This window comes from Paenibacillus foliorum (assembly GCF_013141765.1).
GTDB classification, from domain to species: domain Bacteria; phylum Bacillota; class Bacilli; order Paenibacillales; family NBRC-103111; genus Paenibacillus_S; species Paenibacillus_S foliorum.
In genome coordinates this window covers 57,672-115,342 of record NZ_WHOD01000027.1, presented here as the reverse complement: position 1 = coordinate 115,342, position 57,671 = coordinate 57,672, and the positions used below count along the sequence as shown (strand labels likewise).

Genomic DNA, 57,671 nt, shown 5'->3' with positions numbered 1-57,671 from the left:
CGATAAAGTCATCCAGATCATGATTTATGCCGATCGAAACAAGGTGATGAGCCGGTTGCTGGAGCGCGGAGATACGACGGAGGTCATCTATAAGAATTTAGACCGTTATGAACAAGAAATGGGTTACTCAAAAGAATGTGACGCCAATGTTGAAAATTATGATTTAGACGACACCGTAGAAGAAGTTACCGAAATCTTGAAATCATATATACTCAAATAACATATGAAAAGGCCATAGGCTTGTCCCCTATGGCCCTGGCTGAGCAGGTTTTCCCTGCTCAGCCATTTTTTGTTGAAGCTATTATTTAACGCAGAATCGTCTCAATCTGTTCAATTTCAGTCGAATCTAATTCCAATCGGTTAATTGCACCCACATTATCTTCAATCTGACTCACCTTGCTCGCTCCTATCAGAACGGAGGCAACACGTTCCTTACGCAGTACCCAGGCAAGCGCAAGCTGTGCCAAGGTTTGCCCGCGACCTATAGCAATCTCATTCAATTGCTTGATCTTGTTCAATTTCTCCTCGGTAATATCCTTCTCCTTAAGAAATGGACTGTTCGAGCTTGCTGCGCGTGAATCCAGAGGAATCCCATCCAAATAGCGGTTGGTCAGCACACCTTGAGCCAATGGGCTAAAGGCGATGCAGCCCGCTCCGCCTTCCTCCAGCTCCTCCAATAATCCATTCTCAACCCAGCGATTAAACATGGAGTAGGTAGCTTGATGAATCAGCAACGGTGTTCCAAGTGACTTTAGGATCTGGATCGCTTGTTTGGTCTGTTCTGCGCTATAATTCGAAATTCCAACATAGAGCGCTTTTCCTTGTCTCACGATTAGATCCAGTGCCCCCATTGTTTCTTCCATAGGTGTGTTAGGATCAGGGCGATGAGAATAGAAAATATCCACATAGTCGAGTCCCATACGCTTCAAGCTCTGATCAAGACTGGATATCATATTTTTCTTAGAGCCCCACTCTCCATAGGGTCCGGGCCACATATAATAACCTGCCTTCGTGGATACGATCATTTCATCTCGGTAAGCAGCCAAGTCTGATTTGAGAATTTTACCAAAGGTTTCCTCGGCGGAGCCTGCAGAGGGTCCATAGTTATTAGCCAGATCAAAATGAGTAATTCCTAAATCAAACGAACGGCAGATCATCGACTTGGCATTAGCCAGAGTATCGACATCACCGAAATTATGCCATAGCCCTAATGAAACCGCCGGGAGCTTCAGCCCCGATCTCCCGCAGCGGTTATAAACCATCGAATCATATCTTTGTTCATTCGGTACATAAGTTGTCATCATCACAGCTCCTTTTCTTCATTTAAGAGGTTGTTCAAAGAATTCCCTTGGATCACTCACTTTATGGCTGCCTACCTATCCCTTCAAGCCTGTTGTGCTTATGCCTTCGACGATATACTTTTGAAAAACGAAAAATACAACGACTATGGGAACCAAAGACAAGATAGACATCGCGAACATGGCTCCCCAATCCGTTTTCATCGTAGGGTCGGAGAAATTCTTAATAGCCAAGGAAACCGTCGCCAATTTGGGCGAATTTAAATATAACAAGGGACTGAAGAAGTCATCCCACGTCCAATAAAACTTAAAGATCGATACCGTAATAATGGCCGGGACAAGCAAAGGCACCATGATCCGGATAAAAATCTGATATTTGTCGCATCCGTCGATATAAGCCGATTCATCCAATTCTTTGGGAATCCCTCTTAAAAATTGGGTAGTTAGAAAGATGAAGAACGCTCCTCCGAAAAAAGCGGGGACAATCAACGGTAAAAACGTATTAATCCATCCTATTTTATGAAAAAAGATATACTGCGGGATCATCAATACCTCGCCTGGCAGCATCATCGTTAGCATCATGCAGCCAAACCAAAAGGGAGCCCACTTGAAGCGAATTCTGGCAAACCCGTAAGCAACCATGGTAGACGAGATTACGGTCCCGATTACAGAAAGAATGGTGATGATAAAGGAGTTTTTGAAAAAGACAGAAAAAGAAATGCCAGCGAACCCTTTAAATCCGTTAACATAGTTGTCAAAGTTCCATTTCAAAGGAATTAATTGATGCGCATGAGTAAAAATTTCAGTAGTATCCTTCAGGGAGCTGGATAGCATCCATAACACAGGGTAGATCATGACGAAGGCAAATAGAGTAACAAAAACATGAACAACAATACGTCCGGACTGCCTGATTGTTTTTGCTGAGCTGTTCATGCTCTATTCCCCCTTCGATTCATAATGAACCCAATGTTTAGATGTTTTGAACACGACGGCCGTAAAGAAAGCGATCATTAGCAGCAGAACCCATGCCATAGATGAGCCATATCCCATTTCATAATAACGGAATGATTTCTCATATAAATACAGCACATAGAACAACGTCTTATCAAAGGGCCCTCCTCCGGTTACGATCATACCCTCGGTGAACACCTTGAATCCATTGATAATCCCCATAACCAGATTAAAAAAGATAACCGGCGTCAATAGGGGAATCGTTATGTCTTTGAATTTCCGCCATGCGTTGGCACCATCCACCTGAGCCGCCTCGTATAATTCCGCAGGAATTTGCTTCAAGCCAGCAAGGAAAATAAGCATGGAAGAACCAAATTGCCATACGGATAAAACGATCAGCGACAGAAGAGCCGTTGAAGGATGGGTGATCCACGAAACCTTCTCGGTGATTCCAAAGAATGACTCCAAAAAGGAGTTAAAGGCACCCGAAGCACCGAAGAGCTGCCGCCACATGACCGACACTGCAACACTGCCTCCGATCAAAGTCGGCAAATAATAAGTGGCTCTGAAAAATCCAAGAAATTTTAATTTCATGTTCAGCAGCAGCGCTACGGCGAGCGCAAAGCAGAGACGCAAGGGTACAGCAGTGAAAACGAAGATTAGCGTTGCCTTAACCGATATCCAATAGCGGGAGTCTTCCATAAACATCTCTTTGAAATTGTCCAATCCTACCCACTCCGGAGGAGAAAGGATGTCATATTTGGTAAAAGCGAGATATAGCGAAGCGGCTATCGGAATAATGGAAAAAGCAAGAAAACCAAACAACCAAGGGAAAATAAATACATACCCCGCCGTATTGTCGGATTTCCAGAATGTTTTGTTGCCGACTCCTCTCAAGCTCCATCACCTCGTTTGTGTCGTGGGATAAATCTGGGGATAAACCATAACCCTATACAGCTATGGCTTATCTCATGTATTCCATTATTTTTTCTTAGCCAACACTGCATTTGCTTCTTTTCTGAATTTTTCTGCTGCTTGCTGCGGGGTAATCTTCTCGTAGAATACCTCGGCACGAATGTTCGTAAATATTTTACCTACCTCCGATCCGGCAACCGGAGCAGGAGGATCGATGACGCTTGAATGCTTCTCGACCACTTGAAGATACTGGGACACTCTCTTTTGAGTATCGCTGAAGCTATTCTGCATACCCGCAATGAGCTTTGGATGATACGGCATTCCGAAATAAGCATTCAGTGATTTGGCCGCATCCAAATTGTTTGTGAAAAACTCGATAAACTTGGCCGCCTCCTCAGGATGCTTGGAGGAAGCTGCAATCCCGTGGAAGAAGGAAGGCTTCATATACATCCCCTTACCGTCGCCTGATCCCGGGTACATGGCATAGCCAAGAGGCTTCTTGAGCTGGGTTTCCATAATATCCGCATGGTTGCTCCAATAGGAGAATCCGCCGAATGCCGCTTGCCCCTTAGGAAACGGACCGTCTTCTAAGCCTCTGACTTCAAGCTCAACGCCAATTGGGCTTATAATGCCCTTCTTCTGCCATTTAAGCTGAAGGTTCATATAATCTATGAACAATTTATCATCATCATAGCCAAGAGCGTCTTGTGCCTTATTATAAAAGGATTTGCCTTGCTGTCTGAGCCATACTTCGAAATGACTTTGCATCATATGGGTATCGCCATATATGTTCAGCTTGTCTTTGATCGTCTGTAAGTCCTTCTCATATTGATCCCAAGTGTAATCTGGACCCGGGGCTTTAACACCCGCTTTCTCTAGCTTTTCAGGGTCATAGAACATAACAAGAGCATTGTTTCCTATGTTAATGCCATAGGTTTTCCCGTTAATGATACCGCCCTTCATATTAACTTCCGCTACACCGGTCATATCGATGGTCTTATTGGCGATGTAATCATCCAGCGGTTTCAAAATACCTTTATTTACATAGTTCTGAATTTGTGAGTAGTCTACACGGACAATATCCGGCAAGCTATTTGAAGCCGCTTGTACATTAATTTTGTCATTATAAGCATCACCCGCATAATATTCCGCTTCTATTTTTATATTCGGGTTGGCCTTTTGAAACAGCTCAATAACTGCGTTGTTCTTATCGACAGTCAATTGCGAGCCTGCCCAGTAAGTCATTCTTAAGGTGACGGGGTCATTCTTTTTTGGAGCCGCAGTATTAGGCTGAGAAGCAGCTGGCTCTTTGCCCTTGGTTTCACCGGCATTGGTGCTTGATCCTTGTGAGCATCCGGCGAGCGTGGACGATAATGTCAATAAAGCAGTCAAACAGAGAAACGTAACTTTCTGCATAACGACACTCCCCATCTTGAATTTTCTAAAATCACTCCTGAGAGAATGAAACAGGTTGGCCCCTCCTATTTGCATTTTCAAGTTAATTTTACTTGGTAGCCAATCAAATGATAATAAAAAAAACAGACACTTTTTACTTGAAAATCAGTAATGAGTGTCATGCTTTATCATTGTTTTATATTCTACTGGCGTATAGCCTGTATACTTTTTAAAAAGGTTGCTGAAATACTGCGAATCCCTGCCAAACCCTGTTTGTTCCGCAATCTCGTATACCTTATAGTTGTTGAAATTCGTCATGAGCTCCTTGGCCCACTCAATTCTGACTCTCGTTACATACTGGGAGAATTTTTCGTTCATCTCTTTTCGGAACAGCTTCCCCAAATAATCAACATTCATATAAAAATAATGCTTGGCAAGCCACTGCAGCGATAGCTCCTCATTCCCCAAATTGCTTTGAATATGCTGGACCATGCTGTGAACGAGCATACGGTTTTTTTGTGAATATACTTCGTAGTTTTCTTTGGTTATGACATGGGAAACGCCAAAAATATATCGGTGAATCTCCTCCAATGTTTTCATCTCAAGGATAGGAACAATTTTGGGAATGTTCTCGTTGATTTTATCCGGCATCGTTTGTCTAACAATAGTAGTGATCAATTCGATACAGTAGCTGATCGCCATATTAATTTCACATCGAAATTCGCGCAGCTTATCAAAAAAATAAGCCAACTCGTCTTTAAGATCCTCCGTATTCCCTATTTTGATTGCCATTACGATGTTGTGATAATTCAAATTCACCATTTCCGTTTGGGTGGATGACAGCTCCAGATCAACCTCTTCACTTGTGATAATACTGCTCTCACCCAGATAAAACCTGTATTTCAAATATTGCTGCGCATCGTAATATATTTTGGGGATATCCTCGAACGTACAAGGATTACTGATCGACAAGGTCAAATCAATTTTATATTTGCTCTCAAATTCCTCTTTAATTTTCGTTGTCATCTTTACAATTTCCTGTAATTCCATATCTTCAAGCAAGATTATAAACTTATCTCCTACTATCGTGCTTAGCATAATATTGCGGGTCTGGATCAGCTCTTCGGAAATATTTTTAAGCGCATATAATTCGACAAATTCAAAGGCAGCCTCCAGTTGGAACAAAATCAATCTTACCTTCTCATCATGAATGTGCAGAATCTTTTTATAATGCTCCATCTCATGTTTAAAAAATGTTCGGTTCAGCAGGCAGTCTCTTAGAAGCTGCTCCTTTACTTTAGGCAACGCTTCAGCCAGTTGATTCTCCATGATCTGATAAAAGCTTATCCTATTTCTCTGCTCATCCAATTCACTTATAACCTGCTGCAATACATCCGTTATGTCCACTTCGTCACAAGGCTTCAACAAATAATGCTTGACCCCATGCTGCATCGCTTTACTGGCAAATTCGAATTCCCCATGGCCTGATAGAACCACAAACTTGGCATACGGCAGCAGCTTCATCGTTTGTTGGATCAGCTCCAGTCCATCCATTCGAGGCATCTTGATATCCGTTATGATGATATCCGGCCGTATAGCTGACATTTGATCATAGGCGGATAGCCCATCAGGAGCGCAGCCGGTAAATTCTAGTCCCAATTGATCCCAATCAATTAATTTGGCGATGCCTTCTCGTATAATTCTTTCGTCATCTACCACAAACACCTTATAGCTCTGATCGATCAATTTCAACACCTCACCTATTGTCGTTTGCCACCTAGAATGAATGTCCTACGCTACATGGTTTGTATAGGGGATAGAGATTTTAATGATGGTGCCTTTATCCGGCTCACTTTCTATACTAATGCCATAGGGCTCGCCAAATAAAATTTTTAACCTTTCATTTATGCTTTTCAATCCAATACCTGTGCCTTTCGCCGTTATCTCATTAAGCTCCAGCTTATTCAAATATTCAGCGTCCATTCCTGGACCGGTATCTTTGACAATAATCACGAGTCTATCAGGCAGCTCCTCAGCGTACACGGTTATCTCACAAACTTCCGAAGCTGTCTCTACCCCATATTTGATACTGTTCTCAACGATAGGCTGCAAAATAATACATGGAATATACAACGAATGAAGATGCTCTTCTATTTGCATATGATAAACTAGGCGGTCTTCAAATCGGAATTGCTGAATGTAAATATAATTAGATAAATTACTGATCTCTTCCTTTAGCGTAATAAATTCCTTATCATTCACCGTACTTCGAAGCAGATTTCCAAGTGCCTTAACCATACCTGAAATTTGCTGCTGTCCATTCATTCTCGCCAACCAATTGATAGAATCCAATGTATTATATAGAAAATGCGGGTTTAATTTAGCTTTTAACGTGTTGTATTCGGCGTCTTTAAGCATAATCTGCTTCACATAATTTTCTTTGATCAATGTGTCCAATTTATCTATCATCTTATCGAAATTACGGCTTAACTGACCGATTTCATCCCGATTTTCTGGAAATTCCAGCTTATCGACTTCGAAATTCCCCTTCTCTACTACCGTAATTTTTTTCGTTAGCTTTTCGATCGGCTGGGTAATACTTTTCGAGAATCGCAAACCAACCAACAGAATAATCAGCAAAACAATGGCATAGAGACATAGCAATACAATTTTCATAATAAACGTATCTTTGAAAATGGACCCATACGGCACAAGATGAATGAAGGTCCACCCCGTATATTGAAGGGTAAAATGGGCTGCAAGATATTTCTGGTTATTCAAGGTGATCAAGCTAAAATTATTTACATCATTAAAAAGTAAATCCTGCTCCTGATAGCTGATCGGGCTTTGACCCGGATAAATAACCTTACCTTCAGATACAATGAGCAGCGTGGAATCGTAATATCGGGTTTCACTCGGTGATGCATATATAATCTTGTCTGAAAAGGTCCTAATCAATAAAGTCCCGAGCGGCTCCATGCTGGAATCATCGATCTCACGGATTTCACGAAGAGAGAAAAAAGCGTCGTCCTGCAGGATTCCACCTACCCAGACGCTGGCTCCTTTGTATTCGGAAGCTTTTTCTCGTAGACTCTCCATATCTCTGGAGTTGATGGTTTTGACATTTAGCCCGACTCCATGGGAGTTATTATTTGTATCAAGAATGGTAATAGAGGAGACCGCATAATCAAATAAATGATAGGTAAGCAGTTTCTTCTTTAATTCATTGGCTGCATAGTAGGACTCATAGGTGCCGGGGGCTGTCTTGATTTCTTTCAAATACTTTTGGACGTCTGCATCAGACATGATGGATAGAGATAGTTTATCTATATTCAGCAGCTTTTCTTCGATTCGCTGTGAGAACAGGTGAAACTTATCCGTTGTTTCTCGATAGATCAGATTATCGTACAACGATTGCGAAAGCTGAACAAATAGCCAGCCGAGAAAACTGGTCAAAAAAGCTCCAAAGATGATAAAAATGAACAGCTTATGTTTGATTTTTAAGTTTCTCATAGGATCACCTGTGTCAAATTATACCATAGCCTCTCGAGTGGTTGATCGCTAATTTCCTGAAGAAAACACATTTTTAGACAAGGAAATTGGGTCGAAGGTCATCTAAAGCCAGTTACTTGTTAGACCAAGTTAATTGATAAACCAAGTTACTTACTTGACCCATACGTTGGTGCATTGGGAGGGAATCGGGTGTGGGATTACGGCCGCTGTTGAAGTCGTGTTCCTTGATTAGTAGGCTTGCAGCGGTGGGAACACGAGCTTCAAAGGCGGACGCTAACGCTCCTCCACCCCACACCCGTTCCCTCTCTTGTTCTACTTTTTTGGGGGTAGTTGCCTTGCTTATTTACTTATCTAAATCCCTGCTTACTTGCTTACTTATCTACTTACCTACTTACCTATTTACCTACTTACCTACTTACCTACTTACCTGCTTGCCTGCTTACCTGCTTGCCTGCTTACCTGCTTACCTGCTTGCCTACTTACTTGCTTACCTGCTTCCCTACTTACCTACTTACCTACTTACCTACTTACCTACTTACCTACTTACCTGCTTGCCTACTTACCTACTTACCTTCTTACCTTCTTACCTGCTTGCCTGCTTGCCTACTTACCTGCTTCCCGCTTTCCTAATTTCTTGCTTACCTACATACCTAATTGCCCGTTTCCTACTTTCCTGCTTTCTTGCGTACCTACTTACCTACTTACTTACCTGCTTACTTGCTTTCTTTCGTACCTACTTACCTACTTACTTACCTGCTTCCCTGCTTACTTGCTTACCTACTTACCTTCCCTACCTGCTTCCCTATTCCATGCTCCCATGCTTACTGCTTCTTGCTTCCATGTTCTGCTACCATGGTTCTGCTTCCTTGCTTTCTAATCGGTCTTCGATCCAGTAGCTTCACCCGAGGGAGGTTACATTGTAGACCTTCTCAAAGATCGACTTGCTCCTGCCCTTGCTTCCTGCTTTTGCTCTTAAGCGGAACGTCGATACCTTATTTGTCTCGCAACCCCTCGAATTCTTGAAGCGAGGGAACTACGATGCGTTATTTCCGTTTACAATAGGCTGTAATGCTACATTCCAAGCAAATAAGTGATCGTAGTTCCGTTTCACTAGAATGTTCACGTGTGCACATCCAAATAGCGCATCCTTGTTCCTCTAGCTAGCTAGCCTGCCGAACCAACTGGTGAAGTAAAACAGTACGAAGGGTTCCAGCTGCTTCCGAATGAAGCCTCCACATTCACGAAAACCAGCTTCGCCTGCATTCCTAAACAACGAAAAATCGGTGCGGGATCTAAGGCCCGGCCGATTTTTCGAGGACATTGTTTATACGCTGGCTATGTTAAAATCAAATCCCGTATCCAAAATGCCGGGACTTTGCTTTTGCTGAAAAAAAGAATGAATGCTGCTCACATCTTCAATCAAATCAGCTGGGTCTTCCAATCCTATATTCAACCGAATTAAGCTTATTGGACGCTCCGGCGTTGCATCTGGCACCAAGCCTACCACTAGCACCAGACTTTCGTACCCACCAAAGCTGAGGCCAATTCTGAAGTAATCCAGCTGGTCCACCCAAGCTTTGGCCTGCTCAAGAGTACCCTCTACCTCGATGGACATCAAACTGCCGTAACCGCCCATCTGTGAAAGGGCGAGCTCATGCTGAGGATGTGCGGAAAGCCCCGGAAAATTGACCTTTTTTATGCACGGAACTGTACTGAAATATTCCGCCATTGTCTGTGCTGATTGACTTAAGCGTTCCATCCGTAAAGGAAGAGTTCTCATTCCGCGCAGCAGTAAGGAAGCCGTATGAGGAGTCATCACCCCTCCCAACAGCTGATGGTCGATTCGGCTTAATTGATCAATAAGCTCTGATGATCCAATCACGGCGCCACCAAGAACGTCACTGTGTCCACCTACATATTTCGTTAACGAATGAACAACCAGATCGATGCCCAGCCGTAACGGATTTTGATAACAAGGAGAGGCCCATGTATTATCAATGATTGTTTTAATGCTTCGCGCTTTCGCAGCTTGAACGCAGGCAGCCAAATCCTGCAGTTGGAAATAGTAGCTGGTCGGACTCTCCAAATAAATAAGAGCTGTATTATCGCGAATGGCTTCCGTAATTTTATCTATGGACGTTCCATCCACATAGGTTACTTCTACGCCATACCGGGTCAAGAAAAACTCCAAAAACTCTCTCGTACCGAAATACACCTGATCCACGCAAATGATATGATCACCCGTTCGTACGGTAGATAATATAGCCGCAGAAATAGCAGCCATACCGGAAGCGAAGCATTGAGCCTTCTCACCGTATTCCAGTGCGGCCAATCGCTTTTCTAATTCCTGTACAGTCGGATTCCCCATCCTGCTGTATTTAAAGGAATGCCCCGGCTCATCGCTTTTGGCATAAGAAAATAACGTATTCTGATAAATGGGGATCGAAACAGCCCCTTGATGCCTCTCATCATGCTTATCGTGAGCTACAAATGTAAACGGTAAAGGGTTCTTTTGCGAGTTCAAGAGAATACCCCCTTTCTGGTAATTCCGACTTTTGTTATTTGCTATTTCTTCGACAGCTCATATAACGCCTGCGTACAAACCTCAGCATGACGCATCAGTTGATCGATTCCGATATTTTCATCTGCTTGATGGAAATTAGTGCCTGGCGATCCCGGAAAGGAGGGCCCGAACGTGACTCCTCGCCCGCGCAGCTTCTTCGCGTAAGTACCTCCCGCCATGGACTTCAGTACGGCCGGGTCACCTGTCACCGTCTCATAAGCACGGCTCAGCATCCCGATTAACGGATGGTCCGGTGACATATACAAGGCCGGCATGTAAGCTTTAACCGCAGTCTCCAACCCGGCGTCTCCGGCAATCTTCGTAAGTTGGGAGATGATTTCATCCCCCTTCGCCGACACCGGATAACGGATGTTCAACGTAACTCTAGCTTCCTCGCGGTTTACAGCAATGCTAGCCAAGTTCACGGTAACGCGACCATGTATCTCTTCCTCAAAAGCGATACCAAGAGATGCTCCGTCCAGCTCCTTCCCGACTCGCTGCTGCAGAAACCGCAGGAACGGCTCCGCCGCCAGTCCTGAACAGAGTGGGTTAGCCGTAATATCCTCGATCAACTGAGTAATAGCGTTGATCCCGTTATGCGGCCAAGCTCCGTGAGACGACTTCCCTGTCCTCTCCATCGATAATAGCTGCTGACCGTCATCCCCAAGCACCTCGGCATGGCACAGGTCAGGTACTACATTAGCAGCATCTCCGCCCTCGATCCGGATCCAGTTGGCACTGCCGCCTGCTTCGAGCTTTTGTATCCACGACAGAGTGATAACTCCCTTCTCAGCATTCGAAATTGGATATCCCCCATCGGTAACAAACGCATAGTCCGGCAGTTGCTCTTGCTCGAAATAATAGTCCAAATCGTGCATGCCATTCTCTTCGTTCGTTCCGAAGATAACGCGAATTCGCCGCTCCGGGCTATACCCTGCCTCCTTAAGTGCATATAGGCTGTACAGCGCGGCAATAACCGCAAACTTATTGTCCGACGCACCCCGTCCATAGATTTTGCCGTCTACAATCTCTGCCGACAATGGAGGATACGTCCACCCGTCTCCGATGGGCACCGTATCCACATGGGTTACAACAGCAGCTATCTCGTCCCCAGAGCCAAATTCGGCATGCCCTGTATAACCGTTTACATGAGCCGTCTGAAACCCCATCTCTGAAGCCAGATCCAACATATAATGCAGGGCTCGGTTCACTCCTTCGCCATACGGCATCCCTGGCTTTGCTTCTTCCATTACACTTTGTATTTGAATAAGCCGGCGCAAGTGATGAACCATTTCCTTCTCATATTGCCGAACCGAATGTCCAATGTGCATCGCTATTTCCTCTCTCCTCACCTGGGTTTAATGCTCTTTTCCCAATGTTAGGTTACTTCACCGCTTTAGCTGCCTCGACAACCCATTTAATTCGCTGCCTATCAATATCCCCAGAGAGTGAGCAGTCCGCTCCTAAAATAACCCCTGTGGCAGCCGTTTCCTTTATTAAATTAGCCGTGAATTGCTCTACATCCGACTTCACACCGCTATATAACAGACCTTCCTTGGTATTATCGAATCCGCCTAAGACGGCTTTTCCGCCGAAGAATTCCATCCCCTCTTTTAAGCCTAATTCCTCCACATAGATAGCCCAGTTAAAAGCTTTTGCCGGATAATCCTGCCAGCATTCCAACCTATTCTTAATCCCTGCCCAACCGCATAAATGGAGCATATTGTTATCGCTGAATGTATTGGCATGGTCCAGCACATATCTGTCGCTTGGAGTGATCCACTTCCGGTATTCGTCATAGGTGAAACGATCCATCTCGCCACCCTGCAAACAATAATAAGCTCCCGTACATTGGCCTTCTGTGATTATAAGCTCTGCCAGCATAGCCTGATCCTGAGCAATTACATCTAATGCATACATGACAGCCTCCGGATCCTCCTTCAAATGCCTCATAACAAGCTCATCTGAAGTTCCGAACCGAATGCAGGAGAAAGGCGCGAACACATTGTAAAATATACAACACTCCCCGTTGATGCTCTCACTGATCCCTTTTGCCCGTTCAACCTGCTCCTTGATATAAGGATGGTCCTTGCCGAGCGGCTTCAATTTACGCCAATCTGCTGCCTCTTTGATCTCCGCATTAATAGGAAAAGCGAAATAACCATCACACATAATTTTGATAAAATCGATATCGCTATCCTTGTAATACTGAACATGCGCTTTTATGCATGCTTCCCCTTTGGCCTCTTCACCAGAGAAATGAAACCAGAACCCAACAGGAACCTTGTCTACTGCTTGCTTGTTAAGTGCATTAAGAACTCTAGTTTTTTTATCCAATCTAATCACGATCCTTCGCTATATTATTTTTATTACATTAAAGCCCATTTTAATAACGGGGTTAGGAGTCTGTCTGACGATTCGATCTACGTGAATATTTATTCATGTGGTTATGAAGGGAAAGGGAATGGTACGGAAAGTTTACGACCGCCTTTGAAATTAAGTTGTTACCGCAAGGTAAATTAAAGACAACTTGAATTACTAGAGCGGTGGAGTGCCATCCCTTTCTCGTAATAACAGCTTCAATGAATAAATTTTCACAGTTTTGGCCTTCGTCAGGCAGACTCCAACTAACCCTTAAGTGCTCCGATCATTACGCCTTTGACAAAATATTTTTGCAAAAAGGGATAAACAAACAGGATCGGAACCGTTGAAATGACAATCGTACAATATTTCACCAATTCTTTGGAAAAGCTCGCTTCCAGAAGCTCTGAAGGATTTTCACCTGAGCCCAGATTGGAGTTTAGAATCAATATTTCTCTTAGAAACATCTGCAGAGGATACAGTTCCCGGTCTCTCAAAAAAAGCACCGAGGAAAACCAGGCATTCCAATGCCCTACACCGTAATACAAAGCTATAACTGCTATAACAGGCTTGGAGAGCGGCATAATGATTCTCGAAAACACCTGAAAATCATTCGCTCCATCGATAATCGCCGACTCTTCCATGCTCTCCGGTATGCTTTGAAAAAACGTCCTCATAATAATGACATTGTAGGTGCTGATCACATACGGCAAAATAATCGCCCAACTGGTGTCGTATAACCCCATATTTCTAACTACAAAAAACAAAGGAATCAGCCCACCGCTGAAAAACATTGTGATAACAAGCATCTTCATCATAAAATTTCGGATGTAAAAATGCTTTCTTGTCAACACAAACGCAGCAAAGGACGTTAAAAGCAAATTTAAAGCAGTCCCTACAATGACGTAAAAAAACGTATTTTTAAACCCGACAGCAATATTGGGATTCGATAATGTAATGTTGTAGCCGCTCAAATTCATTTGTCCAAGGATCGTCCATAGAGGCCCTTCATGCTTCATCAGCATGCGAGGATCGCTGAGCGACGCGATGATCACATAATAAAGCGGATAAATAGTTACTAGCATTAGCAGTATCATGAATAAAATATTTAGCACATTAAACAGCTTTTCGCCTGCTGTACTCTTTACCACCATCCTCCGTCCCCCTCTACCAAAGACTCGTTTCATTCAATTTTCTACTTAGGTAGTTCGCAGTTATTAGCAAGATAAAGTTAATAATCGAGTTGAACAAACCAACGGAGGAACCAAAGCTGTATTCAAACATAATTAAGCCCCGTCGATAAACATAGGTGGAGATAACGTCAGCCGATTCATAAATCATCGGGTTATAGAGAAGGATGATCTTTTCCCAGCCCAGGGATAATAAATTTCCAATCTTCAGAATCAACAAAATAATAATCGTTGGTGCGATGGACGGAATGGTGATATGGATCGCCCTTTTGAATCGGGAGGCTCCGTCTATCATAGCTGCTTCGTAGAGAGATGGATTGACGCCTGCTATAGCTGCAAAATAGATAATCGATTCCCAGCCGAACTCCTGCCAAATGCTCATCCCAACAAATAAAGGCTTGAACATTTCTACTTTGCTCAGCAGGTTTACAGGATCGATTCCAAATAAAACATGCAGCATATGAGTGATAAGACCAGTGGATTTGGTGAAATCAAGCATAATACCGCAAATAACAACGACCGAAATAAAGTGCGGCATATAGGTGACGGTTTGTGTTAATTTCCGAAATTTTTGACCGACAATCTCATTAAGCAATAAGGCAAAAATAATAGCGAAGGGAAAGGCGAATATAAGTAAATACAGGTTGATAACGATCGTATTTTTCAGCACTCTTAAGAAATACACATCGCTCAAAAAATCTTTGAAATGCTTCAACCCAACCCAGTCACTCTCCGCAATGCCTCTGCCAGGAACATAATCCTGAAATGCGATAATGACGCCATACATCGGAAAATAATGAAAAATGGCATAGTACAGCAGAACCGGAAGCGCCATTACATACAGAATCGGATGTTTAACGATATTATCCATTAATGACCTCGAAACAAGCCTCATCTCTTACAGGCCTCCCTTCAACGTACAGGCATTTATCTCGATTTGAACCGTTTATAAGCTTGCTGCTGAAGTTCAACGGCTCTATCGCTGCCCAGCTTTTTAATGTTTGCTACGAAAGCGTCAAATTGATCAAGCGGCACTTCGCCTAAAATGAATTTGTAAACCATCTCATCCGCATAGTTATTGATTTTGTTCATGATGCCTGTAAATTCTTTCGATTCCTCTACAGACAAGCTCATTACATGCGGCATCTTCTGCTTGTTATCATTTTTCGTTGCCCATGCTTCCCAAATTTGCAGATTTTGCGAAATATTATATTGCTGTCTTTCCATCTCATCATCGTACATCACCTGAAACGCACCTGCGGTATAAACCGATCTTGCTGTAGGGAAATCCATCTTCGGGTTTTTATTCATAAAATCTGTAAATTGGCGCTTTCCATTTTTATCTACTTCAAACGTCGGGAATTCTTGATCTCCTACTCCCCACGCCGTTAACAGCTGTGCCTCCTGTGTATGCAAATAATCAATCAGCTTAACAGCTTCCTTAGGATGCTTGCTTGTCGCCGATACATACCAGGCAAAGGGATTCACCGATAAGGCTTGCCGTGATAAATGAAGCTCGCCTCCCTTTTCCTTTCTTGGATATAAGATCCCCTGCACATCATATTTCGGATCCTGTAGTGTACCAACGGCAAGTGCTTGCTTGGTGGAGGCATTATGCATAAAGGTCATGCCAGCGCGCCCATTATAGAACAGCTTGTTGGCATCCGTCGTATTTCTGCTTATAAAATCCCGGTCAATCAAGCCTTCTTTGACCCAACCGTTCATAAAGGTCAAAAACTCTTTAAATCTCGGATCCGTTCTCGAATAAATAACTTTATTGCCGTTGTCCTCCAGCTGGAAATCATTAATAGATACTCCGAAAGCGCTGGCAATCGGGTTTACTTGTCCAACAGCCGTTTCTTTGAAAGCGGGTAGCGCCAAAGGTACCTCTATGCCCTTTTGCTTAAAAGTCCTTAACACATTGGTATAATCCTCAAGCGTTTCCGGAGCCTTTAAGCCATACTTTTCGAGCAAATCCTTTCTCACTACAAGCCCATTATGTATTCTTGCATCAACAAATGGAGGTAAGAACATCGTCCCGAACTTGGTGATGGCACCGCCATCGCCTCGGATCCATTTCTCTGTATCGCCGCCTTTATCTTTAACCATCTTCAGAAAATTGGGAGCATATTGGCTAATCAAGCTATCGATATTGAGTATAATCTTGTCTTTCATGGCACCTTCCGCGCCACCCGGGTAATTATTAAAATTACTTACGTAGAACAAGTCAGGGTATTGACCGGAAGCAAGTGTTGTATTAAAAAAGGTTCCATCATCGCCCTCAGGCGGGTGAATAAATTCAAATTTCAAGCCTGTGTCTTTACTTAGCTTTTTAACAACGGAATGCTCGCCTAACGATTTCAAGACTTGTTTAGCCGACCCGCCGAAATCAACGTATATCTTTAAGGTCACGTCTCCCTTCGCGATAGGCAGATTGTTTGGTTCCGATCCCTTATTATTAGTTGGTTTTTCTGTTGTCGCAGGTCCTGAATTGCTTGTGCAAGCAGTTGTTACAACCAGTAAACATGCAAGCAGTGCGGCCATGATTCCTTTAGATGCGGATTTGTTGGCTTTCACTTTTTGGCCTCCTTAAAGTTTTTGCGTTAGCAGAAACTGACATCCGATTCTTATTCAATTCCCCCTAATTTCCATTGATTTTAGTTAGGTCTAGTTGAAATTAGAGTAAGTTTACTACCTTTATCCCAAAATAAACATAAAAAAAAGCAGACATTTTTGTGAGAAAAACCGAAATCATCACGAGGTATCGTTAGATTGGTTTCTCTTACAATGTCTGCTTTTTACCATTTTCAGGATGTTATATTGCAGTGCTACTGCTGTTACTTGACTAAGCGCCAACTATTCAATAATTGCTCGCGATGGCGAGCGGCGATATCAAATCGGTAAGTTACGAGCAGATTTTCCAGCTTAACAGGAGTTAGCAGCGGATTAACCGGAATGTTAGGAAGAACAGGGAATGAGAAGGCGGTATTCATGTATTCGGTCTGTGCCTCTTTGGATAAAACAAAATCAACGAACTTTTGGGCCGCCGTCGTATTGTTCCCACTCTTCAATATGGACACAGCACCAATCTCCCAGCCTGCCTGCGGAGGGATATAAGAGTTGATGTCGTAGCCTGAATTTTTAAAACGAAGCTGATCACCGAGGAAGTTCACTACCGCTGCCACATCCCCAACGGCTAGACGTTGTGCAGTGGTAATCCCTGCAAAAGTGGTCGATGAGCTCTGCTTCTTGAGTGCTTGCATCAATCGAATAGCTTCGTCCTCACCACGCTGCTGCGCAAGTGAAGCAAGCAGTGTGTAGCCTGTTCCTGAGGTTTCCGGGTCAGGGATTTCTATTTTACCTTTTAATTCAGGACGCAATAAATCTTCATACTTCTGAGGCAGCGGTAAGGAAGCCAATTGCGGGTCTTGCCGCCATACCGTTTGATTAACGCCAATGGCTAGCGCACCCATATACATACCTGTCCAATAGCCTTCCTTATCCTTGTACTGCGCAGATATTTCATTAGCCATGTAAGAGGTATAATGAACGGATTTCCCCTTATTTTTCAATTGCTCGTGGAGGTCAGCCGGACCGCCTAGCACCACATCAATCCCTGTTTTCTCTATATTCAGCAGATGGTAGCTTGCTTCCCCACTGGACATACGAATCATTTCATACGGCTGATTGGCCTTCTTTTTAAACTTTTCCAGCAAAATGCGGCCTTCGTCTTCCTGAAATATAACATATACTTTAAGCGGCTGGCTGCTTGTTTTCCCTGAGTAAAGGGAGTAGCCCAGGAACGCCACTGCTGCCAAAATCAGAATAACGATACCTTTCTTCCACATACCAACCGCCTCCTACTGCATAAATAGCCGAGAATAGCCATGGATGAATGACTTTGCTTCCCCATCCTTCAAGTTTGCGTACTTGGATCAAGGCCAAAAAAGGAAAACCGCTGTTTTCCTTTTTTGACACTCCTAATTATAGTGTCTGCTTATTTTATTTTACTTAGCAACTTTAATCAAATGAATTTTATCGGCTGCGGCCCGTATCTTCACTATACCTTGAAACGAAGTCTGACCTATGTCATACGCATCGACAATCCATTCCTTACCCTCATCGCCAGCTAGGAAATACCGTTCTTTCTCCCCTAGAAACATAGACGATTTGACAACGCCGTTGGTTATAAAATCACCTGGATCGGGCTGCTGATTGATACGCATCGATTCCGGGCGGATGCTTAACAGCACCTGCTCCCCAACCGTTAGCTGCTCGTTGGTAGTTACGATCACGGTATCACTGTTACTGCCATATTTCAAAGTCACACGATCCCCTTCTATATGCGCAGTGACAGCATCAACAAAATTCGTTGTCCCAATAAAGTCAGCCACATATTGGGTACTCGGCTTATAATATATTTCATGCGGCGTACCGTGCTGATCAATAACACCTTTATTAAAAACAACAATCTGATCCGACATCGACAAAGCTTCCAGCTGATCATGGGTCACGTAAATGACGGTTAAACCAAGATCAAGCTGAATATTCCGAAGCTCGACCCGTACCTCTTCCCGCAGCTTGGCGTCCAAATTACTTAGCGGCTCATCCAACAATATGATTGGAGAGTCCATAACGATAGCTCGCGCCATCGCTACACGCTGCTGCTGTCCACCAGACATCTCATGCGGATAGCGCTCCTCCAAGCCGGTCAGCTTCACTTTGGCCAATGCTGCTTTGACCCGATCCTGTATCTCTGCTTCCGGGCGCTTCTGAATATCCAAGCCGTAAGCGACATTATCGAACACCGTCATATGAGGAAACAGAGCATACTCTTGAAACACCATGGGGGTTCCCCGTTTGTAAGGAGGCAAATCGTTCACAAGCTTCCCGTCAATCCAGATTTCTCCCTCATCTACCGTGTAAAAGCCTGCGATTGAACGAAGCAGGGTCGTCTTTCCGCAGCCGCTCGGCCCTAAGAAAGTAATAAACTTACCTGCTTCAATCTGCAAATCAATATTTTTGAGAACGTGATTGGAACCAAACACCTTATTCACGTTCTTAAGATCAAGCAGCACCTGTGTGCCCATTACGACCACTCCCTGCATCTAGAAATCAAAGATTTTCACTTTGTTGCCAAAAATCAACTTCATTATACCCAGTGTCCCCAGCGTAGCTCCCATCAGTCCAACAGCTACCGCAGCAGCCCAATAATAAGTGCCGGTCTCTGCATAATTAAAAATGGATACAGCTGCGACAACCCATTGAGGCGTAATGAGGAAAACGATGGTGCTTAACGTATTCATATTTTTCATAAAAGCATAGACAAAATTAGCTACGATCGTCTTTTGCAGCATGGGGAAAACGATGGTCGTCAGCGTCTTGCGGCTATCGGCGCCAAGGTTCGTTGCTGCCTCCTCGATGGATTTATCCACCTGCTTGAATGATGCGGTCAACCCACGGTACCCGACAGGCATCTGCTTGAGCAGCATCGCTACAATAATCAATATAGCAGAGCCCTGCAGAATGATCGGACCGGAGCTAAAGGCAACAATCAGAGCAAGCCCTACGAAAGTACCCGGTAAAGCAATAGGCAGCACAGCGGTAAAGTCGAGTAATCTTTTGCCTGGAAAAGGCTTGCGCACAACGACATAAGCCAGCACCAACGCAAAAGCAACGGCCAACAAAGAGCTGATTAAAGATAATACCAAGCTGTTAAGCACCGCAGGACTGGACGGATTAAATACAACTTTCATGATGTGATCCAGCGTAAAGGTATTGTCTCTTCCGAAATTTTTCGTAAAAGCGAACAAGATAGTAATCGCGAACATCGCTATGATGAATAGGGATATTAAACTATTGAATGAAAATAGCAGGATATTCGTTTTTCTTGAGGTCGTAATCCGATTCAACCCAGACACAGGCTTACCTGTAATGGTCGAATAGGAGCCCTTGGACATAATTTTGTTCTGAAGAACAAACACGAGCAGAGCTGGAATGACCAGAATAATACCCATAACAGAAGCAAGTCCAGGCTGGTTATTAATGATTTCACCATAAATTTCAACAGCTAATAGGGAATAGTTGCCGCCAATCAGCTTCGGATTGCCAAAATCAGCAAAGCAGTTAATAGCTACGAGCAAGAAGGCGTTAATGACTCCGGGCAGGGCCAGCTTAAAGGTAATAGTACGAAACAGCTTGAAGCCTCTTGCGCCCAGATTTTGCGCTGCAATCTCCAAATTCGGAGAAATCGAACGCAGTACGCCGGTAATGGTCATGTAAGCAAGTGGGAAATAGGAAATGGTCTGTACAATCCATAGACCGGGAAGCCCATATAAATCAAGCTCAACATCGAACCATGCCTTCATCCATTGGGATACTGATCCGCCCCGGCCGAACAACAGCAGGAACGCCAAACCACTCATCACCGAAGGAGCTAACAGTGGTAAAAAAGCAATAAATCGGAAAAAACGCTTACCTACGATGTTGCTGTAATTAATCGCATACGCATATATAAAACCAAATATCGTTGCCGTAATCGCTGACAGAGAGGAGCTGACAATAGTATTCATGAGTGCTGTTCCATAACGGCTTTTGCTAAAAAATGTACCCCAATCTCCGCCAGTCGGTATAAAAATGACGAACACCAACGGATAAATAACAAATAGAAGTAAAACCGCAAAACAAATCAACACGAGCATGAGTGAAGAAGGATCCTTGACGAGCCTGCCGAGCGACTCCCCGATGCCACTTTTCTCTTTCATAGGGGGAGAACTACCACCTTTCTTCTTGTTCCATTAGGGGTATTGCCGGTCCTTATTGTGCCTGCAATACCCCATTGGCTCAACTTATTTCAAATCCTTCAATGCATCCTGCAGCGCTTTTCTTTGTTCAGCAGCTGTCCATAAGCTATAAGTTTTGTTATATTTGGTTGTTTTGATATCTACTCCGCCCTGTGGAATCGGCACGGAAGGCTTAACGGAAACTGAATATGCCGACTGTGTATAAATCATACCTGGTTCTTTAGTTAGCATGTAATCCATCAGCTTTTTGGCAGCAGCCGTATTAGGACCATTTTTTACAATTGCCAGACCGCCTACTTCATATCCTGCTGCTTCGGGAACGATACTGACAATAGGATTGCCTTGGTTTTTTACTTTAATCTGGTCGCCCAGGAAGGTAATTCCGATCGTGTATTCGCCTTTACCCGCTTTTTGGATCGGCTCTATGCCGGATTTCGGTCTTTCCTTCAGGTTTGGAAGCAGCTGGGTCATGTATTTCAACATTTCATCCTTACCCCAAACTTGTGCAAGTGAGGCAACGGCCGTGTAGGACGTACCTGATGTAGCAGGGTCAGACATCCCGATCTCGCCTTTAAATTTAGGATCAAGCAATTCTTTAAAGGTTTGCGGATATGCGGCTGTTCCGTACTTTTCCTTCCAACGCTTCTCATTAATACCAATTGCAATCGGATTCAGATAAAACCCGGTCCAAGCTCCATCTTTATCCTTCATATTGTCAGGAATATCAGACGCATTAGGGGAGATGTAAGCTTCCAATGCCCCAGCTTTCTTCAATACCTCATGCGAATCTGCCGGACCGCCCATCAAAAAGTCAGCTTGCGGCTTACCCATTTCATTCTGTACACGTGAGACTGCCTCACCACTCGGTAAGCGTAAAACATCGTAATCAATGCCCGTTTCCGCTTTAAACTTTTCAAGAAGCATACGCGCTTCTTCCTCTTGGAATATCGAATAAACGGTAACTTTCCCCTGTACCTTGCCACCGAACACTCCTGATTTGTACATAAAGAATCCTGCCACTAGCACAACTACAATTACCGATAAAATCATGACCGAGCTATTGCTTTTCTTTCTAGCCATTTCATCAACCGTCCCTTCAAAATTTGTTTATGAGGCGTTGTTGAGTTTGAAATAAGCTCTTTGATTGGTCTCATCCAATAAATCAAAAACGACAATGTAAGCGTTGCTATACTGATCCACGTGAATCCAATGCTTCTTAACCGCTCGATCATCCGCCAGCTGTATGACATAATGTGTGTCAGGCTGCTGGGCCAGACCATCGAAATGACTAAAATCAATCACACGGACTGCCGATTGTACCTGCGCGGTAAGCCCTGCCCTTTCTACTCCTGAAAGAACCGTAATTTCGCCGTTTTGCAAAGCAAATACATCGTTGCGATTATCGCCAATGGCTGCTCCAACCGTAGCTGAAGTTAGCGTTTTATCGATAAGCGTGCTTTGAAGCTTGCGAATATCAGCGCTTACATTAAGTGAATTGACCGAATCCTGACCGAAGCGAAACGCATTCGTCTCGATTTGAAACGGAATGTCTTCTTGATCCAAATAGGCCATGACCCCTGAAAGCAAGAGGCGGGGTGGCTTGATTGAGTTCTGCTGCTTTCCTAAAGCCAATAGCCCGGAAAACGAAGATTTCAATTTCAGCAGCTCCTTTGGATCATCGATCGAGATTGTACCTAATCCAGGGTAAGTAACATCGACGCGCATTGGAACACCGGCAAACATATCGCGGCCATCCTGTGGAGGCACAACATGCACTTCATCATAAGGAATTCGGAATGAATAAGCGCAAATGCCAACTAAGATACAGCCAACAATGACTTGCAGTAGAATGAGACGAAACCATGAAAGCCCTTTCTTTCCCTCTGGCATTTACTTTACCCTCCTTTTATCTCAAAAAAATCATAGGTTTGTATCAATTTTGTAACAGCGCTTACAAAGAAGGAGATGTATTGAATCGGAGCTGCACTTCCGTTCCTTTTCCCTCTTGGCTTATGATGAGGATGCTGCCGCCCTGCAGCTCCATAAATTGCTTGCACAATGGCAAACCCAGCCCGTGGGATTGCGCTGAAATTATACGGTCTTGTTTATATTCAGAGGGAAGAAACAAGGTTTGTCTGGCCTGTTCTGCAATGCCCTTGCCGTTATCGACAATCCGTACTTGGCCTTGTCCCTCATAGGATTCCAACGAAATATGCAGGTGCGTACATTCCCCATGTCTAATAGCGTTATCAATCACATTAAACAACACCTGTTGTGTAAGCTTCGGATCTAAATAAACCTCGCAAGGTTCAGCTTGAAGGGTTGTGATGATAGACGACTTTTGAATAGTAGGCTCCAGTATTCGCAGGCTGTCTGTAAGTATCGAGGCTAGGTCAACCTGTTCCAGCTTAACGCGCCAAGCTTCATTCCCTTTAAGAGAGGTTTGCAAAAGGTCCTCAACCATATTTAATAGACGGTCGCTTTCTTTGCGAATATAGATATTACAGGTCCTGATATCATCCAACTGATCCATCTTGGCAATCAAATCGGAAAAACCGATGATCGAGGTCAACGGAGTCTTCAGCTCATGCGTCATGTTGTCATAAAAGGTCTTTTGCTTGCCTTGCTCATAGTGAAGCAGTTCAATATGCTGCTGAAGCGCATCAGACATATGATTAAAATCGGCTGCCAGCTCCCTCACTTCATCATGACTGTTAACGACGATTTTTTTGCTGAAATTACCGATGGATACAAGCCTAAGCGCCTGCTGCAAATCCTGCAATGGCTTCATCAGGATAGAAAAGAAAGAGTAGCTTGCCAATAGTGAGATCAATAAACAGACCAAAGCCACTCCGATAAACCAATACCGCATCTGCGTTTGCGTCTGCACGTGCTGGTTCAGATCCAATAAATATCGAAATCCGCCTACAATCTTGCCCTCATACCAGAAAGGTGCCGAGTAAATTAAATATTGAGTATCCGCCGCTTCCGTAATGACGGTCGCCGTCTGACCTGTGAGAACCGTCTCGATATCGCTGCGCTTGAGCAAATTTTCCTTATCACCGCTATTTCCGACAATTGTTCCATCCAAAGCAAATAGCTGTACCTGGAAATTACTATTCGCGGCCAGATGGGAAGCTATAAGCGGGGCATAAGCACCTGAAAATAACTGCTCTATATTTATCTTTTTATCATTTACAATTTTTAAAGCCTCAATCCGGTGCAGCGCAAAATATTGGCTTAAGGTTTGGGTATCGCGTTCAATCATGCTTTTGCTAAGCGTATAATTAACGATAAAATACATAGCTGTAAGCAGCATGATAATGGTCACCGTATGCTGGAGAAACAGCTTATTGCGCAGACCCATAGCTTATACCTCCAGCTTATAGCCTGTGCCGTGTACGGTTGCTACCAAATGGTCATTAGGCTTCATTTTTTCTCGCAACCGGTTAACCATCATGTCAACGGAACGCGTCTGGCCATAATACTCAAAGCCCCATACTTGATCTAATATTTGCTCGCGTGTGAACACTTTTTTCGGATTGGTGCACAGCAGCCACATGAAATCGAACTCTTTGCTAGTCGTTTTGACATGCGTGCCCGCTACAAGCAGGGAGCGCTCCCTTTTATCAATTTCTATCAACCCGATTTGAATCGTCTCCGACAAGGGGGCTGACTCTGCTTTCATCCGTCTCATGACCGCCCGAACACGAAGGATAAGCTCCCGCGTCTCAAAAGGCTTGGTCAAATAATCGTCGGCACCGAGCTGAAAGCCGAGAATTTTATCATTCATCTCATTCTTCGCAGTCAGAACGATTACGGGGATTGTTTTATATTGCTGCTGCAGTGCTTGCAATAACTCAAATCCTGAACGGTCTGGCAGCATCAAATCAAGTAAAATCAGATCTATGGGCTGCTGCTGATTGCCAAGCGCCTCCATGCCTGCCGCTCCTGTACCCGCGACCGTGGAGTGAAAGCCTTCAACCTCTAAGCTTAGCTTAAGCAGCATTTGGATGCTGGGATCGTCTTCAATAATTAATATATTCATTCGGGGACATCCTTTCCTAAACAGGAGGCTTTTCTTTATGTATCTGACTGTACAAAATTTTATCGAAGAATACCAGAGGTAATCTTTATTTGCAACCAAACAGATAATCCCCTTATCGATGGGATAGCAGTTCTTTACCACAAAGTGGCATATGACTAAAAACAAGCCTTGGTTTCACAAGCATAGCATTACTACTGCTCTTACCATAATCAAAAATTCACGGCATGCTCGGAGTTCACTAACATCAGATGATGCACCTTCAACTTCTACGACCTCCCAGTATTTTCGGCAGCAAAAGACTCGCCTCTTCTGCCAGCTCCAGCAGATGGACTGCGATATTGCAGCGCGCCTTCATTTCATCCGTAAGCAGCTCTTCATCCTTCTTTTTATTAATCTGCTCGATCAATTTGGGAATAACCATACCGCACCGCATTCCGGCTGAAGCTGTAAAACCAAAACGAACCCAATCCGAATCTCCGTCCCATCCAGCTTCCCGGATACCTGCTATATAGGAGTCCAAAAGTCTATTCAGAAAATCATTCCTTGTAGCGACGGCTGCGGCTGTATCGACACTACTATGTAAAAGCAAGCCATACAGCCTTCCCAGCTCCTCTCCAAGCCCCGCGATACCAACAAATGCCCAATCAATTGCAATAAGGCTGTCCTTTCCTTGAGGAAACAAGTTCGGGGGCCATGCATCATTATGTGTCAGCACTCTAGGCAATCTCTGCAAGCCTTTAAGCAAAAGTCCCCTTGTTCGATAGAACTCTTTATAGCGCCGAACTATGTTCGTGGGAAATAAGCCCTTAAGTATCGGTATTTCCCAAGCCTCTTCATTAAGAACCGACCTATCGTCATATTTATCGCACTCTTCTACCCAGGAAGCCAGCCAGCCTTTACATAACCACGCCTCATCTGGCAAGGGCACTCCGCATAGGTAAGCACCATTGAACCTTCCAAGCAGACGAACCACTTCTTCATACTGCTGCCCAGTCCATTCAGCTCCAATGCGATCGGTTACCTCCTCAAGCCATAGCCATATCGTGTGATCATCTTGTTCCTCCACAGCCAAGCATCTTGGTGCCCTAATCATCTCTGGCAGCTGCTCGAGAATTCCCGATTGATAAGCTAACACTTCCCTCTTCCAATAATTGTAATGCTGCGGATCATCTGCTTGAATAGCAGGAACAACAACCTTCAAAATAAGCGACCAATGAACAGCCTCTTCGTTACTCCAAGCCGTTCCTGCAACTCGATACAACCCTCCCGTCACATAATTGGAGGCTTTCCAAGCTATACGGCTACACGACCATTTGCCCAGCTTGAGATAATAATTTGACATCATTTTTTGTACAATATCTATCAGCTTGACCTCACTAACACTGATATTCAATCCGTGACTCCCCATTGCTATCACCGTCCAGTTAAAATTTTGTTGCCAATAGTCTAACACAAAATGGATATTGCAGTGTCTCTTTAATATTTTACTTTCTGACAAATCCGTCGCAAAAAGTGCTGCACAAATGAACATCCTGATATACTATTGAAAAAAAGGAGCGTGTGAATGACATGAATCCAAGTAAAGCAATAAAGCGCATTTTAGACGAGCTGGGAAGTCATGAGCTATTAGATGTAATCAGGAAAAAGCTTTCCTTATCAGACTTAAACACCTTATTGCTTGAACTGTTCAGACAACGAACCATGGATTCTTCGTATGCGGATCTGCTGAAAGCTTATTCGGAGAACCGATTCGTTCAGCCTGCGGAAGTGGATCCTCTTGCCCTTAAGCGGCTGGAGCTTCATATGCTTAGAATCGCACAACAAGCCTCCTATCGTGCCATCCAACTGTCACCCGTAGCTCCACTAGGCTCTTGCTCTGTAGTCGCAACCTCAGATCAGAATAAAATCATATCTGCCTTAAGAGGTACCGAAGTGGTTGCCGACGCCACCAATCTATTAGCCTTACACATATGTGATTTATTAAAAGGAAAAAAAGCAGCTAACGATGAAGATCCTATAAAATTCAGCACCACACATCGGCATGTAAGGGCCCAAAATTTTAATAGACCTGGATTACTGCCGCATTTCCATTTATACTGCATGGTGACTTCCGGAAAAGACAAAGGCTCCTATTCATTTGAAAAACAGACTCTTTTGGAACATATCATGATTTATCAAAGCATTTTTTCGTCTTTATTTCATACCGATGTAACCGTAAAATTAAACCGCCGTGACGGTTATAAGGACAGTGAAGGGCTCGTACAAAGACTGAGCGAACACCTCCAAGAAGCTGCTTCAGCAATTACCGTTGTAGTAAACAAGGATGAAAATCATAATCAATACTATAAAGGACTCCAATTTACTATCGCTGTTACTATAAACGGACAGGAACTGAATATCGGTGACGGTGGTTTCGTTGATTGGTCTCAGAAACTGCTAGGCAATAAAAAGGAAAGAATGATGATTAGTGCCATTGGTTTGGACCGACTTATTAGCATCTAAAACAGCTTCCAGTAGGTTATTAAAACTACGGAAGCTGCTTTCTTTTGTCAGCGAGGCTTGAAATCGTCCCCGAACTTCTGTATTATTTTATTATCGACATTATTGCAGGTCTAAATAAAAAAAGGCGGTGAAACCCTTGTCTCCCCGAACCAAGGAACAAAACGATGAAATCAGAGAGCGCAGAAAGCTGCAAATTATTGAAACGGCTGAATTACTTTTTATAAGAAACGGCATGAGCTTGGACATTCGAGATGTTGCCCAGGCAGCCCAATTAGGCTATGGAACGGTCTATCATTATTACAATAACAAGCACCTGCTGATCCACGATATTATGGAATCCGGGTTTAGCGCCGCGGAAGAAACAGCGAAACAACTTAATGCGCCACAGTCTCCCCTCTCCCTGCTGCATACTTATCTGCGATGCTTACCGGACAGCTGGACGAAGAGCCGGGCGGCTTTTGCCATTTACAAGAAGGCTTCAGAGAACTTTTCGATGTTTGAACCGGACATTCAGCATGTATACAACAATCGGTTCGAGGAATTTATTTATATGCCTGTAGTGGTTCTAATTCAAAAAGCCATAAGCTTGCAGGAGCTATCCGACAAGCTCGATCCTCATCGGACTGCAAACACGCTGCTGGGTGCATTAATTGGGGCTTACAGCATTTATTCCGGACATGACAACCAACGATTTGACGCTAATTTTACAGCAGATGTATTGATAAAAGGAATTTTGGAGGTATGACATATGATCACTCTTAAAACGCATGACGAAATTCAACAAATGAAAAAAGCCGGGCAAATTGTTGCGGCCTGTCATAAAGAAATTGCTAATATGATTAAACCAGGAATTACTACCCTAGAAATTAACGATTACGTTGAGAAAAGAATTACGGAAATGGGAGGAAGCCAATTCACCAAAGGCTTTATGGGCTATCAATTCGCAACCTGCGCATCTGTCAATGATGTCATTGCCCATGGTTTTCCGAGCAAAGTCCCTTTGAAGAACGGTGACATCGCTAAGATCGATATTGTCGCAATTGCTGATGGCTGGGTGGGTGATTCAGCTTGGTGCTATACCGTAGGAGATGTTTCTCAAGAAGCGAAGCGCCTTATGGAAGTAACCAAAGAATGCCTCTACATTGGGATTGAGCACTCGGTAGTTGGCAATCGAATCGGGGATGCGATGTACGCATTACAGCAGCATGCCGAACGTAACGGCTATTCTGTAGTTCGTGATCTATTAGCTCATGGGGTTGGAAGGTCCGTGCATGAGGAGCCTAACTTCCCACACACCGGCAAACCTGGGAAAGGCTTCAGGCTCAAAGAAGGTATGGTTATTACCATTGAGCCTATGCTTAACCAAGGTACTTATGAAATGACTATTGATTCCGATAACTGGACGGCAAGAACAGCCGATGGCCGATTATCCGCACAATACGAACATACTATAGCTATTACAGCAGACGGTCCGATTATTTTGACGGAACAAGAATAAGACCGCAAGAAATTAAGTCCAGCCCCAAAAGAATCCGTCCCTATCCCAAGCTACTCTTCCGCCATGCAGCTTCTTAAATATTTTTTTAACATCCTTGGATATGGACGGATTTCCATTTTCATTCACATAAATAAAGTTTTCGCCAAATTTAGCTTTAATACGTTCCACTGCGTCACTTTGGTACAGGATTCCGGCAAACTTCACTTCCTCTATCATCCATCCGGCAACATCATCCGCTGAAAATTCCATTCTTATCGCTCCTCCATTTATGATGCAAGCACAAACCAAGTATACCCTATTTGTCGTTACTCTGACTAATTTTAGGGCTATGTCCCAATATTGCAACGCTAAAAATGAAACTCCATTGGATTGACAATATATAGAAATTTTATTATTATCTAATTAGATATTTATTAAATTAGTTTTCAGTGAACTAGGAAACGGAGGCGTGTGTGAATCCATGCAGTTAGATAAAGTGGTGAATTACCATAAAGCACTGGCAGATCCAACTAGGATAAGAATGCTGATTCTACTTTCCGAGGGAGAGCTTAACGGTCAAGTCCTAGCCGAGAAATTATGCCTCTCTCCCGCTACCATTACCCATCATGCGGCCAAGCTGCGAGAAGCCAGTCTCATTAATGAGCGCAGAGACAAAAACACCATTTACTTTACCCTAAATCATTACTTTATTAAGAATAACGCTCACGCAGCGGTAGATTTGATCTATAAGCAAGCAAATTCAGAGGGAGGTTCCCATCTCTTGGATGATAAAAACAAACGACTTATGGACTCCGTTATTAGAAACTTTTTCACATCAGATGGCTCATTAAAGCATGTACCCGCACAGCTCAAGAAAAAGCTTATCGTACTGGAGCATCTGGTTTCCCAATTGGAAAAAGGAAAGAAATATACAGAACAAGAGCTCAATGAATTCATTAAGAAATTCCATGGTGATTTTGCGACCCTACGCCGAGAATTTATTATGCATCAATTTATGTTCAGGGAAAATGAAATTTATGAGCTAAACCCGCAAGAAATGTGGGCTAGATGGGAGTCATTATCGTGACGGAGTCGTTCTTGCAAATTTGACAAAACGAAATAAAAAACATACTATATCCACACAACTGGAGAAGTTAACCAATCCTTCCTATCACATATGGCGGAGCATGGACGTAAGTTTCTTGAATCTGTGAAGGAGGCTGATGTTTATGAGTGATAACCAAAATAATTTTATGAAAGGGAGATACCTTTGAGAGCTTTGATTGCTTTTCTCCTGATAAGCGCTGCAGCCTTAATTGCTGGACCTTTGACGGCAGAAGCACACGTAAAATGGTTCACCGAGCTAACTCCTCATAAGGAGAGTATAACCAGTATCATATCTCCATTGTTTATGTTCCTTGCACTTATTGTAGCCTTACTGCTTGCTTTATTAGCACAAATATTGCCGGTACTGAATGAAATCAAGTTCTTACAAGCAGCTGACAACAAATTGGACCAACTGCGCAAATATTCGACCCTTATTCTTAAATACGGAATGGCAGCCGCACTAACGATTCAAGTGCTGTCCGGCTCTCTCTTCGTGCCTGAATTTACGATCCAATCTCAGCTCCAAACAATCCTAATGTGGGCGGCTATCCTACTATTACTTATTCCCCATCATTTTGCTACAAAAGCAGGGGCGCTTGTCATTTTATACTTATTAATCGATTTGACGATAAAAGCTGGTTTGTTCCATATGTTGGATTATGGCTTCTATCTGGCTATAGCTTTCGCTTTGCTTGTGGAGAAAACGAGGGCAGCAGCGCTAGGCTTTCCCTTCCTCTACCTAGGAACCGGATTATCGCTCTGTTGGGTTGCGGTGGAAAAATGGGTCTATCCTGCTCTGGCTATCGACATTATACATGAGCATGGTGTACCGACCTTCGGCTTTGCACCTGAAGCCTTTGTAGTGATGGCGGCGTTTATCGAATTCGTTGTGGGCTACCTGCTTGTTGTAGGCATACTGAACCGACTGCTTTCCTTAGTGCTTACCGGTATTTTCATTTCAACCACTATGCTGTTCGGGATGACCGAATTGGTTGGACATTTCATGATTCATGTCGTTCTGCTTATCTTCATTATCGAAGGCGTCAGCTTCTACAAGCCTCCTATCAAAATGCATAAAACCAAGCTCGATCAAATGGTGTTTGTATCCCTTAATTTTATATTTGTCCTGTCGGCATTTATTTTGATTTATTATCGTTTTGCTTAATTGTTATTTAATTAGAAATAAGACCGTGTATCCTCTGAGGATCGCGGTCTTATTTGGTTATTTATTCACAGGAGTCGCTTGCCCTAGATATTCCTCCAATGTCACACCCCGCTTGGCAATGTCCTTGGATATCTCTGTGCCTACATATCGCAAATGCCATGGCTCATACTGGTAGCCGGTGATGGACTCTTTCCCCTTCGGATAACGGATGATGAAGCCGTATTCTGCCGCGTGCTCATCCAGCCATTTGGCTTCTTTGGTAGCTGCGAAGCAATCAGAAGCAGCACATTTTCCCGTTGTACCAGAGACATCGATAGCCAGACCTGTCTCATGCTCACTTTGTCCCGGCTTGGCGCTGTACTTATTTGCTGCTTCCTCACCGTCCTTCTTAACATAATTCGCATAGATGGTTTTCTGGGTTTCATGGGATCGGTACGCTGAAACGCCCGACAAAGGCAGCTTATCGTCACTGGCTGCTTTAAATAGCTTCTCTAATGCGGCAGCTGCTTCCTTACGCAATTTGCGTTTTTCTGACTTTTCCTTGAAAATAAAAGGAACATTAGGGTCAACCAAATCCTGCGGCACATAGCCTTCAGGCAATTTGTAGGCTTTGTTCACAAGTACGGCTTTATCTGTAGGATTAGCCACAACTTCGATAGCCTTGGCCTGGCCCTTTGAGCCAGAATCTGCTGGCTTCTGCGTAGTGGTACTTGGCGGCGTTGATGGCTTGGCAGGATCTACTGTACCGGATGTCGGGGGTGTCGAAGGTGTCGATGAACCGACTTTTGCGGATGGATCGGTTTGACCCGGCTGTGGAGCTCCAGAATTTTTGGCTGGATCCACAGCTGTCTTAGGTGCATCGCTATCGACTGTTGACGGAGCTTTTGAATCGCTGCCACAGCCTGCGGCAGATATAATAACGATTCCTGCTAGGAGCAAAACCGCTGCTGGTTTTAAGTTAACAAATAATTTCATGAATCTACCATCCTATCTTGTTGTAGTTGCTTCTCTAGTATACAATGACGCAGCAGAAAGGTAAAAAGTTGCCGGCATTTTCGGACATAAGCGCGGGCGCGGTAGATACCAAGGGAGATTTCGGCCAATGAGCTTAGCCGACAAGAAAATAACCATATATTTGCTAGCGGGCGTAGCTACCGCCCCGCTGTTCATGGAGGGCTTGCGACAGACGATGGAAGCCCGACTCCAGCAGGACGGATGGCTGGTGCAATCCGAGCTGCTCTACCCCTACGGCGATTGGAGCCGGAAATTGTCCGGCCAGCTCCGCGAGCTGAGCCATGACCTGTGGCGCGCGCGTACGCGCCCGCTTCGCTCCATCGGCGGGCAGCACGTTGCGGCCGCCATACAGGCTCGCAGCGAGGATAGCTTGCCGCTGCTTATCGGACACAGCGGCGGCGGCGTAGCAGCGGTCCATGCGGTCCAGATTCTCGCCGATTCCATGACGGCAGCTTGCGGAGGGGGCACTGGCCGCCAGTTCGGCGCGGCCCCTTGCCGGCCCTTCCCCCACCGCATCGTACAAATCGGCTCACCGAAGTGTCCGATCCCTGAGTGGATGCGGGAGTCTGTACTGTACGCAGGGGCGCTCAATGCCAAAGGAAAGCCATCCGACCTTGTAACCCGGCTGGGAAGCTGGAGCGGATGGCACCGAAATGAGCGTGGAAATACCACCTGGAGCTGGAAGCAATTCGCCCCCTCAACCATTGTTCATCTCCCCGTATTGGGCGGTCATCCCGATTACTTCAGAGAGAGCAGTCCTTATCTGAACAAAGAAGGCATCCCCAACATGGAGACTACCGTGCAAGCGATTTGGGAATGGTTTCAATCTACACTCCACACTTAATGCTTACGAAACGAAATCAGTTTCATTTTTGTGAAGCATCTTAGGAGGGTCCTTGTCATGAGCTACTCTTATTCCAACCGTCTGGAAAACTGGCTGAGGGCACATGCCAACTCAGAGAAGGCCAGTCCCATGGAAGCCTATATGCGTAATCTGTTCCCATTCTTAGGGATCAAATCCCCCGATCGCGTGAAGCTGGTCAAAGCATTCATCCAAGAGCACGGCATACCGCCACAGGGTGAAGAGCTGACCTGCACCATCCGTGAGCTGTGGCAGCTTCCTGAGCGCGAGTTTCACTACACAGCCTTGCAGCTGCTCGAAAAGCACCTCAAGAAGCTGGAGCCAGCAGCAATCGATCTGCTGGAAGAGCTGGTCGTCACCCATTCATGGTGGGATACTGTGGATACAATCGCAGGCCGTCTCATTGGCTCCTATTTCACCCAATATCCAGACTTGATCCCAGTCTATACAGAACGCTGGATCAACTCAGATAATATGTGGCTGCAGCGAAGCGCTCTACTCTTTCAGTTAAGCTATAAAAAGCGCACCGATGAAGCCCTATTGTTCGACTATATTCGCCGCACAGCTCATTCGAAGGAGTTTTTCCTGCGAAAAGCGATAGGCTGGGCGCTCAGGCAATATGCCAAGACCAATGAACCTGCTGTCCGCCAGTTCGTATCCGAAACGGAGCTGTCTCCCCTCAGTGTACGGGAAGCACTTAAGCATTCCTCTACTGTTCCAACGACATAGTAAATAATTTCTGTTCAAGCAAAAAAAAAGCTTATCCAGCTGCCGTTTGGCATATCGGATAAGCTTTCTTTATTACATTACTAGAAGAATGGGCTACCGCCGAAACCAAAGCCTCCGAACGGTCGACCGAAGCCAAAGCCATCACCAAAACCGCCGAAACCGCCAAAACCTCCGACAAACGGTGAAGTACCGATAGCCAGCAAGTCGAACAAAACGAGCGGGACTAGCGCTGTAGTTCTAACTTGCTTACCTTTAGTCGGAGCTAGAAATAGTTGATTGCCACTAATTCGAACAAGCTTGCCACTAACCGTGCTGCCGTCCTTCTTCAGTGCATATACAGTTTTACCAATCAACTTGCGAAAATTTTGTTTGCGAACTGCTTTGTGCATTGAGTCCACCTCCATCCATAGCATCGGGTTGTTAACCCGTCAAAAAGGAACTACGCTATATTGTACGGAGGCAGTATGCTTATTGATTGTTCAGTTGTCCCATATCGGCTAAAGATTTGTCAAAGGCTGCTGAGTTGACCTCAGCAGCCTTTGACCTACATGTTCTACTGCGTTTTACGCAGACGACCTAGTTCTTTTGTTATAGCTTCAATTTCACTAATGCTGAATTGAGATTTACTAGCCACTATCTCATAGATATCCTTCAAATCAACATACTGCTCGTCGTTAAGCTGAGTAGCTTTAAGTGCAGCTCCGGTTGCCATCCGCAGCTTAGTTTTTATTTCTTCCATCATAAACTCAGTATTCACTAATGTGTTTTCAGATAAATTCATTCTACTATCATCCTCTCCTGCACAATACCATAACCGTTACAAATGACGACTGAGCTCGAATATCCCTCTGCCTTCATTAATATTTTCCATTGTAGCATGTTTTGAGATGAACCGCGCATTGTATTATAATGGGATCAGGCTGATGATTCATCGATACAACCCGAATTTTATACGGATAAGGAGATGATTGTATGATTCATACGCTGCACATTCAAACCAAACGGCGCGATGAAATGATTGATATTACCCAGCTTGTAATCGAGCTCTTGAAGCAGGAGTCATTCGATGACGGTATAGCTGTCATTTACTCACCGCATACCACAGCTGGCATTACTATCAATGAGAATGCGGATCCTGATGTGAAACGTGATGTCCTGATGCGGTTAGATGAAGTATACCCTTGGGATCATCCTAACTACTTGCATGCAGAAGGCAATACAGCTGCACATCTTAAGACCATCACCACTGGCACCTCTCAGACCGTATTAATCGCTGGGGGCCGCCTCATTCTAGGTCGCTGGCAAGGCATATATTTCTGCGAGTTTGATGGGCCTCGGGCACGCAATTGCCTTGTTCAATTCATACACAGCTGACTATTGTAGTAGACTAACGGAGATTGTCTCGATTCTATAATCAATCATCTAGTTGAAAAATATGATATTAAAGCGAGTGGGCTGCCTTCCTATTAGGCGGCCTCTTGCTACTTGGAATTCAATCCCTCGCATAAGTACTTTACATGCTGCTCAGCCAATTTTTTGACATCGTCGTAGGATTGGCGGTAGCGGATATTATAAGAAATAAAGCCATGCATAGACATAAACAAGCTCCAAGGAAGACTGTACATTTTAACTTCATTGCCCGGCTGACGTGCGATAACTGAACGCACCACCGTAGCAAATAAATCAAGACATTGCGCTTGTTCGGTTCGTGAGTAATTCTGAAGCTCGGAATCGTTAATCATAAACATGATTTCATAGTGGTAAGGATTTTCCAGCCCAAATCGGATAAATTCCTGCATCAGCCGCTCCAGTTGTCCCATATCACCCATTCGGGTTCGACTGAGCATGTCCCTCTGACTGCTAAGCAGCATATTGAAGTCTTCTGTTACCAATGCATAGAACAATTCCGCTTTTTCTTTAAAATGATAATAAAGCGCCCCGTGACTATACCCCATTGATTTGGCAATGCTGCGCATCGTTAAAGTATGATAGCCGTGCTCAGCAAAAAGCTGACGCGCTTCCCCCAATATCCGATCTCGGCTAAGCTCCTGCGCCACTACTTTTCTAGCCAACACGATTCAACTCGCTCTCGTCTATAATTCCCTCACTTTAATAGTTTATCACTTTATTACTTCAACGCAAGAGAAAATAGAGAGTTTAATAGAATACCGCTACCCCTAAGGCAGCGGCCATTCATCATGCTCCACATACCGTTCCGCACCTAGCTGAATCACTCCCTGCCCTTGGGTGACATCGGTCATCCATGCCGCAAATTGCTCTGCTTCTCCCGCAGTTGGCAAGCAGGTCAACGTTACTTTATCTGTAAAAGCCGTTTCTCCCATCAGCATATCACGGCTGCGCAGTTCATTCTCCACTTTCCCGTGCCATGTATAATCAATTTCTATATGCACTTCACGATGCAGCACCTGATAAACTGGCCCCGCAGCGGCGATACCTACAACTGCTCCATCGGTATATGCGCGAATCAGGCCTCCTGCCCCGAGCATAATTCCGCCAAAGTACCGAGTGACCACGACTGCAATATTTTTCAAGCCCTGGTTCTTGATCACCTCAAGAATAGGCTTCCCTGCGGTTCCACTAGGCTCTCCATCATCTGACTGCTTCTGGATCTCATTACGCTCTCCAATCATATAAGCCGAACAGTTATGTGTTGCCATGGAGTGCTCCTTCTTAATGCTCTGTATAAATTGTATCGCTTCCTCCTCCGTTGAGACCGGTTTGGCATGCCCGATGAAACGCGACTTCTTGATCACTATCTCCTCGACGCCAAACTGTTTAACTGTTTTGTATTCCGCCAGCATAAGCTTCCTCTCCTTCCTATGAACTTATACGATTCAATTGAAAAAAAAGCAGTACACCCTCAGGGTGGACCGCTTTCCTCAACTTGCATTACTTCGTTAATCTTGCTTCCAGCTCAGCCTTTTCCTTCTCATACCCTGGCTTGCCTAGCAGCGCGAACATGTTCGCTTTGTAAGCTTCTACACCCGGTTGATCAAAAGGATTAACGCCCAATAGGTATCCGCTGATAGCGCAAGCTTTTTCAAAGAAATAAACCATATATCCGAATGTGTATGCGCTCGTATCAGGAAGCGTCACAATCAGGTTCGGTACGCCGCCATCCGTATGAGCAAGCATCGTTCCCTCGAATGCCTTCTTATTGACGAAATCCATGGTTTTACCGCTCAGGAAGTTCAAGCCGTCCAAGTTGTCGGCATCCGTCCCGATCGTAATTTGCTCCGATACCTCAGCTACCTGAATGACCGTCTCAAACAACGTCCGGTTTCCGTCTTGAATGAATTGTCCCATCGAATGAAGATCGGTTGAGAAATCAACAGCAGCAGGGAAAATTCCTTTGTAATCTTTTCCTTCGCTTTCTCCGAACAGCTGCTTCCACCATTCCGAAATAAAGTGCAGGGAAGGCTCATAGTTGACGAGAATTTCCGTCGTTTTGCCTTTACGGTACAACGCATTACGCACAGCCGCATACTGATAGCTCTCGTTCTCGCTTAGATTCGGGTTCGAATAAACCTCTTTGGCATCCGCCGCACCTTGCATAATAGCTTCGATATCAACACCAGCTGCAGCAATCGGCAATAGCCCTACAGCCGTCAGCACGGAATAACGTCCACCCACATCATCAGGAATAACGAACGATTCATATCCTTCTTCGTTAGCAAGAGTTTTTAAAGCGCCTCTCGCACGATCTGTTGTTGCATAAATACGTTTGCGAGCAGCTTCTTTACCATACTTTTTCTCCAACAACTCACGGAAAATACGGAATGCAATGGCAGGCTCGGTCGTTGTGCCCGATTTGGAAATAACGTTGACCGAAAGATCTTTGCCTTCCAAAAGCTGCAGCAAATGAGTTACATACGTTGAGCTAATATTGTTACCTACGAAATAGATCTCCGGAGTCTTGCGTTTCCCCTTAGGAAGCAGGTTATAGAATGAATGTGTCAGCATTTCAATTGCCGCGCGAGCTCCCAGATACGAACCGCCAATACCAATTACGATAAGAGCGTCGGAATCTGATTGAATCTGCTTAGCTGCTTTTTGAATGCGAGCGAATTCTTCCTTGTCATAGTTGACCGGTAGGTCAATCCATCCTAGATAATCGGAACCCGCACCTGTTTGATTATGTAATTGCTCGTGCGCCACTCGAACCGGCTGGGTTAAATAATCCACCTCGTGCTGTTGAATAAACGAAAGAGCTTTGCTGTAGTCAAAAGTAAGTTTGCTGCTCATGAAACAACCCCCTTAAAGTTTTTGTTAGAAAAGCTTCTGATCGAAGCCTTTTCGATGAAGGAAAACAAAACCATATTTTTCACATAAAATTAGAATACTTTAACTCACAACGTAAAAGCAAGTATGTCATTCACACTGCTTACTGGAAGTGCTACAATAAAAATTGAGGTGATTAGATGAAAAAGATAGCATTTATCGGGTTGGGAACCATGGGCAAACCAATGGCTGCCAACTTGTTGAACAAAGGCTTTGCCGTCACAGTTTATAACCGCTCTTCGGAAAAAGCGGTAGAGCTTGTCCAGCTTGGAGCAACCGTAGCGAGCACTCCTGCTGAGGCAGCGAAGGGTGTTGACGTGGTTATTACCATGCTGAGCAACGATGCTGCTGTTCTGGAAGCAGTGTTGGGCAATACCGGCGTTATTCAAGAAATAAAAGCAGGTCAAACGGTTATCGACTGCAGTACAGTATCCCCTGAGACAAGCCTGCAAATTCACGCTGCTATGTCTGAACGCGCCGTAGAGTTTCTGGATGCTCCGGTAACCGGCAGCAAGCCGCAAGCCGAGGCTGGTATTCTTGCTTTCATGGTAGGTGGTAGCTATGCAGCAACTGAGAACATGCGCCCCGTATTCGAAGCTATGGGAACGAAGATCATCCATTTGGGCCCCTCAGGATCAGGAGCTTATGCCAAGCTAGCTAACAATACCATGGTAGCTATCAATGCGCTTAGCTTGATCGAAGGACTGTCTATTGTTACCAAAGCCGGAATCGATGCCGAGCAGTTTCTGCAGATCGTCAAATCTGGCGGCGCTAACAGCCGTATCACCGAGATGAAAAGCGATAAAATCTTGAACCGCGACTTCAGCACCCAATTCTCACTTCAACTAATGCTTAAGGATCTGCTTCTGGCAAGCCAAGTATCCAGCAATTTTCAGCTTCCTTCTCCTATGCTTAAAGCAGCTACCGGTGTATTCCAAATGGGACTCAGCAGAGGCTTCGGAGAAGATGATCTGTCCGCCATCGTACAATGTTACGAGGAGTGGATGAACGCACAGGTCGGCCAGAAGATCTCTGGTGCGGAGAGACGCCGTAATACTCGCGTGCATCTGGATATTCCTCTGCATCTGTCGGTCCATCAGTGGGAGCAAGAAGGCTCCTTCACCGGTCAGACCATTGAGGGCTCTCTGTACGATTTGTCCGAATCCGGAATTCAGATCGTCTCCTCTTTCCCGTTAGCTCAAGATATGTTCATTGTTATTCACTTCCCGCAGGAAGCCGATCTTCCTCCAGTGACAGCCAGAGTCATTCGTATCGAGAACGATAATGATAAGTTCCGCTACGGCTGCATGTTATCTGGACTTGCTCCTTATGTAAGACTGAAGATCGAAGAATACTTAGCAAGTCAACTATAAACTCTCCTTAATATATAGAAAATACCCTGCGAATGCGCGAAACTCATGCGTGACAGGGTATTTTTTTATATAGCAAAAAAGAGCGTTCTTAGTGCCGCAGGATTACTCAGCGATATAGGAGCAGCAATAGTCTGTCGCTGTTTTTACTACCAGCTTGAACTTCGAGTTAGCTGCAACCGTAAACTCACCCGTACCATTAATTTCAATCCACTCCGTAGAGCCTGGAAGCTGAACCGTCAGTTCACCAGCTAGAATCTCCATAATTTCTTTCGCATCGGTACCGAACTCATATTCTCCCGGAAGCATAATACCCAAGGTTTTCTTAGTTCCGTCTGCAAAAATAACCGTACGGCTGGTTACTTTACCGTCATAGTAGATGTTAGCTTTTTTGACAACTGTTACTTGTTCGAATTGAGCCATTGGTCTGCTTTTCTCCTTTGATATGAAGGCCGAACCATCAGGTCCGGCCTCTTCATAATTTTCTTTTTGTAACAGCTTAATGCTGCTCCTATTTCAATAGGTTCTTCACGCGGGCAACCACATTTTCTACCGTAAAGCCGTATTCTTTAATAACAATTGGACCTGGAGCGGAAGCACCAAAACGATTGATGCCAAGCACTTCGCCTTGATCACCTACATAGCGGTCCCATCCGAAGGAATGACCCATCTCAACAGCTAGACGAGCTTTTACATCAGGCAGCAAGACAGAGTCTTTGTAATCCTGAGGCTGCTTATCGAACAATTCCCAGCTCGGAATACTGATAACACGTACTTGAATGCCTTCTTCTGCAAGCTGCTTCTGAGCGGCTACAGCAAGCTGAACTTCTGTACCCGTTGCAAGAATTTGCGCTTGCGGTTTGCCGTTAGCCGCATCGGATAACACATAAGCTCCGCGACTTAGGGATGTTTTGGACTGCTCGCTGCCTTCCAGCTTCGGAGCTGCTTGACGGGAGAAGATCAAGGCAACTGGGCCTTTTTTGTTCTCTACCGCATAGCGCCAAGCCGCAGCTGTTTCGTCGCCATCCGCAGGACGGATAACTGTTACACCCGGGATTACACGTAGCGCAGCTAATTGTTCAATCGGCTCGTGAGTAGGACCGTCTTCGCCAACACCGATACTATCATGCGTGAACACATAAATAGCTGGCACATCCATGATCGAAGCCAGACGGATAGCCGGACGCAAGTAATCTGAGAATACGAAGAACGTACCTCCGAATACTTTCAACCCGCCATGAAGCAGCATACCGTTAACAGCTGCGCCCATACCGAACTCACGTACGCCGTAGTAAATATTTTGTCCGCTGTAATCCTTAGCCGTTACAACGCCAAGATCTTTCAAATGCGTCATCGTTGAGGATTCCAAGTCAGCGGAACCGCCCACTAACCAAGGTACGTTCTTAGCGATTGCGTTCAGAACGATACCGGATGCGGTACGAGTACCCTTCTCCGCTGGAGCAGCTTCAGGAATATCTTTATCCCATCCCTCAGGCAGCTCACCGTTAACAGCAGCTTCAAATTGCTTAGCAAGCTCTGGATAAGCTTTTGCGTATTCAGCAAATTTAGCCTGCCAAGCCGCGTTCGCTGCGATACCTTTTTGTTTAACTTCACCAAAATGTGCGCTTACTTCTGCAGGAACATAGAAATGCTGATCTTCCGGCCAGCCGTATGCTTTTTTAGTCAAAGCTACTTCATCAACACCAAGCGGTGAGCCGTGAGGACCAACATGTCCACCTTTACCCGCTTTATTAGGGCTACCGAAGCCGATTACCGTTTTCACTTCAATTAGTGTCGGACGGTCATCATTTTGCGCTTCTTGAACGGCTTTGCCGATTTCGTCCAGGTCGTTGCCTTCCTCTACGCGAAGCACTTGCCAGCCGTAGCCTTCGAACCTCTTCATTACATTTTCAGAGAACGAAAGGTTCAACTCGCCATCAAGGGAGATATCATTGGAATCATAAAGAACTACCAATTTACCAAGCTTCAAGTGGCCCGCCATAGAAGCGGCTTCTGAAGAAAGCCCCTCCATCAAGTCGCCGTCTCCACAAATTACATATGTATAGTGGTCAACAATGTTAAATTGGCTTTTATTGTAAGTTGCAGCCAATTGTGCCTCAGCCAATGCCATACCTACCGCCATACCAAAGCCTTGTCCAAGAGGACCCGTTGTAGCGTCAACACCAGCCGTGTGGCCTACTTCAGGATGTCCAGGTGTTTTGCTTCCCCACATACGGAATTGCTTCAGCTCTTCGATAGGCAGATCATAGCCGCTCAAATGAAGCAAGCTGTACAGCAGCATGGAGCCGTGTCCAGCAGAAAGTACAAAACGGTCGCGGTTAATCCAAGTTGGATTCTCAGGGTTATGATTCATAAATTTAGCAAACAACGAATATCCCATTGGAGCCGCGCCCATAGGCATGCCGGGATGACCCGATTTAGCCTTCTCAATTGCATCTATGGAAAGCGTACGGATCGTGTCGATCGACAATTGCTCGATCGCTTTATTAATTACTGTCATGGAAAAGAACCTCCTGAATTTTTAGTGTGATAGCAGAACAAGAATCCAGTTTTTTACCAAAACTGTAAGCATCAAGGTTTGTGTTCACGTGTGCATAAACCTTGCGCACTAGATTTCACTTGCACCATTTTACCATTGTCCATTTCAGTTTGCCACTCAAAAAGTGGGGCATAAGAAAAATTGATATAAAATATAAAAACAAGCCCAAAGGAATTGCCAATAATATGGCGAATATGTAATACTTGATTATCTGAGAATTATGTTTATTTTGAGCGATGGGAGTCGATCATGAACCATCTATTGCTAGAACTGGCTAACAAGCGTCAAACCTATAGAAAGATGCTAAATTTATACTGGATGACCATTATTCTAACTGTGCTTTTAGAACATTTAATTCATCGTTTAGGGCCTTCATCCATATCCAATTCCTTCACTCAACAATTAATTCTTCAAACCTTAGGGCTTGCAGCAGTTACCGGAGTAACCGAAATGCTGTATCGTTACCGCAAAGTACATAGTGATAATTTACTGCTCATAACCGGAATCATCTACGCCTCTTCCATTATATTTATCAATCCTACTATAGGCATTGTTCCAGCTATATACATTTTTCCCATCCTTACCTCTGTTCTCTCCTTCAATAAGACCCGAATCCTGCTTGCTTTTTCATTGACTCTACTCTGTTTTGTCTGTATGTATGCGTTATCTCCAGATCTTCGCTTTTCTATGCAGCCCATACATATTTTTGGAGTTCTGTTTTTGTATATCGGTGTAACCATTATTGCACTTGCTATAACTACAAGCGGCATTGAGCTGCTAGGCAATTTGAAACATGCAACCGAAGCCCGACAGGAACTGCTTGTAAAAAACATTATTATGGACAGACTTTCCAAAATCGATGCACTAACTGATCTCTACAATCATAAAACCTTTCATGAATATTTGGAAAAGCTTGTTGAGCAAAACGAAAGTAATCAGCTTTCACTCCAATTGGCTATTATGGACATCGATAATTTCAAAAAAATTAACGACACTTACGGTCATTGGGTCGGAGATATCATGCTGCAACGGGTAGCCAACATCATTAAAGAAACGGTCACGCCCAATGATTTTGTGGCACGCTACGGCGGTGAGGAGTTTGCTGTTATTTTCACTGAAAAAACTTTGGAACAATCCCTCTCAATCGTCGAGCAAGTCCGCCAAAAGCTGGCCGTGAGCCTTCATCCGGAACTGGAATCCCAAGCAGCGACTCTAAGTATTGGTTTGCACAACTACATCAAGGGTGACGGTAAAGAGACATTGTTCAGGGGTGCCGATGCTTCCCTATACACAGCCAAACGTACCGGCAAAAATAAAACCGTAGTTCATTCATTAATAAGTGACCCCAAAGGCGCTTGAGTTCACCTATTCTCAACGCTCAAGCTTAATTGAACCCACATGCCTCTGGACTGACACGCAAAAAGAGACTGACCGTCGTATAGAATCAACTACGGTACAGTCTCTTTTCTTGTTCTATTCTGGCCGAATCCTTACGCAGATAAGACGTCTTTGTTCACAATCAGGTATACTTGGCCAGATGCTTCCACCTCGACCGGAAAGGTTGCTACACAGCCCTCATCTGGCGCTTGTACTAGGCCGTCTTTTACATCGATTCTCCAATCATGCAGAGGACAGAATACGAGGTGATCACATACAATGCCTTCGGAAAGCTTTCCATTCTTGTGTGGACATCTATTTTCAACTGCATACAATTCACCACTCGACAGCTTGAAAACCGCAATTTCCATGCCCCCTACTCTTACCGTTCTCGATCTGAGCTTCGGAATGTCTTCCACATGAGCTATCCATAAACGTTCCATCCTCATTCCCCCTACGAATAATTATTGAACCAGCTTAATCTCTAGCAGCAGCAACTTAGATAAAAGCCATTTATTTGTATAATTCAACTTAAACTCCAAATGTTTGCGTCATGTATTCTAACATAACTTTCAATAAATTCACTATAAAATATAAACCCGTATTTTTCAATAGTATTATGTAAGATATATTGTTATTTATTATATTTAATTTATTTAATCCGAACATTATTTATTAAAAAAAATAAAATCGTTCGGATATATAACTCAACAACCTAATTAAACGCTCTCTTTGAAGCTGAAGATTATTAGTTACCACTTCATTCAACTCCATATACATAACATTAATGTGACATATAAATACTTGAAAGCTCACCTCCAGTTGTTTAGCTCCGCTAAAGTCTAATAAAAAAAACGGACCCGTTCCTCCGGCTTCTGCCGGTTTCACGAAATCCGCTTTACCCTATGAAATCAAAATGATTGCAGCGTTCATTAATTAAAGACAACCGTCTTATTACCATGCACAATGACTCGGTCCTCTACATGCCATGAAACAGCTCTTGCCAGCACAATCCGTTCAATATGTCTTCCGATCCGCTTCAGATCATCAACATTATCGCGATGGCTGACACGCTGGACGTCCTGCTCGATAATCGGACCCCCATCCAACTCCTCGGTCACATAATGCGCGGTGGCTCCAATAATTTTGACCCCACGATTATGTGCTTGTGCATAAGGCTTGCCACCAACAAAGGCTGGTAGGAAGGAATGATGAATATTGATGATGCGGTTCCGGAAATGCTCGATAAACTTTGGAGTAATGATCTGCATATACCGCGCCAGCACCACTGCATCCACTTGATCTACAACCAACTCCAGCTGCTTCCGCTCTGCATCTGCCTTCGTTTCAGCAGTAACTGGTATATGGTGGTACTCAATGCCGAAGGATTCAACCAGGCTCCGCATATCGTTATGATTGCTTATTACCATCGCAATATCCGCTTCCAAATCCCCCGCCTGCCACTGCCATAGCAGCTCCAGCAAAGCGTGATCTTCTTTGGAAACAAAGATCGCGAGCTTCTTTTTGCGCCCTGCGCGATTGATGCTCCATTTCATTTGAAACTGAGCAGCAACTGATGAGAAATCCGTCTTCAGCTGCTCGCGTCGCGCATCCAGGTTTTCCAAATCAAATTCAATACGAATGTAAAACATTCCGCCCTCGGGATCTATCGTATACTGGTCAGATTGTACGATGTTAGCCCCATGCTCATATAAAAACCGGGATACCGCGGCAACAATCCCCGGCTGATCCGGGCAAGCTACGAGCATCCTTGCACGATTCTTCAGGTCTTCTCTATTGCTTTTTACTGCTACATTTGGTGTCATGATCTGCTATTACTCCTCATAATTTCATTGATTGCTGTTACAGCTGGAAAACCTTTTGACCGGCAAGCCATGCTGTTAAGCGGTGATTGATTTGTTCTTCGCTCAGCTCAGGGAACAAACGATCTTCAGCAAGCTGATCGAATAAACGCTCCATCGGCTCGCGGCCGTCTGCTTTTTTCGCTTTAGCGTCGGATTTCAGAACATCCCAGACTTGAAGCACATAATCCCTGGAATGTACTTCGCGTTTATTGAAGAAGTGAGCGATACGCTCGACATCCTCCAAGAAGTTGGAGCCAAAACGTTTCTCAGCTGTCCCACTCAGTAATGCGATCTCCGCCTCATACATCGGACGTTGCGTTTTATCTTCTTTACCGATCCAAGGCGTCTCCAGGATGAGCGGCAAATGCTTAAGCTTATCATGATGCACAACGCGATTCATCGCTTCGAACCCGATCCATCCCGTTCCAACTGGAGCATGGCGGTCCTTGCTTGCACCCTTCGGATTTTTGCTGTCATTTAAATGCACAACCCCGATCCGATCCAGTCCAACGATTCTATCAAAGTGCTCCAATACACCGTCCAGATCATTAACAATATCATACCCAGCGTCATGAATATGGCAAGTATCCAGACAAACCGACAGCTTGCCGTTATCCGCAACCTTATCGATAATCGTGGCAAGCTCCTCGAAGCTGCGCCCCATCTCCGTACCTTTGCCCGCCATCGTTTCCAGCGCAATATTCACATTCGTATCTTTAACTCCTGCAAGCACTTCGTTCAAGCCCTCAGCAATCCGGCTCAAGCCATACTCAGCATCTTTGTCCGTGTAGGCTCCGGGATGGAGAACAATCTGCTTAACACCAATATAGTCAGTACGCCGAATCTCCTCTTGCAAGAAGCGCACAGCGAGTTCAAATGTATCTTCCTTATATGAGCCTAAATTAATAATGTAAGGGGCGTGAACAATTATTTCACCAATCCCATGCTTGTCCATCAAAGCTTTGCCTTCTTCAATAAACTGTGATTCGATCGGCTTACGACGCGTATTTTGCGGCGCTCCAGTGTAAATCATAAACGTAGACGAACCATAGGAAACAGCTTCCTCTGCTGCATTCAACAAACCTTTATCAGAAAACGATACATGAGAACCAATAGTAGGCATCGTAAAAGTTCAACTCCTTTGTTTTTTACACTCTTTCTATTTTACTAGCATTACCGGAATAAATCTAGAAATAACAAGTAGAAGTCGTATTTTCCCAAAAAATTGCCTTACAATTGCCCTTTACCTGTACAACAGACTACTTTTGAAGAAGAACTAATTAAGGTATAATGAGTAACGAGGTGACACTAACGATGAACAATGCTTTTATGTGGTTTATATTCTTTTGGGTGTTTGTGCTCATTACCTTTATGTCCATAGGCGGTTTCTTCATGTTCCGCAAGTTTATGAAGGTACTCCCCAAGACAGACGGAAAATCCAAGCTCGACTGGCAAAATCATTACGTTGAATCATCCCGCCATTTATGGACGGAGGATTCCAAGACGTTTCTTAATATGCTTGTCGACCCCGTCCCTACGCCATTTCGCGATATTGCACGCCATTCCATTGCTGCGAAGATAGGTCAAGTTGCGCTGGAAAGCCAGGCTGATCAGATCACCCAGGATCATTGTATTAAAGGTTATATTCTAGCAACTCCCAAACGGGATTATAGAAGCCTTACCTCCTACTTAGACAAACAGCGTGTTGATTACAGCGCATTTAAGCATTTGCTAAAAGGATAGGCATTGGCAAGATTGAACAAGCGAATCCTCCACCCACATGTAAGGGGTTGGAGGATTTTTTTTGCTCACCCTTTCGAGTGACACCCTTGTCCCAGATGTTTATCAAGCCATTCTTTAGATTTCTGCAGCATCCCTATCGTTATGTGATGATTCACTCCAGAGTATTCAACTAGTTGTAGACACTCCGTGGACTTATCTGACATGACATTCATAAAGTACCTTTGGCTATCGATAGGAATCGTACAATCCTCCTTGCCATGAAGTAAAAGCAATGACTTCTTCCCTTCAAAATTCATTCGTGATATAGGATCATGTTCTTGTAATGAAATTCTTTCCTTTGAACTCATTGGTTGCCTTCCATCCTTTTCACGATATAACTCCTCAAACTTGACCCAAGCACAAGAGCCATTGATCACTATCGCAGACACTACCTCAGAAACCTTTGAAAAAGCACCTGCAGCAATAAAACCACCGCTTGAATGACCGATAATGCCAATATTATCATCCGTGCTGGACAGCTCTGACACTATATTTCTTGCTTCCTTAATACCCTGTAGAACGATATCCCAGAAATATTGTTGTAAAACTGAGGTATCAAAATAGTTCAGTGTTTACATTCAGGCTTTATACTGCAACCGGTACTTTGAATTGAATAAAGCGCACACGAATTGAACATGGATTATAAGTGCCGCATAATTAAAAAAGAGCCTGAACCGCAATCTGGGTTCAGGCTTTTCGGGCAATTCGGTGACATTAAATCTTAATGTCCAGCGACTTGCCTAGGAACGGGTGTTGTGCCGCAGCAAAATCCTGCAGCATCACAGCCGCTTGGGCGGCTTGAGTATCTTGCACCTTGTTTAGCAAGGTGATTCCTACCGCCTGCTGAAGTGCATCTCCGCTGCTCGCGGCGGATAAAGCGCTGTTGATTTCCATAGTCATCACTCTTTCCTTCTTCTAGATGCATAACAAGGGACTACACTTTATTATCGGCTGTAGTCTCCCGACTATTTATAGTCAACGCTCATCATTTCAACGAAGCGATGACACTCCATACTCTCTGCATTTCCTATACTCTCGTCACAACAGTTGCACCTTACATTCAACGGCATTAACATTTTATCCTGTTACCGTTTTATCTCATTAATCATCATACCCATTAGGGTTATTGACCTGCCAACGCCAAGAGTCCTCACACATCTCTTCAATTCCCCTAACCGCAGCCCATCCCAATAACGCCTCTGCCTTAGCCGGATCCGCGTAGCACATGGCCACATCTCCAGACCTGCGTTCCGCCAAACGATAAGGAATTTTCCCTCCAAAAGCTCGTTCAAATGCACGCACCATCTCCAACACACTATAGCCTTTTCCGGTGCCTAAATTGAAGGCTTCGATTCCACTGCTGACCGCCACCCTTTCAAGCGCCTTCAGATGGCCTATAGCCAAATCGACCACATGAATATAATCTCTAACTCCTGTTCCGTCCGTTGTAGGGTAGTCGCTGCCAAATATGATAAGCTCCTTCAGCTTTCCAACTGCAACCTGAGAGATGTGTGGCATCAAGTTATTAGGTATTCCATTAGGGTCCTCACCAATCCGCCCGCTAGCATGAGCCCCAATAGGGTTAAAATAACGCAGAAGCGATATGCTCCAGCTATTATCCGATATGTAAAGATCTTGAAGGATCCGCTCGATCATGAGCTTGGTCTGTCCGTAAGGATTGGTTGCCGCCAACGGGAAATGCTCCGAGATTGGAACGCTTTCGGAGATTCCATATACGGTAGCTGAAGAGCTGAACACCAGCTTTTTGACACCGTACTTTTGCATGGTTTCACAAAGAATGAGCGTTCCCGCAATGTTAGTATAATAGTAGCGCAATGGAAGCTCCACCGATTCCTCCACGGCCTTAAGTCCCGCTAAATGAATAACAGCCTCAATGCTGTTATTGGAGAACACCTTTTCCATGGCAGCTCGATCCAAAAGATCCAAGTGGTGAAACGGAAAGTCTTTACCTGCAAGCTCACGAATACGATTCAATACTTCCGGTTTGCTGTTCGTTAAGCTATCTACAACTATGATTTCATAGCCGCTGTTAAGCAGCTCGACACATGTATGACTTCCTATGTAGCCCACTCCGCCTGTCACCAATACTGCCATTATCAAACCTCCAATCATGGTAGGATGGATGTTGCCCCTATGGATTGCTTTTTTATTATAACAACCTGATTAATGGATTCCAATAATGATGGGGCAATCTTCCATTTTGTCGGAAATTACACCTAGCCCAAAAAGGAGTACCACCTATTGCAAATGTCGGTTGGGTTTATTAAGATTTTTATATATTCTTTTCAGTATCCTATAAGCATGTCATTATCACATGGAGGAGCCTATCCTATGAACAGTAAAGAAGCTATTGATTTTCTTGAAAACCAAGTAACCAAAGATAGGGATGGCCTTCCAGAGGATTTATTCTTATTTGTCAGCCGGCTAACGCCGCTTATTAGTGTGGACCTGCTTATCCAAGATGATCAGGATCGAACGCTATTTACGTGGAGAGATGATGAGATATTCGGTAAAGGCTGGCATCTTCCGGGAGGCGTTATCCGGCATAACGAGAAATTCGCTGACCGTATTATTAAAGTAGGACAGATTGAGCTGGGGGCCGATCTCGCTTTCGATCCAGAGCCTTGTCGATTTGTTCAGGATCTAGATGCAAGTAAAAGGGACAGAGGACATTTTATCGCCTTTCTATATCGCTGTCGGTTGTTATCTCAGCCGCCTGATGAATCCATTCGGTACTCAGCAACCGGAGAGCCTCAGGTGGGAGAATGGGCTTGGTTTAGCGGTAAGCCTGAGTCTTTATTAAAGGCTCACGAGGTGTATGAGCCTTATTTTATTTAATAAAATTTATTATTCCAGGTTTAGATTGTATTTTTGTTGGCCATAATTGTATGTGTTGGTGTTGTTCAGGCAGAGACGAACGATAACCTCAGCCAAAGTCATAGTACGCATATTGCAATGGACTGATAGCTTATTCAACTTAACGTTGTACTCATCGGTCAGAGACAGGTTGTCCTGGTTGTAGCTCTTCTCGCGAACAGATAAATAACCTCCTCCATGCTCATCTAACATCGTAACTAGATTACAGTGTTACATAGGAGCAGGGGGGAGGTTTTTTTACATTTACGTTTATCCACATGTTGTTATAGCTCTGGGTTATGTCCTGAATCTACTACTATTTAGTCTAAGCGTAGAGCAAGTTCTCTATTACTGCATGAGAAGCTTGCAGCAGTGGGAACATGATCTTCAAGGGGGAGGTTGCTTATCCGAGCAGTCACTGGAGGTGACGACCAGAGCGGACGCTATCACTCCTCCACCCCACACCCATTCCCTTTTTGTTCTACTCTGTGACTTCGCTTCCTTACTTCTCAACCTATATTCAAAGCCATGCATCGTTTTACTGCAAAGCTTCCGTGCCATAAGGGTGCTGTTACCGTGGAAAGGGAACTTCATTACCCTTTTCAGCAATCGTGTCGCTATCTTGAGGATCGCTCCCACTCGCTTCTTCCTACGGAACATTAGTTCGCTGATTAACTTCCATCCCATCGAATTCATGCTTCCTCTTACGGAACGTCAGTTCGCTATTTAGCTTGCAGCGTATCGAATTCACGGTTGCACGGAACTACGATTCGTTATTCCGTCTCTAACCTGCCAAAATGCTCTGTTATTCGCAAATAGAGGATCGTACTTCCGTACCACTTGAATGATCACGTGTACATTGCGAAATAGCGAATCACAGTTCCTCTCGCCTGCCCATTAGAGAAACAGAAGGAATCGATGCGCATCGGTAAATATAGGGTAAACTTCGCTTACCACAATGTTATAAGTAAACAAAAAAAGCCTTGATATACAAGGCTTTCTTCTTGGTATGCGGTCGGCGGGATTTGAACCCGCACGTCCATGGGACACCACCCCCTCAAGATGGCGTGTCTGCCGTTCCACCACGACCGCTTAATATAAAATTTGAGGCAATTATTTGCTATTTCACCATTCGAGGAAAATGGTGACCCGTAGGGGACTCGAACCCCTGTTACCTCCGTGAAAGGGAGGTGTCTTAACCACTTGACCAACGGGCCTTATCTAAGCTGCAATCTAACTTGTCTCTTTTTGACGACAAGTGTTATTATAGCGGAATGCCTGTTGAATGACAAGCTTTTTCTTACATTCGGGATGCTCGCGCTTCGATCGCGAGACTCCGCGGCTTGGCATAGCCGCTCCGACGCCCGCTCTTCTCGGGCGCGGGGTTCGACACGACCGCATCCGCGCGCGTTGAAAAGATCGAAACCTTCACTCCTTAAACGCAGAAAAACCGCCCTTCGGCGGTTTCTTGCTTACCTATACGGAGAGAGAGGGATTCGAACCCTCGCACCACTTACGCAGTCTAACCCCTTAGCAGAGGGTCCCCTTATAGCCACTTGGGTATCTCTCCAAAAAAGAAATGGCTCCCCGAACAGGACTCGAACCTGTGACAACTCGATTAACAGTCGAGTGCTCTACCAACTGAGCTATCAGGGAAAGACAATTTTTAATTTATCATGAATGCTCCTGCAAGTCAAGCTTCAGTAGCTTCAATTTACCTCGGCAATTTCCGCAGGCATATTTGCGAGGGTCCATTTTTCTTTTTCGCAAATATTCGGTCGGACAGCTTGTACATACCAGCTTATACCGATACGGCTCCCTGCGCTTGGCTGTTGGCAGTGATTTGCAGAACCGTGTGCCCCCAACCTGCTGCAGCAGTGACTTAAACTCCGCATCCCGGTGCTGGTAGCCCCGCTTCAATATGTGTAGATGATAATGGCATAGCTCATGCTTAATGATTTTTTCAACATCGTCTGCGCCAAACTGCTCATACTGCTGCCAGCTGATTTCAATGTCATGCGACTTGGTGAAATATCTGCCACCAGTTGAAGTAAGCCTGCGATTGAACCGGGCCTGATGCAAAAAAGGGCGCCCAAACGATGTAATAGAAACTCGCTCAATCCACTGCTGCAATTGCTCGTCCTCCATGATCTTCCCCTCCCCGGTCTGATTCATAATCTCACTTGAATTGTAACCGCATCATAGGCTACACTGTCAAGTAGGTATTATTTATCGGAATTTCCATAAACCCAAGCAAACGCCCGAGAGGAGCCTCACCCATGCCCAAAATGAGATATGCGGTTCTACAGCTCAACGAACATATTGAATTCGTTGAGCTGCCTGCAACACATACGTACCAACTAACCGCCTTAAATAAACGTTTGCATAAAGAGCTGGAGAAATTAACAGCATCCAATGTACCTTCTCTACCCAAGGTTATCGCAGAATGCGACGAACTGGATATTGTTACTCAAGAGTACAAGCTGCACCACGGTTTGGCATACATTAATGAACTGGAAAAAACCTTCTCCGCCATCAAGGAAGAAGCCTATCCATTAGTATCCCTTCTAACTGAAATTCGCGCGCTGCAAGCCCAATTAGAGCAGTGGTACGAGGACGAAGAAGAACTGACTTAAGGCTAATTAGGACCTGCACCCATAAGCCCACCCGACCATATCCTATACTATGAGAACGGTTTAAAGCCCCCTGTTTGAGCAGCATGAGAAGGGCCTTTAAGCACGCATAACAGGTTAGCGGGAAGGGGCTGGATCGTTTGCCACAATGGTTATGTAATCAACTGATGCGCGCATTCTATAACAAAAACCGCAGACAAGTAAGGCTGTTGAACGATTGTTGGTTTTTCTACCGGACGCGGCGGAGTGATGCGGAGGAATCTTCGTCATCTCAACTCCATTAGCATAGGGACTCTTTTATGAAAAAACAGAGCAGCAGATTGGAGGACTTCCCTCCTATCTCGTGCTCTGTTTTTTTGTGTATGCGCTAGATTCTGTAAGCTTAAGACGGGTCTTTCATCGTTAAGCTGACACGGCCTTTTTTCAAATCAACGCTCAACACCCATACCGTTACCGTATCTCCAACAGAAACAACATCCTTCGGATGCTTGACGAACGTATTGCTCAATTGAGAAATGTGAACGAGTCCGTCGTTCTTAATTCCAATATCAACGAACGCCCCAAAATCGATAACATTCCGAACCGTTCCCTGCAGCTCCATGCCCGCTTTCAAATCTTCAAGCTGTAACACATCAGTGCGGAATATCGGAGCTGGCAGCTCGTCCCGCGGATCACGTCCAGGACGCTGGAGGCTGTCCAGAATGTCACGGAGCGTAGGTACTCCGACGCCGAGCTTAGTCGCCAGCTCTGCCGCTTCTACCTGCTGCAGCATCTCCTTGAGCTGTTGTGTGCCCACTTGTGTAAGCTCAAGCTTCAGCTCGCGAAACAGGTTGTCTACCGCAGCGTAGGATTCCGGATGAATCGGCGTGCTGTCGAGCGGATTCTTGCCCTCGCTAATCCGCAGAAAGCCTGCACACTGCTCATAAGCCTTCGCACCAAGCCTCGGTACCTTTTGAAGCTGCGCACGGCTTGTAAACTTGCCATTCTCCTCGCGGTACTTCACGATATTTTTGGCCAATGTACTATTGATACCCGAAACATAGGATAACAGCGAAGGAGAAGCTGTATTAACATCCACCCCTACATGGTTAACCGCCGACTCTACAACGAAGGTTAAGCTCTCATCCAGTCTCTTTTGCGTTACATCGTGCTGATACTGTCCTACCCCTATAGCCTTCGGTTCGATCTTCACCAGCTCAGCCAGAGGGTCCTGAAGACGTCTTGCTATCGAGATAGCACTGCGTTCAGCCACATCCAGATCTGGGAACTCACCTGCTGCCAGCTTGGAAGCGGAATATACGCTCGCTCCGGCTTCATTAACGATCAAATATTGCAGGCTGCGATCCTTAATCTCGCTAATTAGCTCAGCGACGAACTGTTCGGTTTCCCTGGATGCCGTACCATTACCGATTACAATCAACTCGACCCCATAGGATTCAATCAGCTTGCGAAACTTAGCCTTTGCCTCCGTTACCTTATTGTTAGGCGGGGTCGGATAGGTTACGGCGATTTCTAGCATTTTGCCCGTATCATCAACAACTGCCAGCTTACAGCCTGTCCGAAACGCAGGATCGACGCCCAGCACTACCTTGCCTTTTACCGGCGCTTGCAGCAGGAGGTTACGCAGATTCTCGGCAAACACCTCAATAGCTTTTTCCTCAGCCATCTCCGTCATTTCATTGCGTACCTCGCGTTCGATCGATGGAGCCAGCAGACGTTTGTAAGCATCCTCAATGACAGTGGTCAACGTTTCTTTTACGACGGAAGGACCTTTCACCAGCTGGCGTCCCATATATTCATGGATTCGGTCAGTCTGAACGTCCATCGCCACCTTCAAAACATCCTCACGCTCTCCGCGATTAATAGCCAAAATCCGATGCGGAGGCAGCTTGCGAACCGGCTCCTGATAGCTGTAATACATCTCGTATACGGATTCCTGTTCGGCGTTCTTCGCTTCCGTCCTTACCATTCCTTGATCATATGTATATTTACGCACCCATGCCCTCACTTTGGCATCGTCCGCGATTTGTTCAGCAATAATGTCCATAGCACCCTGTACGGCTTCCGCAGCGGCAGCTACGCCTTTGTCTTCACTCACGTATTTCCCAGCCTCAATCAGCAAATCTCCTTGACGAGGTTGAGACAGAATCCATTGTGCCAACGGCTCGAGTCCTTTTTCCTTGGCTACACTGGCACGTGTTTTGCGTTTTTGACGGTAAGGCCTATACAGGTCCTCCAGCTCTTGAAGCTTGACCGATTGCTCAATGGATGCCCTCAGCTCGTCCGTCAGCTTGCCCTGCTCATCAATAAGCCGAATAACCTCCAGCTTCCGAGACTCCAGATTACGCAAATACGTCAATCGCTCCTCAATATCGCGCAGCTGGTTTTCGTCCAGCTCTCCTGTCATTTCTTTACGGTAACGTGCGATAAAAGGAATCGTATTGCCTTCATCCAGCAAACCTACTGTCGTACGGACCTTGCCTATCGCTAGCTGCAGCTCTGCTGCAATTTGCTTTTGAATCCGTTCTTGGATCGACGCCTTCATTTCCTCTGTAATCTCTACTTTGTCTTTTGTTTCTTCCAACTGCAACACTTCTTCCTTCGACATCGTCATATATAATAGACCTCCTCGATAGTAGGGAAACAAAAAAAAGAGAAGCCCCTCACGCGGCCCCTCGCTTCAATCCATAAAATGCATTAAAACTCAATCAGTCCCACGCTAATTTGCAATGCATCATCTACTTTGCGCATCGTCTCTTCATCTAGGTGAGTAATTTTATCTGTGAGCCGTTGCTTATCAATCGTGCGAATTTGCTCAAGCAAAATGACAGAATCCCGGTCAAAACCATGAGCCTCCGCGTCAATTTCCACATGCGTTGGCAGCTTTGCCTTTTGAATCTGCGCTGTAATCGCCGCAACGATGACCGTCGGACTGAAGCGATTGCCAATATCATTTTGAATAATTAGAACAGGTCTAATGCCTCCCTGCTCCGATCCAACGACAGGTGATAGATCCGCAAAAAAAACATCGCCACGTTTGACAATCACAGTTACACCCCGCTAACTAAACGATCCAGAGTGTTATCTGCTTCTTCCTCCGCCTGAAATGCCTCCGAGGCCATGTTTAAATTGATCTTCGCCATTTCCATGTAACCCCGCTGCATCGATTCCCTCAGGTGACGTTTCTTCCGCTCAACCAAATAAAGCTTCATCGCCTGGCGAATAAATTCGCTGCGATTGGAGTTTTCCTTTTCCACGATACCGTCTACTTCTTGCAATAAATAGTCCGGTAAGCTAATCATTATTCTTTTCGTGTTATGTGCGTTGGACACCAAGCATGCACCCCCAAAAACATACAAACCATATTACCATTATGGCGAATATACAGCAAAATTATACAAACTGAGTATATGCACTAAGTATAGCAATTATGTTATACCTGTATTCACCACATAATCTCAATTCCACAGAAGTATGTAGTATACTTATTCGCGCTTGAACCTGAAAATCCTCTCCAGCTTTAACAAATTAATGGTTGGCAATTTCAACCAAGGTCTGCTACAGCCGAGAACTCCCGCCCTGCCGCAGCAGCGGGTTGACTGTAGACACTACCACACCGTCTCGGATATAGACCCTAGGAACACGATGCGAAATCATACAAGTGATCTCATAATTAACCGTACCCAGCCAAGCAGCATGCTCTTCCGCTGTAATCCGTTCCTCACCCTGTATACCTAAAATGACAACCTCTTCCTGGCTATCAATATCACCAAGACCGGTTACATTCAACATACATTGATCCATGCAAATTCTGCCAACGACCGGAACCCGCACCCCTTTTACCAAAACTTGGGCTTTTCCAGTCAACATCCGTGAATAACCATCAGCATACCCGATAGGCAAAGTTGCAATCGTTTCTTCCTCTGTGGTTCGATAAATCGTCCCATAGCTGATGCCCGAATCAGGGGGAATGGATTTTACCATCACAACTCCGCTCTTGATGCTAAGCACAGGCTGCAATTCAATTAATTCATGATTGACCTCTTCAGATGGATACATTCCATACATACTAATACCTAGACGTACCATATTATAAGTCAGTTCAGGCGAATCAATTGCCGCGGCGCTGTTGCCAGCATGCACATAAGCAAATTCTATCCCGCGGTCGCGAAAATATTGCACCACCCGGTCAAACCTCTGATACTGCTCTATGGTATAAGCTTTATCCGTTTCATCTGCACAAGCGTAATGGGTAAACAGCCCCTCGATATTCAGTCCTGGGATCTCTAAAGCTCTATTAATAAGAGCGATAGCCTCCGCTTCTGTTGTTAAGCCCAGCCGATTCATCCCTGAATCGATCTTCACATGTATCATCAGCGGCTTCTCTCGCAGCTCCAAACGTTCAAAAGCATCCAATACCTCATGACTGTACACATTAACCGTTATATCGTATTCCCAAGCTGCCTCAAGGCCTTCTGGCGGTGTATAGCCCAATACTAAGATAGGAGCTGTAATACCAGCCTGGCGCAATTCCAAGCCCTCGTCCAAAAAAGCTACCGCTATGTACTCAACACCACAGCGAAGCGCCTCACGGCTAACCTCGACGGCTCCATGTCCGTAAGCGTCCGCTTTGACCACAGCCATCATTTTCACATGTGCAGGCAGTACCCGTCTAAATCCATTCAAGTTGGTTCGTAACGCATCCAAAGAAATTTCTACCCTCGTTGGCCGAAAAAACGAATCCATAAGTCCACCTTCTCTATGACAATCAAGGGAAGCCCCTTGTAACAGGGAGCTTCCCCCTCAACGTGCCGTATGATGATTTTACAATAAACTTATGGTAATCCCATCTCAGACGAGTGTCAATGTACAAAATATTCAATAGGGAATTATCAGGGAAACGTTTGTTGCATTTTTGGTAATGATATCCTCGAGCTTATTTTAGAAGCAACTCGCTACAAGTCTGCTTCAGCAGGAGGATCGACTCACTTCCCTCACTTGCCCATCTCACC

56 protein-coding genes and 4 tRNA genes (2 of these 60 cut by a window edge) are annotated in these 57,671 nt (G+C 44.8%); 15 read left to right on the top strand and 45 right to left on the bottom strand.

Features of this window, described 5'->3' with window-relative positions:
* On the top strand, positions 1 to 220 hold the final stretch of the coding sequence (locus GC093_RS07415) for a guanylate kinase (RefSeq protein ID WP_171651233.1). Its footprint begins 350 nt before the window's first position; 220 of the gene's 570 nt are visible here — the last part of the coding sequence; its start codon lies beyond the left edge, outside the window; its stop codon occupies positions 218 to 220.
* Positions 221 to 305: 85 nt separating this feature from the next.
* Here the strand turns inward: GC093_RS07415 and mgrA are convergent, their stop codons facing one another.
* From mgrA to GC093_RS07315, 20 genes are all read right to left on the bottom strand, one after another.
* Positions 306 to 1,304 carry an L-glyceraldehyde 3-phosphate reductase gene (mgrA, locus tag GC093_RS07410; protein ID WP_171651232.1) on the bottom strand — a complete coding sequence of 333 codons (999 nt, stop codon included), beginning with the start codon at positions 1,302 to 1,304 and terminating at the stop codon, positions 306 to 308.
* Between the two features lie 72 nt (positions 1,305 to 1,376).
* Positions 1,377 to 2,231 (bottom strand): carbohydrate ABC transporter permease, encoded by an 855-nt coding sequence (locus GC093_RS07405; RefSeq protein ID WP_171651231.1) that lies wholly within the window; start codon positions 2,229 to 2,231, stop codon positions 1,377 to 1,379.
* Between the two features lie 3 nt (positions 2,232 to 2,234).
* On the bottom strand, positions 2,235 to 3,146 hold the full coding sequence (locus tag GC093_RS07400) for a carbohydrate ABC transporter permease (protein WP_171651230.1): 912 nt from the start codon (positions 3,144 to 3,146) through the stop codon (positions 2,235 to 2,237).
* 84 nt (positions 3,147 to 3,230) lie between these two features.
* On the bottom strand, positions 3,231 to 4,580 hold the full coding sequence (locus tag GC093_RS07395; RefSeq protein ID WP_171651229.1) for an ABC transporter substrate-binding protein: 1,350 nt from the start codon (positions 4,578 to 4,580) through the stop codon (positions 3,231 to 3,233).
* Between the two features lie 144 nt (positions 4,581 to 4,724).
* On the bottom strand, positions 4,725 to 6,305 hold the full coding sequence (locus GC093_RS07390; RefSeq protein ID WP_171651228.1) for a response regulator transcription factor: 1,581 nt from the start codon (positions 6,303 to 6,305) through the stop codon (positions 4,725 to 4,727).
* 45 nt (positions 6,306 to 6,350) lie between these two features.
* The gene (locus GC093_RS07385) at positions 6,351 to 8,072 is read right to left on the bottom strand and encodes a sensor histidine kinase (protein WP_171651227.1); all 1,722 of its coding nucleotides are present in this window, start codon (positions 8,070 to 8,072) and stop codon (positions 6,351 to 6,353) included.
* A 1,324-nt stretch (positions 8,073 to 9,396) separates the two neighbouring features.
* Complete coding sequence (locus tag GC093_RS07380; RefSeq protein ID WP_171651226.1) at positions 9,397 to 10,596, bottom strand: trans-sulfuration enzyme family protein; 1,200 nt, start codon at positions 10,594 to 10,596, stop codon at positions 9,397 to 9,399.
* Positions 10,597 to 10,637: 41 nt separating this feature from the next.
* Positions 10,638 to 11,966: a Sapep family Mn(2+)-dependent dipeptidase gene (locus GC093_RS07375; protein ID WP_171651225.1), complete on the bottom strand. Its 1,329-nt coding sequence runs from the start codon at positions 11,964 to 11,966 to the stop codon at positions 10,638 to 10,640.
* Between the two features lie 52 nt (positions 11,967 to 12,018).
* Positions 12,019 to 12,972 carry a uroporphyrinogen decarboxylase family protein gene (locus GC093_RS07370; RefSeq protein ID WP_171651224.1) on the bottom strand — a complete coding sequence of 318 codons (954 nt, stop codon included), beginning with the start codon at positions 12,970 to 12,972 and terminating at the stop codon, positions 12,019 to 12,021.
* 290 nt (positions 12,973 to 13,262) lie between these two features.
* Positions 13,263 to 14,150 (bottom strand): carbohydrate ABC transporter permease, encoded by an 888-nt coding sequence (locus tag GC093_RS07365; RefSeq protein WP_171651223.1) that lies wholly within the window; start codon positions 14,148 to 14,150, stop codon positions 13,263 to 13,265.
* 13 nt (positions 14,151 to 14,163) lie between these two features.
* Positions 14,164 to 15,081 carry an ABC transporter permease gene (locus GC093_RS07360; RefSeq protein ID WP_171651222.1) on the bottom strand — a complete coding sequence of 306 codons (918 nt, stop codon included), beginning with the start codon at positions 15,079 to 15,081 and terminating at the stop codon, positions 14,164 to 14,166.
* Positions 15,082 to 15,113: 32 nt separating this feature from the next.
* Positions 15,114 to 16,763, bottom strand: a complete 1,650-nt coding sequence (locus GC093_RS07355; RefSeq protein WP_171651221.1) for an extracellular solute-binding protein — start codon at positions 16,761 to 16,763, stop codon at positions 15,114 to 15,116.
* A 260-nt stretch (positions 16,764 to 17,023) separates the two neighbouring features.
* Positions 17,024 to 18,034 carry an extracellular solute-binding protein gene (locus tag GC093_RS07350; protein ID WP_171651220.1) on the bottom strand — a complete coding sequence of 337 codons (1,011 nt, stop codon included), beginning with the start codon at positions 18,032 to 18,034 and terminating at the stop codon, positions 17,024 to 17,026.
* A gap of 159 nt (positions 18,035 to 18,193) precedes the next feature.
* Positions 18,194 to 19,276, bottom strand: a complete 1,083-nt coding sequence (locus tag GC093_RS07345; RefSeq protein ID WP_171651219.1) for an ABC transporter ATP-binding protein — start codon at positions 19,274 to 19,276, stop codon at positions 18,194 to 18,196.
* Between the two features lie 18 nt (positions 19,277 to 19,294).
* Positions 19,295 to 20,950 (bottom strand): ABC transporter permease, encoded by a 1,656-nt coding sequence (locus GC093_RS07340; protein ID WP_171651218.1) that lies wholly within the window; start codon positions 20,948 to 20,950, stop codon positions 19,295 to 19,297.
* An 84-nt stretch (positions 20,951 to 21,034) separates the two neighbouring features.
* Entirely contained in the window at positions 21,035 to 22,069 is a 1,035-nt protein-coding gene (locus GC093_RS07335) for an ABC transporter substrate-binding protein (protein WP_171651217.1), read from the bottom strand.
* Positions 22,070 to 22,096: 27 nt separating this feature from the next.
* A complete protein-coding gene (locus GC093_RS07330) occupies positions 22,097 to 22,879 on the bottom strand; it encodes a DUF3919 family protein (protein ID WP_171651216.1) in 783 nt (260 codons plus the stop codon).
* A gap of 61 nt (positions 22,880 to 22,940) precedes the next feature.
* Positions 22,941 to 24,356 carry a sensor histidine kinase gene (locus tag GC093_RS07325; protein ID WP_171651215.1) on the bottom strand — a complete coding sequence of 472 codons (1,416 nt, stop codon included), beginning with the start codon at positions 24,354 to 24,356 and terminating at the stop codon, positions 22,941 to 22,943.
* Between the two features lie 3 nt (positions 24,357 to 24,359).
* Positions 24,360 to 25,037, bottom strand: a complete 678-nt coding sequence (locus tag GC093_RS07320; RefSeq protein WP_171651214.1) for a response regulator transcription factor — start codon at positions 25,035 to 25,037, stop codon at positions 24,360 to 24,362.
* 259 nt (positions 25,038 to 25,296) lie between these two features.
* Positions 25,297 to 26,430: a phosphotransferase gene (locus tag GC093_RS07315; RefSeq protein WP_171651213.1), complete on the bottom strand. Its 1,134-nt coding sequence runs from the start codon at positions 26,428 to 26,430 to the stop codon at positions 25,297 to 25,299.
* 176 nt (positions 26,431 to 26,606) lie between these two features.
* Here GC093_RS07315 and GC093_RS07310 point away from each other — a divergent pair, with 176 nt between their 5' ends.
* The 3 genes from GC093_RS07310 (at position 26,607) to map (ending at position 29,037) form a co-directional block, all read left to right on the top strand.
* A complete protein-coding gene (locus GC093_RS07310) occupies positions 26,607 to 27,539 on the top strand; it encodes a hypothetical protein (RefSeq protein ID WP_171651212.1) in 933 nt (310 codons plus the stop codon).
* A 136-nt stretch (positions 27,540 to 27,675) separates the two neighbouring features.
* Positions 27,676 to 28,284: a TetR/AcrR family transcriptional regulator gene (locus GC093_RS07305; RefSeq protein ID WP_171651211.1), complete on the top strand. Its 609-nt coding sequence runs from the start codon at positions 27,676 to 27,678 to the stop codon at positions 28,282 to 28,284.
* 3 nt (positions 28,285 to 28,287) lie between these two features.
* Positions 28,288 to 29,037 carry a type I methionyl aminopeptidase gene (gene map, locus GC093_RS07300; RefSeq protein ID WP_171651210.1) on the top strand — a complete coding sequence of 250 codons (750 nt, stop codon included), beginning with the start codon at positions 28,288 to 28,290 and terminating at the stop codon, positions 29,035 to 29,037.
* Positions 29,038 to 29,049: 12 nt separating this feature from the next.
* On the opposite strand, the gene GC093_RS07295 is transcribed toward map, so the two are convergent.
* Entirely contained in the window at positions 29,050 to 29,286 is a 237-nt protein-coding gene (locus GC093_RS07295) for a DUF6953 family protein (protein WP_171651209.1), read from the bottom strand.
* A gap of 211 nt (positions 29,287 to 29,497) precedes the next feature.
* Here GC093_RS07295 and GC093_RS07290 point away from each other — a divergent pair, with 211 nt between their 5' ends.
* Both GC093_RS07290 and GC093_RS07285 read left to right on the top strand, forming a co-directional pair.
* Entirely contained in the window at positions 29,498 to 30,103 is a 606-nt protein-coding gene (locus GC093_RS07290) for a metalloregulator ArsR/SmtB family transcription factor (RefSeq protein ID WP_171651208.1), read from the top strand.
* Between the two features lie 183 nt (positions 30,104 to 30,286).
* Positions 30,287 to 31,288 (top strand): DoxX family membrane protein, encoded by a 1,002-nt coding sequence (locus GC093_RS07285; RefSeq protein WP_171651207.1) that lies wholly within the window; start codon positions 30,287 to 30,289, stop codon positions 31,286 to 31,288.
* A gap of 57 nt (positions 31,289 to 31,345) precedes the next feature.
* On the opposite strand, the gene GC093_RS07280 is transcribed toward GC093_RS07285, so the two are convergent.
* Complete coding sequence (locus tag GC093_RS07280) at positions 31,346 to 32,263, bottom strand: M15 family metallopeptidase (protein WP_171651206.1); 918 nt, start codon at positions 32,261 to 32,263, stop codon at positions 31,346 to 31,348.
* Between the two features lie 481 nt (positions 32,264 to 32,744).
* On the opposite strand from GC093_RS07280, the gene GC093_RS07275 reads away from it, so the two are divergent.
* The gene (locus tag GC093_RS07275; protein ID WP_171651205.1) at positions 32,745 to 33,146 is read left to right on the top strand and encodes a hypothetical protein; all 402 of its coding nucleotides are present in this window, start codon (positions 32,745 to 32,747) and stop codon (positions 33,144 to 33,146) included.
* Between the two features lie 57 nt (positions 33,147 to 33,203).
* Complete coding sequence (locus GC093_RS07270; protein ID WP_171651204.1) at positions 33,204 to 33,893, top strand: DNA alkylation repair protein; 690 nt, start codon at positions 33,204 to 33,206, stop codon at positions 33,891 to 33,893.
* A gap of 80 nt (positions 33,894 to 33,973) precedes the next feature.
* Here GC093_RS07270 and GC093_RS07265 read toward each other — a convergent pair whose 3' ends face one another.
* A complete protein-coding gene (locus GC093_RS07265) occupies positions 33,974 to 34,282 on the bottom strand; it encodes a 50S ribosomal protein L33 (RefSeq protein ID WP_171651203.1) in 309 nt (102 codons plus the stop codon).
* Between the two features lie 164 nt (positions 34,283 to 34,446).
* Complete coding sequence (locus GC093_RS07260; RefSeq protein ID WP_171651202.1) at positions 34,447 to 34,674, bottom strand: DUF1128 domain-containing protein; 228 nt, start codon at positions 34,672 to 34,674, stop codon at positions 34,447 to 34,449.
* A 191-nt stretch (positions 34,675 to 34,865) separates the two neighbouring features.
* Here GC093_RS07260 and GC093_RS07255 point away from each other — a divergent pair, with 191 nt between their 5' ends.
* Complete coding sequence (locus GC093_RS07255; protein ID WP_171651201.1) at positions 34,866 to 35,267, top strand: secondary thiamine-phosphate synthase enzyme YjbQ; 402 nt, start codon at positions 34,866 to 34,868, stop codon at positions 35,265 to 35,267.
* Positions 35,268 to 35,374: 107 nt separating this feature from the next.
* On the opposite strand, the gene GC093_RS07250 is transcribed toward GC093_RS07255, so the two are convergent.
* From GC093_RS07250 to GC093_RS07240, 3 genes are all read right to left on the bottom strand, one after another.
* Complete coding sequence (locus GC093_RS07250) at positions 35,375 to 35,965, bottom strand: TetR/AcrR family transcriptional regulator (protein ID WP_171651200.1); 591 nt, start codon at positions 35,963 to 35,965, stop codon at positions 35,375 to 35,377.
* Positions 35,966 to 36,070: 105 nt separating this feature from the next.
* On the bottom strand, positions 36,071 to 36,715 hold the full coding sequence (locus tag GC093_RS07245) for a YigZ family protein (RefSeq protein WP_171651199.1): 645 nt from the start codon (positions 36,713 to 36,715) through the stop codon (positions 36,071 to 36,073).
* A gap of 88 nt (positions 36,716 to 36,803) precedes the next feature.
* Complete coding sequence (locus GC093_RS07240) at positions 36,804 to 38,159, bottom strand: glucose-6-phosphate isomerase (RefSeq protein WP_171651198.1); 1,356 nt, start codon at positions 38,157 to 38,159, stop codon at positions 36,804 to 36,806.
* Positions 38,160 to 38,335: 176 nt separating this feature from the next.
* On the opposite strand from GC093_RS07240, the gene GC093_RS07235 reads away from it, so the two are divergent.
* Positions 38,336 to 39,568: an NAD(P)-binding domain-containing protein gene (locus GC093_RS07235; RefSeq protein ID WP_171651197.1), complete on the top strand. Its 1,233-nt coding sequence runs from the start codon at positions 38,336 to 38,338 to the stop codon at positions 39,566 to 39,568.
* A gap of 102 nt (positions 39,569 to 39,670) precedes the next feature.
* On the opposite strand, the gene ppnP is transcribed toward GC093_RS07235, so the two are convergent.
* Together ppnP and tkt are read right to left on the bottom strand one after the other, a co-directional pair.
* On the bottom strand, positions 39,671 to 39,988 hold the full coding sequence (gene ppnP / locus GC093_RS07230; protein ID WP_171651196.1) for a pyrimidine/purine nucleoside phosphorylase: 318 nt from the start codon (positions 39,986 to 39,988) through the stop codon (positions 39,671 to 39,673).
* Positions 39,989 to 40,076: 88 nt separating this feature from the next.
* Complete coding sequence (tkt, locus tag GC093_RS07225; RefSeq protein ID WP_171651195.1) at positions 40,077 to 42,086, bottom strand: transketolase; 2,010 nt, start codon at positions 42,084 to 42,086, stop codon at positions 40,077 to 40,079.
* 288 nt (positions 42,087 to 42,374) lie between these two features.
* Here tkt and GC093_RS07220 point away from each other — a divergent pair, with 288 nt between their 5' ends.
* The gene (locus GC093_RS07220) at positions 42,375 to 43,484 is read left to right on the top strand and encodes a GGDEF domain-containing protein (protein ID WP_171651194.1); all 1,110 of its coding nucleotides are present in this window, start codon (positions 42,375 to 42,377) and stop codon (positions 43,482 to 43,484) included.
* Positions 43,485 to 43,615: 131 nt separating this feature from the next.
* Here the strand turns inward: GC093_RS07220 and nirD are convergent, their stop codons facing one another.
* The 3 genes from nirD to GC093_RS07200 form a co-directional block, all read right to left on the bottom strand.
* A complete protein-coding gene (gene nirD, locus GC093_RS07215; protein WP_171651193.1) occupies positions 43,616 to 43,945 on the bottom strand; it encodes a nitrite reductase small subunit NirD in 330 nt (109 codons plus the stop codon).
* 489 nt (positions 43,946 to 44,434) lie between these two features.
* Positions 44,435 to 45,328 (bottom strand): formyltetrahydrofolate deformylase, encoded by an 894-nt coding sequence (purU, locus tag GC093_RS07205; protein ID WP_171651191.1) that lies wholly within the window; start codon positions 45,326 to 45,328, stop codon positions 44,435 to 44,437.
* Positions 45,329 to 45,365: 37 nt separating this feature from the next.
* Positions 45,366 to 46,490 (bottom strand): deoxyribonuclease IV, encoded by a 1,125-nt coding sequence (locus tag GC093_RS07200; protein ID WP_171651190.1) that lies wholly within the window; start codon positions 46,488 to 46,490, stop codon positions 45,366 to 45,368.
* Positions 46,491 to 46,681: 191 nt separating this feature from the next.
* Between GC093_RS07200 and GC093_RS07195 the strand changes: the two genes are divergently transcribed.
* A complete protein-coding gene (locus GC093_RS07195; RefSeq protein WP_171651285.1) occupies positions 46,682 to 47,110 on the top strand; it encodes a DUF2621 domain-containing protein in 429 nt (142 codons plus the stop codon).
* 65 nt (positions 47,111 to 47,175) lie between these two features.
* Here the strand turns inward: GC093_RS07195 and GC093_RS07190 are convergent, their stop codons facing one another.
* The 3 genes from GC093_RS07190 to galE all read right to left on the bottom strand — a co-directional run bounded on the left by GC093_RS07190 (position 47,176) and on the right by galE (position 49,264).
* Positions 47,176 to 47,640, bottom strand: a complete 465-nt coding sequence (locus GC093_RS07190; RefSeq protein WP_376768636.1) for an alpha/beta hydrolase family protein — start codon at positions 47,638 to 47,640, stop codon at positions 47,176 to 47,178.
* Between the two features lie 223 nt (positions 47,641 to 47,863).
* Positions 47,864 to 48,049: a putative motility protein gene (locus GC093_RS07185; RefSeq protein WP_246313802.1), complete on the bottom strand. Its 186-nt coding sequence runs from the start codon at positions 48,047 to 48,049 to the stop codon at positions 47,864 to 47,866.
* 201 nt (positions 48,050 to 48,250) lie between these two features.
* Positions 48,251 to 49,264: a UDP-glucose 4-epimerase GalE gene (galE, locus tag GC093_RS07180; protein ID WP_171651188.1), complete on the bottom strand. Its 1,014-nt coding sequence runs from the start codon at positions 49,262 to 49,264 to the stop codon at positions 48,251 to 48,253.
* 237 nt (positions 49,265 to 49,501) lie between these two features.
* Between galE and GC093_RS07175 the strand changes: the two genes are divergently transcribed.
* On the top strand, positions 49,502 to 50,008 hold the full coding sequence (locus tag GC093_RS07175; RefSeq protein ID WP_171651187.1) for an NUDIX hydrolase: 507 nt from the start codon (positions 49,502 to 49,504) through the stop codon (positions 50,006 to 50,008).
* A 1,028-nt stretch (positions 50,009 to 51,036) separates the two neighbouring features.
* Here GC093_RS07175 and GC093_RS07170 read toward each other — a convergent pair.
* The 5 genes from GC093_RS07170 to GC093_RS07150 form a co-directional block, all read right to left on the bottom strand.
* Positions 51,037 to 51,118, bottom strand: a tRNA-Leu gene (locus GC093_RS07170).
* A gap of 50 nt (positions 51,119 to 51,168) precedes the next feature.
* Positions 51,169 to 51,243: transfer RNA gene (locus tag GC093_RS07165), tRNA-Glu, on the bottom strand.
* A gap of 264 nt (positions 51,244 to 51,507) precedes the next feature.
* Positions 51,508 to 51,596 (bottom strand) — tRNA-Ser (locus tag GC093_RS07160).
* 10 nt (positions 51,597 to 51,606) lie between these two features.
* Positions 51,607 to 51,682, bottom strand: a tRNA-Asn gene (locus GC093_RS07155).
* Between the two features lie 18 nt (positions 51,683 to 51,700).
* Complete coding sequence (locus GC093_RS07150) at positions 51,701 to 52,174, bottom strand: SprT family protein (protein WP_171651186.1); 474 nt, start codon at positions 52,172 to 52,174, stop codon at positions 51,701 to 51,703.
* A gap of 131 nt (positions 52,175 to 52,305) precedes the next feature.
* Here GC093_RS07150 and GC093_RS07145 point away from each other — a divergent pair, with 131 nt between their 5' ends.
* The gene (locus tag GC093_RS07145; protein ID WP_171651185.1) at positions 52,306 to 52,662 is read left to right on the top strand and encodes a hydrolase/acyltransferase; all 357 of its coding nucleotides are present in this window, start codon (positions 52,306 to 52,308) and stop codon (positions 52,660 to 52,662) included.
* A gap of 137 nt (positions 52,663 to 52,799) precedes the next feature.
* Positions 52,800 to 52,943, top strand: coding sequence for a cortex morphogenetic protein CmpA (gene cmpA / locus GC093_RS07140; RefSeq protein WP_171651184.1), 144 nt, complete (start codon positions 52,800 to 52,802; stop codon positions 52,941 to 52,943).
* 98 nt (positions 52,944 to 53,041) lie between these two features.
* Here the strand turns inward: cmpA and GC093_RS07135 are convergent, their stop codons facing one another.
* The 5 genes from GC093_RS07135 to GC093_RS07115 all read right to left on the bottom strand — a co-directional run.
* Complete coding sequence (locus GC093_RS07135; protein ID WP_171651283.1) at positions 53,042 to 55,267, bottom strand: Tex family protein; 2,226 nt, start codon at positions 55,265 to 55,267, stop codon at positions 53,042 to 53,044.
* Positions 55,268 to 55,356: 89 nt separating this feature from the next.
* On the bottom strand, positions 55,357 to 55,707 hold the full coding sequence (locus GC093_RS07130; protein ID WP_014649298.1) for a type II toxin-antitoxin system PemK/MazF family toxin: 351 nt from the start codon (positions 55,705 to 55,707) through the stop codon (positions 55,357 to 55,359).
* A 2-nt stretch (positions 55,708 to 55,709) separates the two neighbouring features.
* A complete protein-coding gene (locus tag GC093_RS07125; RefSeq protein ID WP_076235529.1) occupies positions 55,710 to 55,991 on the bottom strand; it encodes a CopG family ribbon-helix-helix protein in 282 nt (93 codons plus the stop codon).
* Between the two features lie 226 nt (positions 55,992 to 56,217).
* The gene (gene alr / locus GC093_RS07120) at positions 56,218 to 57,405 is read right to left on the bottom strand and encodes an alanine racemase (protein ID WP_171651183.1); all 1,188 of its coding nucleotides are present in this window, start codon (positions 57,403 to 57,405) and stop codon (positions 56,218 to 56,220) included.
* Positions 57,406 to 57,653: 248 nt separating this feature from the next.
* A protein-coding gene (locus GC093_RS07115; RefSeq protein ID WP_171651182.1) for an outer membrane lipoprotein-sorting protein crosses the window boundary here: on the bottom strand, positions 57,654 to 57,671 show its end. The gene runs 1,410 nt beyond the window's last position; the window shows 18 of its 1,428 coding nt (coding positions 1,411-1,428); the start codon falls outside the window, past its right edge; its stop codon occupies positions 57,654 to 57,656.

Bases quoted from the DNA above. Each gene is read 5' to 3' on its own strand.
- ppnP (WP_171651196.1), bottom strand. From the start codon at position 39,988: ATGGCTCAATTCGAACAAGTAACAGTTGTCAAAAAAGCTAACATCTAC.
- GC093_RS07255 (WP_171651201.1), top strand. From the start codon at position 34,866: ATGATTCATACGCTGCACATTCAAACCAAACGGCGCGATGAAATGATT.
- GC093_RS07320 (WP_171651214.1), bottom strand. From the start codon at position 25,037: ATGAATATATTAATTATTGAAGACGATCCCAGCATCCAAATGCTGCTT.
- GC093_RS07350 (WP_171651220.1), bottom strand. From the start codon at position 18,034: ATGTGGAAGAAAGGTATCGTTATTCTGATTTTGGCAGCAGTGGCGTTC.
- GC093_RS07405 (WP_171651231.1), bottom strand. From the start codon at position 2,231: ATGAACAGCTCAGCAAAAACAATCAGGCAGTCCGGACGTATTGTTGTT.
- tkt (WP_171651195.1), bottom strand. From the start codon at position 42,086: ATGACAGTAATTAATAAAGCGATCGAGCAATTGTCGATCGACACGATC.
- GC093_RS07135 (WP_171651283.1), bottom strand. From the start codon at position 55,267: ATGTCGAAGGAAGAAGTGTTGCAGTTGGAAGAAACAAAAGACAAAGTA.
- GC093_RS07195 (WP_171651285.1), top strand. From the start codon at position 46,682: ATGAACAATGCTTTTATGTGGTTTATATTCTTTTGGGTGTTTGTGCTC.
- GC093_RS07200 (WP_171651190.1), bottom strand. From the start codon at position 46,490: ATGCCTACTATTGGTTCTCATGTATCGTTTTCTGATAAAGGTTTGTTG.
- GC093_RS07235 (WP_171651197.1), top strand. From the start codon at position 38,336: ATGAAAAAGATAGCATTTATCGGGTTGGGAACCATGGGCAAACCAATG.
- nirD (WP_171651193.1), bottom strand. From the start codon at position 43,945: ATGGAACGTTTATGGATAGCTCATGTGGAAGACATTCCGAAGCTCAGA.
- GC093_RS07280 (WP_171651206.1), bottom strand. From the start codon at position 32,263: ATGAAATTATTTGTTAACTTAAAACCAGCAGCGGTTTTGCTCCTAGCA.
- GC093_RS07150 (WP_171651186.1), bottom strand. From the start codon at position 52,174: ATGGAGGACGAGCAATTGCAGCAGTGGATTGAGCGAGTTTCTATTACA.
- GC093_RS07265 (WP_171651203.1), bottom strand. From the start codon at position 34,282: ATGCACAAAGCAGTTCGCAAACAAAATTTTCGCAAGTTGATTGGTAAA.
- GC093_RS07220 (WP_171651194.1), top strand. From the start codon at position 42,375: ATGAACCATCTATTGCTAGAACTGGCTAACAAGCGTCAAACCTATAGA.
- GC093_RS07185 (WP_246313802.1), bottom strand. From the start codon at position 48,049: ATGACTATGGAAATCAACAGCGCTTTATCCGCCGCGAGCAGCGGAGAT.
- GC093_RS07395 (WP_171651229.1), bottom strand. From the start codon at position 4,580: ATGCAGAAAGTTACGTTTCTCTGTTTGACTGCTTTATTGACATTATCG.
- GC093_RS07310 (WP_171651212.1), top strand. From the start codon at position 26,607: ATGAATCCAAGTAAAGCAATAAAGCGCATTTTAGACGAGCTGGGAAGT.
- GC093_RS07245 (WP_171651199.1), bottom strand. From the start codon at position 36,715: ATGCTGGCGGAATACAAAACAGTTAAACAGTTTGGCGTCGAGGAGATA.
- galE (WP_171651188.1), bottom strand. From the start codon at position 49,264: ATGGCAGTATTGGTGACAGGCGGAGTGGGCTACATAGGAAGTCATACA.
- GC093_RS07340 (WP_171651218.1), bottom strand. From the start codon at position 20,950: ATGAAAGAGAAAAGTGGCATCGGGGAGTCGCTCGGCAGGCTCGTCAAG.
- GC093_RS07145 (WP_171651185.1), top strand. From the start codon at position 52,306: ATGCCCAAAATGAGATATGCGGTTCTACAGCTCAACGAACATATTGAA.
- GC093_RS07240 (WP_171651198.1), bottom strand. From the start codon at position 38,159: ATGAGCAGCAAACTTACTTTTGACTACAGCAAAGCTCTTTCGTTTATT.
- GC093_RS07330 (WP_171651216.1), bottom strand. From the start codon at position 22,879: ATGCCAGAGGGAAAGAAAGGGCTTTCATGGTTTCGTCTCATTCTACTG.
- GC093_RS07365 (WP_171651223.1), bottom strand. From the start codon at position 14,150: ATGGTGGTAAAGAGTACAGCAGGCGAAAAGCTGTTTAATGTGCTAAAT.
- GC093_RS07290 (WP_171651208.1), top strand. From the start codon at position 29,498: ATGCAGTTAGATAAAGTGGTGAATTACCATAAAGCACTGGCAGATCCA.
- mgrA (WP_171651232.1), bottom strand. From the start codon at position 1,304: ATGATGACAACTTATGTACCGAATGAACAAAGATATGATTCGATGGTT.
- purU (WP_171651191.1), bottom strand. From the start codon at position 45,328: ATGACACCAAATGTAGCAGTAAAAAGCAATAGAGAAGACCTGAAGAAT.
- map (WP_171651210.1), top strand. From the start codon at position 28,288: ATGATCACTCTTAAAACGCATGACGAAATTCAACAAATGAAAAAAGCC.
- GC093_RS07345 (WP_171651219.1), bottom strand. From the start codon at position 19,276: ATGGGCACACAGGTGCTGCTTGATCTTAAGAACGTGAATAAGGTGTTT.
- GC093_RS07325 (WP_171651215.1), bottom strand. From the start codon at position 24,356: ATGGGTCTGCGCAATAAGCTGTTTCTCCAGCATACGGTGACCATTATC.
- alr (WP_171651183.1), bottom strand. From the start codon at position 57,405: ATGGATTCGTTTTTTCGGCCAACGAGGGTAGAAATTTCTTTGGATGCG.
- GC093_RS07335 (WP_171651217.1), bottom strand. From the start codon at position 22,069: ATGGCTAGAAAGAAAAGCAATAGCTCGGTCATGATTTTATCGGTAATT.
- GC093_RS07375 (WP_171651225.1), bottom strand. From the start codon at position 11,966: ATGCACATTGGACATTCGGTTCGGCAATATGAGAAGGAAATGGTTCAT.
- GC093_RS07360 (WP_171651222.1), bottom strand. From the start codon at position 15,081: ATGAGGCTTGTTTCGAGGTCATTAATGGATAATATCGTTAAACATCCG.
- GC093_RS07275 (WP_171651205.1), top strand. From the start codon at position 32,745: ATGACGGCAGCTTGCGGAGGGGGCACTGGCCGCCAGTTCGGCGCGGCC.
- GC093_RS07175 (WP_171651187.1), top strand. From the start codon at position 49,502: ATGAACAGTAAAGAAGCTATTGATTTTCTTGAAAACCAAGTAACCAAA.
- GC093_RS07270 (WP_171651204.1), top strand. From the start codon at position 33,204: ATGAGCTACTCTTATTCCAACCGTCTGGAAAACTGGCTGAGGGCACAT.
- GC093_RS07260 (WP_171651202.1), bottom strand. From the start codon at position 34,674: ATGAATTTATCTGAAAACACATTAGTGAATACTGAGTTTATGATGGAA.
- GC093_RS07295 (WP_171651209.1), bottom strand. From the start codon at position 29,286: ATGGAATTTTCAGCGGATGATGTTGCCGGATGGATGATAGAGGAAGTG.
- GC093_RS07385 (WP_171651227.1), bottom strand. From the start codon at position 8,072: ATGAGAAACTTAAAAATCAAACATAAGCTGTTCATTTTTATCATCTTT.